This is a genomic window from Pseudomonas sp. A1230, from assembly GCF_044218825.1.
GTDB lineage: Bacteria > Pseudomonadota > Gammaproteobacteria > Pseudomonadales > Pseudomonadaceae > Aquipseudomonas > Aquipseudomonas iridis.
The window spans coordinates 5,729,900-5,787,570 of sequence record NZ_CP162582.1 but is presented as its reverse complement, the minus strand read 5'-3'; the positions used below and the strand labels follow the sequence as shown (position 1 = coordinate 5,787,570).

At 59.0% G+C, this 57,671-nt stretch carries 42 protein-coding genes and 2 tRNA genes (2 of these 44 running past the window's edge); 15 read left to right on the top strand and 29 right to left on the bottom strand.

All coding sequences use genetic code 11. From position 1 onward, the window contains the following. Both AB4P97_RS26865 and AB4P97_RS26860 read left to right on the top strand, forming a co-directional pair. On the top strand, positions 1 to 1,701 hold the 3' portion of the coding sequence (locus AB4P97_RS26865) for a hypothetical protein (protein ID WP_395601828.1). The gene continues 909 nt to the left of window position 1, outside the view; only the last 1,701 of its 2,610 coding nucleotides appear in the window; its start codon lies beyond the left edge, outside the window; its stop codon occupies positions 1,699 to 1,701. Positions 1,702 to 1,767: 66 nt separating this feature from the next. Next, entirely contained in the window at positions 1,768 to 6,414 is a 4,647-nt protein-coding gene (locus AB4P97_RS26860; protein WP_395601827.1) for an NEL-type E3 ubiquitin ligase domain-containing protein, read from the top strand. Between the two features lie 45 nt (positions 6,415 to 6,459). Here AB4P97_RS26860 and dnaB read toward each other — a convergent pair whose 3' ends face one another. From dnaB to rnr, 7 genes are all read right to left on the bottom strand, one after another. Beyond that, positions 6,460 to 7,857, bottom strand: a complete 1,398-nt coding sequence (gene dnaB, locus AB4P97_RS26855) for a replicative DNA helicase (RefSeq protein ID WP_042557399.1) — start codon at positions 7,855 to 7,857, stop codon at positions 6,460 to 6,462. A 121-nt stretch (positions 7,858 to 7,978) separates the two neighbouring features. After that, positions 7,979 to 8,425, bottom strand: coding sequence for a 50S ribosomal protein L9 (gene rplI, locus AB4P97_RS26850; RefSeq protein ID WP_042557398.1), 447 nt, complete (start codon positions 8,423 to 8,425; stop codon positions 7,979 to 7,981). Positions 8,426 to 8,443: 18 nt separating this feature from the next. Further along, positions 8,444 to 9,337: a hypothetical protein gene (locus tag AB4P97_RS26845; protein ID WP_047299496.1), complete on the bottom strand. Its 894-nt coding sequence runs from the start codon at positions 9,335 to 9,337 to the stop codon at positions 8,444 to 8,446. Between the two features lie 36 nt (positions 9,338 to 9,373). Then, the gene (rpsR, locus tag AB4P97_RS26840; RefSeq protein ID WP_003171373.1) at positions 9,374 to 9,604 is read right to left on the bottom strand and encodes a 30S ribosomal protein S18; all 231 of its coding nucleotides are present in this window, start codon (positions 9,602 to 9,604) and stop codon (positions 9,374 to 9,376) included. A 28-nt stretch (positions 9,605 to 9,632) separates the two neighbouring features. Then, on the bottom strand, positions 9,633 to 10,055 hold the full coding sequence (gene rpsF / locus AB4P97_RS26835; protein WP_003236224.1) for a 30S ribosomal protein S6: 423 nt from the start codon (positions 10,053 to 10,055) through the stop codon (positions 9,633 to 9,635). Between the two features lie 307 nt (positions 10,056 to 10,362). Further along, entirely contained in the window at positions 10,363 to 11,130 is a 768-nt protein-coding gene (gene rlmB, locus AB4P97_RS26830) for a 23S rRNA (guanosine(2251)-2'-O)-methyltransferase RlmB (protein WP_042557396.1), read from the bottom strand. Further along, positions 11,127 to 13,757, bottom strand: a complete 2,631-nt coding sequence (gene rnr / locus AB4P97_RS26825) for a ribonuclease R (protein WP_042557395.1) — start codon at positions 13,755 to 13,757, stop codon at positions 11,127 to 11,129. Before rnr ends, rlmB begins: the two co-directional genes overlap by 4 nt. 225 nt (positions 13,758 to 13,982) lie before the next feature. Between rnr and AB4P97_RS26820 the strand changes: the two genes are divergently transcribed. The 4 genes from AB4P97_RS26820 (at position 13,983) to AB4P97_RS26805 (ending at position 17,222) form a co-directional block, all read left to right on the top strand. After that, positions 13,983 to 14,069: transfer RNA gene (locus AB4P97_RS26820), tRNA-Leu, on the top strand. A 181-nt stretch (positions 14,070 to 14,250) separates the two neighbouring features. Next, a tRNA-Leu gene (locus AB4P97_RS26815) sits at positions 14,251 to 14,337 on the top strand. 309 nt (positions 14,338 to 14,646) lie between these two features. Next, on the top strand, positions 14,647 to 15,657 hold the full coding sequence (locus AB4P97_RS26810; RefSeq protein WP_042557394.1) for an iron ABC transporter substrate-binding protein: 1,011 nt from the start codon (positions 14,647 to 14,649) through the stop codon (positions 15,655 to 15,657). After that, on the top strand, positions 15,657 to 17,222 hold the full coding sequence (locus AB4P97_RS26805) for an iron ABC transporter permease (protein ID WP_042557393.1): 1,566 nt from the start codon (positions 15,657 to 15,659) through the stop codon (positions 17,220 to 17,222). Before AB4P97_RS26810 ends, AB4P97_RS26805 begins: the two co-directional genes overlap by 1 nt. Positions 17,223 to 17,312: 90 nt before the next feature. Here AB4P97_RS26805 and AB4P97_RS26800 read toward each other — a convergent pair whose 3' ends face one another. From AB4P97_RS26800 to AB4P97_RS26745, 12 genes are all read right to left on the bottom strand, one after another. After that, positions 17,313 to 19,247, bottom strand: coding sequence for a methyl-accepting chemotaxis protein (locus AB4P97_RS26800; protein WP_395601826.1), 1,935 nt, complete (start codon positions 19,245 to 19,247; stop codon positions 17,313 to 17,315). A gap of 139 nt (positions 19,248 to 19,386) precedes the next feature. Next, positions 19,387 to 20,676, bottom strand: a complete 1,290-nt coding sequence (locus tag AB4P97_RS26795; protein WP_042557391.1) for an adenylosuccinate synthase — start codon at positions 20,674 to 20,676, stop codon at positions 19,387 to 19,389. A gap of 54 nt (positions 20,677 to 20,730) precedes the next feature. After that, positions 20,731 to 21,918 (bottom strand): ATP phosphoribosyltransferase regulatory subunit, encoded by a 1,188-nt coding sequence (locus AB4P97_RS26790; RefSeq protein WP_042557390.1) that lies wholly within the window; start codon positions 21,916 to 21,918, stop codon positions 20,731 to 20,733. Positions 21,919 to 22,231: 313 nt separating this feature from the next. Continuing rightward, positions 22,232 to 23,101 (bottom strand): protease modulator HflC, encoded by an 870-nt coding sequence (hflC, locus tag AB4P97_RS26785; RefSeq protein ID WP_042557389.1) that lies wholly within the window; start codon positions 23,099 to 23,101, stop codon positions 22,232 to 22,234. After that, positions 23,101 to 24,270, bottom strand: a complete 1,170-nt coding sequence (hflK, locus tag AB4P97_RS26780) for an FtsH protease activity modulator HflK (RefSeq protein WP_042557388.1) — start codon at positions 24,268 to 24,270, stop codon at positions 23,101 to 23,103. The genes hflC and hflK overlap by 1 nt, the downstream gene beginning before the upstream one ends. A 96-nt stretch (positions 24,271 to 24,366) precedes the next feature. After that, on the bottom strand, positions 24,367 to 25,668 hold the full coding sequence (hflX, locus tag AB4P97_RS26775; RefSeq protein WP_042557387.1) for a ribosome rescue GTPase HflX: 1,302 nt from the start codon (positions 25,666 to 25,668) through the stop codon (positions 24,367 to 24,369). 12 nt (positions 25,669 to 25,680) lie between these two features. Continuing rightward, positions 25,681 to 25,941, bottom strand: coding sequence for an RNA chaperone Hfq (gene hfq / locus AB4P97_RS26770; RefSeq protein WP_007902656.1), 261 nt, complete (start codon positions 25,939 to 25,941; stop codon positions 25,681 to 25,683). Between the two features lie 94 nt (positions 25,942 to 26,035). Then, positions 26,036 to 27,007, bottom strand: a complete 972-nt coding sequence (gene miaA / locus AB4P97_RS26765) for a tRNA (adenosine(37)-N6)-dimethylallyltransferase MiaA (protein ID WP_042557386.1) — start codon at positions 27,005 to 27,007, stop codon at positions 26,036 to 26,038. Continuing rightward, positions 27,007 to 28,917 carry a DNA mismatch repair endonuclease MutL gene (gene mutL, locus AB4P97_RS26760; RefSeq protein WP_042557385.1) on the bottom strand — a complete coding sequence of 637 codons (1,911 nt, stop codon included), beginning with the start codon at positions 28,915 to 28,917 and terminating at the stop codon, positions 27,007 to 27,009. Before mutL ends, miaA begins: the two co-directional genes overlap by 1 nt. Continuing rightward, positions 28,914 to 30,344, bottom strand: coding sequence for an N-acetylmuramoyl-L-alanine amidase (locus AB4P97_RS26755; protein ID WP_042557384.1), 1,431 nt, complete (start codon positions 30,342 to 30,344; stop codon positions 28,914 to 28,916). The genes mutL and AB4P97_RS26755 overlap by 4 nt, the downstream gene beginning before the upstream one ends. Next, positions 30,345 to 30,815: a tRNA (adenosine(37)-N6)-threonylcarbamoyltransferase complex ATPase subunit type 1 TsaE gene (tsaE, locus tag AB4P97_RS26750; RefSeq protein WP_042557383.1), complete on the bottom strand. Its 471-nt coding sequence runs from the start codon at positions 30,813 to 30,815 to the stop codon at positions 30,345 to 30,347. Beyond that, a complete protein-coding gene (locus tag AB4P97_RS26745; protein ID WP_395601825.1) occupies positions 30,803 to 32,302 on the bottom strand; it encodes an NAD(P)H-hydrate dehydratase in 1,500 nt (499 codons plus the stop codon). Before AB4P97_RS26745 ends, tsaE begins: the two co-directional genes overlap by 13 nt. 63 nt (positions 32,303 to 32,365) lie before the next feature. Here AB4P97_RS26745 and queG point away from each other — a divergent pair, with 63 nt between their 5' ends. Beyond that, positions 32,366 to 33,427: a tRNA epoxyqueuosine(34) reductase QueG gene (queG, locus tag AB4P97_RS26740; RefSeq protein ID WP_047299486.1), complete on the top strand. Its 1,062-nt coding sequence runs from the start codon at positions 32,366 to 32,368 to the stop codon at positions 33,425 to 33,427. 63 nt (positions 33,428 to 33,490) lie between these two features. Here queG and AB4P97_RS26735 read toward each other — a convergent pair whose 3' ends face one another. The 6 genes from AB4P97_RS26735 to orn form a co-directional block, all read right to left on the bottom strand. Next, positions 33,491 to 38,320 carry an RHS repeat domain-containing protein gene (locus AB4P97_RS26735; RefSeq protein ID WP_395601824.1) on the bottom strand — a complete coding sequence of 1,610 codons (4,830 nt, stop codon included), beginning with the start codon at positions 38,318 to 38,320 and terminating at the stop codon, positions 33,491 to 33,493. A 99-nt stretch (positions 38,321 to 38,419) separates the two neighbouring features. After that, complete coding sequence (locus AB4P97_RS26730; RefSeq protein WP_042557379.1) at positions 38,420 to 39,361, bottom strand: hypothetical protein; 942 nt, start codon at positions 39,359 to 39,361, stop codon at positions 38,420 to 38,422. A gap of 358 nt (positions 39,362 to 39,719) precedes the next feature. Continuing rightward, complete coding sequence (locus tag AB4P97_RS26725) at positions 39,720 to 42,110, bottom strand: hypothetical protein (RefSeq protein ID WP_395601823.1); 2,391 nt, start codon at positions 42,108 to 42,110, stop codon at positions 39,720 to 39,722. 189 nt (positions 42,111 to 42,299) lie between these two features. After that, positions 42,300 to 43,331, bottom strand: a complete 1,032-nt coding sequence (locus tag AB4P97_RS26720) for a hypothetical protein (RefSeq protein ID WP_395601822.1) — start codon at positions 43,329 to 43,331, stop codon at positions 42,300 to 42,302. Positions 43,332 to 43,506: 175 nt separating this feature from the next. After that, on the bottom strand, positions 43,507 to 44,118 hold the full coding sequence (locus tag AB4P97_RS26715; RefSeq protein ID WP_042557376.1) for a trimeric intracellular cation channel family protein: 612 nt from the start codon (positions 44,116 to 44,118) through the stop codon (positions 43,507 to 43,509). Positions 44,119 to 44,200: 82 nt separating this feature from the next. Further along, on the bottom strand, positions 44,201 to 44,743 hold the full coding sequence (orn, locus tag AB4P97_RS26710) for an oligoribonuclease (protein ID WP_042557375.1): 543 nt from the start codon (positions 44,741 to 44,743) through the stop codon (positions 44,201 to 44,203). 107 nt (positions 44,744 to 44,850) lie between these two features. On the opposite strand from orn, the gene rsgA reads away from it, so the two are divergent. From rsgA to AB4P97_RS26690, 4 genes are all read left to right on the top strand, one after another. Next, positions 44,851 to 45,882: a small ribosomal subunit biogenesis GTPase RsgA gene (rsgA, locus tag AB4P97_RS26705; protein WP_042557374.1), complete on the top strand. Its 1,032-nt coding sequence runs from the start codon at positions 44,851 to 44,853 to the stop codon at positions 45,880 to 45,882. Positions 45,883 to 46,093: 211 nt separating this feature from the next. Then, positions 46,094 to 46,501 (top strand): TIR domain-containing protein, encoded by a 408-nt coding sequence (locus AB4P97_RS26700; RefSeq protein ID WP_047299482.1) that lies wholly within the window; start codon positions 46,094 to 46,096, stop codon positions 46,499 to 46,501. 2 nt (positions 46,502 to 46,503) lie between these two features. Further along, positions 46,504 to 47,463 carry a caspase family protein gene (locus tag AB4P97_RS26695; RefSeq protein ID WP_115145941.1) on the top strand — a complete coding sequence of 320 codons (960 nt, stop codon included), beginning with the start codon at positions 46,504 to 46,506 and terminating at the stop codon, positions 47,461 to 47,463. Next, positions 47,463 to 47,948, top strand: coding sequence for a toll/interleukin-1 receptor domain-containing protein (locus AB4P97_RS26690; RefSeq protein WP_047299480.1), 486 nt, complete (start codon positions 47,463 to 47,465; stop codon positions 47,946 to 47,948). The genes AB4P97_RS26695 and AB4P97_RS26690 overlap by 1 nt, the downstream gene beginning before the upstream one ends. A gap of 212 nt (positions 47,949 to 48,160) precedes the next feature. Here AB4P97_RS26690 and AB4P97_RS26685 read toward each other — a convergent pair whose 3' ends face one another. The 3 genes from AB4P97_RS26685 to motA all read right to left on the bottom strand — a co-directional run bounded on the left by AB4P97_RS26685 (position 48,161) and on the right by motA (position 51,307). Then, the gene (locus AB4P97_RS26685; protein ID WP_395601821.1) at positions 48,161 to 49,294 is read right to left on the bottom strand and encodes a sterol desaturase family protein; all 1,134 of its coding nucleotides are present in this window, start codon (positions 49,292 to 49,294) and stop codon (positions 48,161 to 48,163) included. 90 nt (positions 49,295 to 49,384) lie between these two features. Next, positions 49,385 to 50,452, bottom strand: a complete 1,068-nt coding sequence (gene motB, locus AB4P97_RS26680) for a flagellar motor protein MotB (RefSeq protein ID WP_395601820.1) — start codon at positions 50,450 to 50,452, stop codon at positions 49,385 to 49,387. A gap of 3 nt (positions 50,453 to 50,455) precedes the next feature. Then, positions 50,456 to 51,307, bottom strand: a complete 852-nt coding sequence (motA, locus tag AB4P97_RS26675; RefSeq protein ID WP_042557368.1) for a flagellar motor stator protein MotA — start codon at positions 51,305 to 51,307, stop codon at positions 50,456 to 50,458. Between the two features lie 166 nt (positions 51,308 to 51,473). On the opposite strand from motA, the gene AB4P97_RS26670 reads away from it, so the two are divergent. From AB4P97_RS26670 to AB4P97_RS26655, 4 genes are all read left to right on the top strand, one after another. Continuing rightward, the gene (locus tag AB4P97_RS26670; protein WP_395601819.1) at positions 51,474 to 53,012 is read left to right on the top strand and encodes an HDOD domain-containing protein; all 1,539 of its coding nucleotides are present in this window, start codon (positions 51,474 to 51,476) and stop codon (positions 53,010 to 53,012) included. 42 nt (positions 53,013 to 53,054) lie between these two features. Beyond that, positions 53,055 to 53,870 carry a thiosulfate sulfurtransferase gene (gene rhdA / locus AB4P97_RS26665; RefSeq protein WP_395601818.1) on the top strand — a complete coding sequence of 272 codons (816 nt, stop codon included), beginning with the start codon at positions 53,055 to 53,057 and terminating at the stop codon, positions 53,868 to 53,870. A gap of 18 nt (positions 53,871 to 53,888) precedes the next feature. Next, positions 53,889 to 54,749 (top strand): archaetidylserine decarboxylase, encoded by an 861-nt coding sequence (asd, locus tag AB4P97_RS26660; protein ID WP_261736297.1) that lies wholly within the window; start codon positions 53,889 to 53,891, stop codon positions 54,747 to 54,749. 170 nt (positions 54,750 to 54,919) lie between these two features. After that, positions 54,920 to 56,671 carry a molecular chaperone gene (locus AB4P97_RS26655; protein WP_395601817.1) on the top strand — a complete coding sequence of 584 codons (1,752 nt, stop codon included), beginning with the start codon at positions 54,920 to 54,922 and terminating at the stop codon, positions 56,669 to 56,671. A gap of 129 nt (positions 56,672 to 56,800) precedes the next feature. On the opposite strand, the gene serB is transcribed toward AB4P97_RS26655, so the two are convergent. Next, positions 56,801 to 57,671, bottom strand: partial view of a phosphoserine phosphatase SerB gene (serB, locus tag AB4P97_RS26650; RefSeq protein WP_047299476.1) — the 3' portion only. 344 nt of this gene lie beyond the right edge of the window; the window shows 871 of its 1,215 coding nt (coding positions 345–1,215); its start codon lies beyond the right edge, outside the window; the stop codon is at positions 56,801 to 56,803.

Sequence of the window (57,671 nt, the reverse complement as noted above, 5' to 3'; positions counted from 1 at the left end):
CACGCAACCTACGAGCAGCTCTGGAGCAAGGCGCGTGAATTGCCGGATGCCAGCGATGAAAAAACCAGGGCCTTGATCGGCCTGGAAGTGCACTTGCTCAAACACATCAAATTAGAGGCTGACTTCGTACAGTCCTGCGTCGATAACAGGGAATGGCTGATTCACCTGAAGACTAGTGGGCTGTACAGACAGGAACTGCATACCTTCCGCAAAGAAAGGGTGCAAAGCCTCAACCGGCTCATGGTGGTGATGGACTTGCGGGTACGGCCCACGATCGCGGCACTCACATTCGACAGTTTCAGGCGGTCCCTCACCCACCTGAACAAAAAGCTCAAGTTGCTCGATGAGCGTCAGACCGTGATCGATCAAATCCTCAAGGACTCACGCGATTCCGCCGATGAAATCATCGAACTCAACAAGACAGTGCCCGGCCACGATCAGGTCAACGGTAACAGGCTGACCCTCTATCTGCGCCTGCTGTCGGACAACCCTGAACACCCGCCGGAGGTCGGGACTCAGTCACTGCATGCGATCAAGCTGCTGACAGCCGATATCGATAGCATTCCCGAGGCAGAGCATCCCTTTGCCCTGATCTACGCGCTTGATTGCCTCAAGGAAGACAAGTTGCACATCGCATCGCTGGCGACCTCCAGCAGCCCGGAAAAGGCCGGCTACATCAGGGAAATCCTGGCGCTGATCGAGCCGTTCGAGCAGCGCATCGAAAGCCGCTTGAACCAGCAATATGAATCGTGGGGCGGTGATACGGAGCTGCCAGGTCTGGATCAGGACATCGACTTCGACTTCGTTCCGCGCCAGCCAGCGACGAGCGAAACCGCCGCGCCGCCGCTGCCACGCAAAATGTTCCGCACCCGTCATCACGGCACCTACAAGGTGTTGATCGGCGAGACCGAAACGGCGGCCGACGGCAACGTTACGATCAATGTTCCTGACCTGTTCAGCCCGGATGCACCGCCTCAGCGATACGAAAAAAGACAAGGCGAATGGCAGCCTGTGCGGCCTGCAGTCGCCCCCGCCTCAAGGCCGGAATTGATCCTTGAAGCCAACCGGTTGCTGGATGACGTTGAGGTACACCTGGCCGAAGCAAAGGCGAAAGAAGCCAGGAATGAGTACCCCGGCGAAATCATCCGATACCTCGGCGAGCACGCCGATCATTGCAGCGATCAGGCCACTGCGCTGGAAAACAGCCACGGTGCTGCCGAGGATCCGGTCATGACCAGCGTGTCCAGACGTTTGCGGGCGGCTGGCGCGGCACTGATTCGCGGCGGACATACCGTGCAGGTCCGAATGTACAAGAACAGGCAGGTGCTGGACATCATGCGCCTGAATTTCCTGCTGGATAACGCCGAGCTGACGGCGACACGAACCGTGGTTCGCAAACCATTGGGCAAGGGCAGCAAGAAGTCTTTTCTGGACGTCTACAGCCTCCACGATCGTGCCGGACAGGCGCCCTTGTGGGAGGCGCATTTTCACTATGACAACGAACACAGCCCGGCGCTGAACTTCCGGGTCAAGGGCGGCCATCTCAAGACGCTTGAGCAAAGCCGGCTGGGCCTTGAATCCCAGCGCCGGGATGCTGGGGCCGGACGCCCACACCTGGGCATCTGGCGCGAGACGTTTGATGGCAAGACCGCACGCAAGATATTCGACCTCGCGGCCGCGACGCCCGCCAGCCCGCGCTGACAGACCAGCGCGATGACCGACCCGACCGGGTCACCCATGAAATGACAAACCTTCAAGGATGAACGCATGTCACCCAAACAGCCTGTCAGAGGCAAAATCACTGTCGATATCCACGCACGGCCTGACGAACCTGACCTCGCGGCAGCGCAACGGCGCGATGCGTCCACGCGCACCCATGCAGGGCCTGACGACGCGCTATCGCCAACCGTTACCTTGCGCCACGGCATGCCCCTCGATGAGGCCGGCCTGGACGCGATCACGCCTGCACCGGTGTTGACCATCAAACCCACGGAAACCGCTGCTGCCCGGCCAACCACTGAGTCAATGCCACTGGCGCATTACTGGATCAGCGCGGACATCACCTTGGCGCCTGCCAACGAACACGGGGTCAGAATCCACAAAGGTCGGCAGTACGTGGATGTCGCCGAGGGAGGCATTGTCGAAGTGGCGCCGATTACTGCCACAGGCCAGCTTCGCGCCCGCCTGCCGAGCGAGCTGCACCCTTCCGGGCCGGTGCTGGTGCGCGATCCGACCAGCCACCTGTGGGAGCCGCTGGAGGTTGCGCCCATCACTTTCGCCTTGAGCGCAGCGCGCCTGCAGGGATTTCGCACAGCGCTGGATTTCACCGGTATCACCCCCGGTGACGACGGACTTTTCCGCCTGGACGGCAAGCTCTACGTAGTAATCGACAATCACGCCTACCAAACCCTGCACGACCTCGACGCATCGACGGCACTCACACCGGTGATGCGGATTGTCCGTACCGAAGACCCGGTGGCCGGCGCTACCGACAACCGCTATGTCGCCACGCGCCCAGGCAGATCGCAAGCCATCGTGTTCGACCCGGTCGACGGCTGGGTGGGCGTCAACGTGCCCGGCGCGGGTGGCATGCAGCGAGAACAAGGTTCTCAGCCCTCCAGCTGGAAGGATCATTTCAGCTCGGCGCTCAATCGCCTGAAAAGTCCGGCGGCGCGCGTGCGCAAACTGTATCCAGCCTTGACCGAGGCGCAAGTGACTGTCTTGGTCAGATCGTTTGGCACTGAGGCCGCAGCGCTGCTGACTCGTCAGGAAGCCGATTACCGGACGCTGAAAAACGAGTTGGCCGCGTGGTCACGTGACAACACCGCAACATCGACCCAGGGTTCCGGCACAGAATGGATCGCCTCTGTAGTCAATGACATAAAGCGTTGCTGGAGACAGGAAACCACCGCGCTGAAAATTGTCTTTGCAGACGAACATCCGACGCTGCCACGGCTCACGATCGACCTGGCGAATGTGCGCACCCTTGAGCTGGACTCCCTCACCTGGTCGGACGCCGCCGACGCCTTTCTCAACCGGTTCAGCGACCTGTCTCGACTCGTCGTGAACCGTTCCACGCTGGACAAGCTGCCTGTGGCCAACACCGCCATGCGCAACCTGATCACGCTGGATCTGAGCGGCAATCAGATCCGCCTCGATCAACGATCCGCCGCGCGTCTGGCCAGGCTCCAGCGACTGCGGCATATCGACCTGTCGGGCAACCCCCTGGGGCGAACGCCGGATTTTGCTGCGATGGATCAATTGCAGACCTTGAACCTGAGCAACACCGGCATCGAACAATGGCCGACAGGTTTGCACCGGCAATCAGGCCTCACGCTGGTCGACTTACGGCACAACCAACTGAGTGAAGTGCCTGAAGCAGTGCTCAATCCGCCAGCGGATCAACTGCCGGCTCGCGCCCGGATCAACGGCGTTACGCGGCTGGAAGGCAACCGTTTTGCAGCGGACTGCTGGAAATCCCTCGAGGCCTTCTGGGAGCGGGTCGGCGCCGATCATCCCGACTTGGTCAGCCGCGCTCACCCGGCCGCGTTCCGGCTCGACGCTGACATCCCCGAGGTGGGCCTGATACGTCGATTGCACCCCGACAAGGATGCCCAGACGGCCAGGGTTTACTTGATGGGGCTGGATGATGCAACGCGTAACGGGCTGGCCGGGCGGGTGGAAGCGTTGGAGCGCATCGACGTGCAGCTGAAGGAATACGTTGAGAACGCGTCCACGGCCCATCCGCGATTCAAGCTCTGGAGGCAAGAGGTCGTTGAAACGCTCAGGCAATGCTGGCTCGACAAATCCGCAGACACGCTGACACTGCCCAAGGGCCTCGGGCCACTCCCGGCATTGCAGGCGGACTTCAGCCACGTCAGGACACTGGTGCTGAGAACCGTTGACTGGTCGGATGCCGGCGACATGTTCCTGCGCAGCTTCACCAGCCTGGAATCGTTATCCATCACCCATTGCGGCCTCAAGTCCCTGCCCGACAGCGTGGGTGAAATGAGCAAACTGACCCAACTGGATCTGAGTTCGAACACCCTCGTTCTTGATGAACAAGCGGCTGCGCGAATCAGTGGTCTGAGCCGGTTGACGACCCTCGACCTGTCCGCCAATCCGCTGAACGTGATCCCCAACTTCAGCGCCATGACGCAACTGGAGAATCTCCTGTTGTCCGACACAGGGCTCAATCGCTGGCCCAGCGGATTGCACGACAAAACGGCGCTGAAACGGCTGGACCTGCGTAACAACCGCCTGAACGAGGTGCCAGCGCAGTTCCTCGACCCCGCGCCTGAACAATTGCTGACCATTGCCCGGATCAACAGCGTCACCGCGCTCGATGGCAACGACTTCCCGTCCAACTACTGGCGCAGGTTCGACGACTACTGGCGGCGGGTGAACGAAGTGAACCCCGAACTGCTGACCTCTGGCCCCGATGACTTCATTTTTGACAGTGAAAATTCCCAGGCACAACGGTATCGCCGATTGTATCCGCGCAAAAACATCAAACAGTGCAGGGAATACCTGTGGAGTCTGGAAGAAGATGCCGCGTCCGCCCGGCTCACTGGCCTTGAACAGGACTTCAGCGGCCTGAAACGTCAGCTCGACGATTGGGTTTATTCCGGAGCAGGCAACCTCATGGGATACATTCCGGCCAATCAGTTGGCAGCCAACGCCAACTCGCGGCGCGACCGTCTTGAGGCCAGCGAGCGGATTATCAGTTGCTGGCGCCAGGAGACGCCGCAAAAACTCGCCTTCGACCGCACACCCATCGGGCTCGAACTGGACCTGAGCGGCCTGAGGCTGCCCAGCCTGCCGGACATCGACGTCGACTTCAGCCACGTCGGCTCGCTCAAACTGAACAATATGGATCTAAGGGCTTCCCCGGAAGGTTTTCTGACGCGCTTTCGCCATGTGCGCTGGCTGTATCTGTCGCGCAATCAACTGCGCGAACTGCCGCCGGCCATTGGAGAAATGCACGGGCTGACGCGATTGTCGCTGGATAACAATCAACTGTCCCTGACCGCCGAGACTGCCCGCGTACTGTCCGAGCGCACGACACTAAGAGCGCTGAATCTGCAGGACAATCCGCGGCTGGGCATCTGCCCGGACTTCAGCCGCATCACCGACATGCGCCATCTCGACCTGGCCAATACCGGCATCGATACATTCCCCGCCGGCATTGTCGATCAGCCACTACTGGACACGTTCAACCTGAGCAACAACCGCATCGTCGACATCCCCGATGCCGTCATCGCGCCAACGAACGAGCGCCTCCCGCATACCGTGCGCATCAACAATGTCACCAACGTACGCAACAATTTCCTGTCCGATGCCACGCTAGCGCGCATCAATCAGTACAACGAACGATTGCTTCAGGCCGAGACACCGCTTTCGGGGCCGAATAATCTGGTCGACACGGCACGAGGTCATGTTCCTGCGGCCATCCATACGACCGCTGCCGATCCAATGGCACGCTGGACCAAGGGGATGGCCGCCGATGCCGTGCAGGCCAGAAGGATTCAATGGCAGGCCCTGGAGGCTCAGCAAGGTTCGGGCGGCTTGTTCGATACCCTTGACCGCCTGCTGTTGCCAGAGAATGCCGGCCGCGCCGACCTGCAGCAGCGGGTGTGGAAACTGATCGACAGCATCAGCGAAAACAGCGAGCGATCCGAAAACTTGCGCCGGGAAGTGTTCGATCGGGCGGGAGAAGCCACCTGCTGTGATCGTGCGGCATTCACCTTCGCCAACCTCGAAACCAGAGTCATGATGCATCACGCACTCGCCCAGGCGGGCGACAGGGAACAGGGGCCGGCGCTGTTCCAACTGTCCAGAGCCCTGTTCCGGCTACACGAGGTCGACACCCTCGCGGCAGCCGATATTGCCCAACGCGAGGCCGCAATCGCCGAGTCCAGGACGCCTGAAGAGGCGCGCCGGTTGCCCGCGCCGCAGATACCGGAAGAGGTGGAAATCAGACTGTTCTATCGCCACGCCCTGCGCGACCGCCTGCTACTGCCCGGGCAACCTGAGCGCATGGGCTTCGGTCGCCTGGTCAATGTTTCAGATGAGCAGGTGAACGCGGCTAACCAGAGCGTGCTGGCGCTGGACAACTCCGCGCAAGAGTTCCAGGCGCTGGTGGCCAGGGAGTTCTGGCAGAAATTCATCACCAACAAGTACCAGGTGGATTTTGAAACGCAGCGGCAACCGTTTCAGGATCGCCAGGCAGCGCTCGACGATTTGCATGCGGCCAACGAACTGGCGCCGGATGATTACCAGACGCAGTCCAATTCACTGCAGGCGTCATGGATCGTTGCGGAAAGCGCGCTGATCGAAACCCTGACCCGCCAGGAGCTGGCCGGGTATCCAACCGGCAGCACCGTTGAGGAGGCGGCAGGCACAACGGTCTGACGCCATTGCGCCACGAGGCTGGCCGAGCGCGATTACGGCCAGCCTTTATTCGTCGTCGTCGAAGTTGTAGCTGCCTGGTGCGAGGTTTTCGAAGCGCGTGTATTTACCGATAAACGCCAGCCGGATAAAGCCGATCGGGCCGTTACGCTGTTTGCCGATGATGATTTCGGCGATGCCTTTGTGCTCGGTCTCCGGGTGATACACCTCGTCCCGGTAAACGAACATGATGACGTCAGCATCCTGCTCGATCGCTCCGGATTCCCGGAGGTCGGAGTTGATCGGGCGTTTGTTCGGCCGTTGCTCCAGGGAGCGGTTGAGCTGGGACAGTGCGACCACCGGGCAATTGAATTCCTTGGCCAGGGCTTTCAAGGAACGCGAGATTTCGGAAATCTCGTTGGTCCGGTTGTCGCCCCCGGAACCTGGAATCTGCATGAGTTGCAGGTAGTCGATCATGATCAGGCCGATGTCACCGTGTTCACGTGCCAGCCGCCGGGTGCGGGCACGCATCTCTGACGGGCTGATGCCGGCGGTGTCATCGATGAACAGCTTGCGATCATTGAGCAGGTTGACCGCCGAGGTCAGGCGCGGCCAGTCATCATCTTCCAACTGACCGGAACGCACCTTGGTCTGATCGATCCGGCCGAGGGACGAGAGCATACGCATGATCAGCGATTCGCCTGGCATCTCGAGGGAGTACACCAGAACGGCCTTGTCGCTGCGCAGTACGGCGTTTTCCACCAGGTTCATCGCGAAGGTGGTTTTACCCATCGACGGACGACCAGCAACGATGATCAAGTCAGCCGGCTGCAGGCCGCTGGTCTTCTCATCGAGGTCGGTGTAACCGGTCGACAGGCCGGTAATGGCGTTGTCGGTGTTGAACAGCGTGTCGATTCGGTCGATGGCCTTGGTCAGCAACTCGTTCACACCCACCGGGCCGCCGGTTTTAGGCCGGGCCTCGGCAATTGCGAAGATCTGGCGCTCGGCTTCGTCGAGAATTTCCTCGGCAGTGCGGCCTTCGGGGTTGAAGGCACTGTCGGCGATCTCGGTGCTGATGCCGATCAGTTGGCGCAACGTCGCGCGCTGACGAACGATCTGCGCATAGGCCTTGATGTTGGCGACGGACGGCGTGTTTTTCGCCAGTTCGCCCAGGTAACCGAGACCGCCAACCTGAGACGTCTGACCTTCCTTGTCCAGTTGTTCGGCAAGGGTCACGACGTCAATCGGGGAGTTCTGATCGGCCAGTTTGGCGATCGCACGGAATATCAGGCGGTGGTCATGTCGATAGAAATCGCCGTCGGAGACTTGATCGAGCACGCGTTCCCAGGCGTTGTTGTCCAGCATCAGACCACCGAGAACAGCCTGTTCGGCTTCGATGGAATGCGGCGGCACCTTCAGGGCAGCGGTTTGCAGATCGTATTGCTCGGGAGCGGAGATATCGTTCATGGCCACTTGAGTTGTTTAGTAAAAACAGGGAATGCAGAAAGACAAAGGGCACGACCTGTAAACAGGATCGTGCCCGATGTTAACCGTCTGACGTACAAGCCGCCAGCCGATCAGGTGTTGCTTAAGCTGCTACCACTACAACGCGTACGGTGGCTTCAACTTCGGCGTGCAGGTGCACGGCTACGTCGAATTCGCCTACGTTGCGGATGGTGCCGTTCGGCAGACGAACTTCGCTCTTCTGCACTTCAACGCCGGAAGCGGTCAGTGCGTCAGCGATGTCGTGAGTACCGATCGAACCGAACAGCTTGCCTTCGTCGCCAGCGGTGGCAGTGATGGTCACTTCCAGCTCGGCCAGTTGGGCAGCACGGCTTTCAGCCGATGCTTTACGGTCTGCGGCAGCTTTTTCCAGCTCGGCACGACGCTCTTCGAACGCAGCGATGTTCGCTGGGGTCGCTGCGGTAGCCTTGCCGTAAGGCAGCAGGTAGTTACGGCCGTAACCGGCCTTAACGTTTACTTTGTCACCCAGGTTGCCCAGGTTGGTGACTTTTTCCAGAAGGATCAGTTGCATGTGAAAAACCTCTAACTTTTAACCTTCACCGTTCGCGCTGTCGGTGTCTTTCGACACGTGACGACCGCGAAAATCAATCAGGCTGTCGACAATGGCCAAGACCACTAGCAACGGATAGATCAGCTGCATGAACAGCAACAGCGTGACGTACAACCCCACCAGCCAGAAACCGGCCAGTCGCTTCTGCCCGACCAGCCCATGAATCAAGGCAAGTCCGGCGAACACCAGCGGTACACTGCACAACGGCGTCAACATGGCCATCTGTGCACCGAGATTCGGGCCCAGAAGCATCAACGCCAGCAGTAACATCGCCGGCCCCAGCGGGATCCGGATGGCGCGAAACTCGCGACCAAAACCACCCGGGTTGTACAACAACGCCTGCCAATGACGCCCGACAATCAGGCTCAGCACGCTGACGATCTGCAACAAAGCCGCAATCAGTCCGGTCAGGACTGGCGCAATCAGGGACGCGAAACGCGCTTGCTCATCAACCGACAATTGCTTGTAGGTCTCACCGAGAAGCGCTGGCATGACCTTTATAAGGGCCTGCGCGAGCATCTCGATCTGGGCCGCAAACGCCGCCCCGAGCACCACTGAAAACACCACTCCAACGGCTACGCTGACCAGCAGCGTACGAACCCAGGACTCACTTGCGCGCAAAACCAACGCAAGCCCCGAAGACCCCAAAAGCACCAGAAGTGCCCGTGGGTCATCGGCATACAACCACCAGATCAACGCTGGCAGCAGCCCCAGTGAAAGAACGCCAAGAGCGTCTTTCAATCCGCGCCGCAGAAGCACAAGGCTCCCGGCGGCAGCACCCAACCAATACAACAACGGCAATGTTGCACATCCGGCCACTACGAGAGTGGCCTGCATACGGCCTCGCATAATGAACTCAGCTATGGCACGCATGCATTCAATCCTTTGCTACTTGTCGACTGCCCGGTCTCAGCGGCCGTGGCTGTCGGTGTAGGCCAGCAGGGCCAGGAAGCGGGCGCGCTTGATAGCGGTGGCCAGCTGACGCTGATAACGAGCTTTGGTACCGGTGATGCGGCTTGGAACGATTTTGCCGGTCTCGGATACGTAGGCTTTCAGAGTGTTGAGATCTTTGTAATCGATCTCTTTCACTTCTTCAGCAGTGAAGCGGCAGAATTTACGACGACGGAAGAAACGTGCCATTTGATAGGCTCCTTAAAAGGTCCGTGGATTACTCGTCAGCGTTATCGCTGTTGTCGCTGTCATCACTATCAGCGCTATCAGCGCCTTCGTGCTCAGGACGGTCGCGACGCTCACGGCGCTCACTGCGGTTTTCTTCAGCCTTGAGCATCTCGGATTGGCCGGTAACGGCTTCTTCGCGACGGATGACCAGGTTACGGATCACTGCATCGTTGTAGCGGAAGTTGTCTTCCAGCTCGGCCAGGGCCTTGCCAGTGCACTCAACGTTCAGCATCACGTAGTGAGCCTTGTGAACATTGTTGATTGCGTAGGCCAGTTGACGACGGCCCCAATCTTCCAGACGGTGGATTTTGCCGCCGTCTTCTTCGATCAGCTTGGTGTAACGCTCTACCATGCCGCCGACTTGCTCGCTTTGATCGGGGTGGACCAAAAAGATGATTTCGTAATGACGCATGAATGCTCCTTACGGGTTGTAGCCTGCCGCTCAAAAACGGTCAGACAAGGAGTGAATGACACTTATGGACTTGCTGGCGCGGGGCACATGCGTGCCTGCCGTCACAGCAAGGGGCGCAATTGTAGAGAAGGGACTGAAGAGGTGCAAGGCAATTGGTGATTATTTGAACAATCACCGATTCATGCCACACCACAAAACACTGTGGGAGCGAGCCTGCTCGCGAATGCGGTCTGTCAGGCAACATTTACGTCGACTGACACTCCCCTTTCGCGAGCAGGCTCGCTCCCACATTTGAGTCGTGTACGACTCAGGATTTCTTCGCGGAAGCCTTGGCCTTGGCACCGCGCTGACGCTGCGCCTCGAACAGGCACACACCGGTTGCCACCGAAACGTTGAGACTGCTGACGCTACCAGCCATCGGCAGGTTCACCAGATAGTCGCAATGCTCACGGGTCAGACGACGCATGCCCTTGCCTTCAGCACCCATGATCAGGATGGTCGGGCCGGTCAGGTCCTGGTCATAGATACTGACCTCGGCCTCGCCCGCCGTGCCGACAACCCACAGACCGCGCTGCTGGAGCTTTTCCAGAGTGCGCGCCAGGTTGGTCACTGCAACGAGCGGAATCACCTCCGCCGCGCCGCAGGCCACTTTACGCACGACTGGTGTCAGGGTGGCTGACTTGTCTTTTGGCACGATGACTGCCAACGCACCGGCAGCATCTGCCGAACGCAGGCAGGCGCCGAGGTTGTGCGGATCGGTCACGCCATCGAGCACCAGCAACAATGGCGCACCGTCGGTGCGATCGAGCAATTCGTCGAGCATTGCCTCGCCCCAGACCTGGCTCGGACTGACGTCCGCAACCACGCCCTGGTGCACGCCTTCAACCCAGGCGTCCATCTCGCGACGCTCGGCCTGACCCACCTGGACACGATTCTCGTTAGCCAGTTCGATCAAGGTCTGCACGCGCGGATCGTTGCGGCTTTCAGCCAGCCAGATCTGTTTGACGCGCTTGGGGTGGTGACGCAGCAACGCTTCTACCGCGTGAACGCCGTAGATTTTTTCCAACTGACTCATGACTTCGCCTTCGGTTTACGTGCCCCGCCACTTTTGGCTGGAGCCGAACCCGCTTTCGGCGGGCCTTTACGGTGTTTGCTCGGTTTGGCTGGCTTGCCGCCGGTCGCATTTTCAGGCGCCGACCGCCCGGTCTTTCCCCCGGACGCCGCTTTACCACCGTTTTTCGCATCGGCGAGCAAAGCCTGCTTCAGTTCACGGCTTTTGCGCAGCTCGGCGTTTTTCGCCACGGCATCGCTTGGGCGATAGGCGTCACTGACCTTTTCCTTGGCAGGACGGCGGCCAGCGGTTTTCGCTGGAGCCGGTTCTGCCGCGGCTTTGGCAGCGGGTGCAGCAGTTTCCGCGCCACGCTTCTTGCGACCAATCGGTGCGCTGATGGTTTTTTCGGCCATCTCGAAGTCGATCTTGCGCTCGTCGAGATCGACACGCATGACGCGCACCTCAACGGTGTCGCCAAGACGGAAGCTGCGACCGGTGCGCTCGCCCGCCAGGCGGTGATGCACAGGGTCGAAGTGGTAGTAGTCGCCCGGCAGCGCGGTGACATGGACCAGACCTTCGACATAGATATCGGTCAGCTCGACGAACAAACCAAAACCGGTCACGGCAGTGATCACGCCCGGGAACGATTCGCCCACGCGATCCTTCATGAACTCGCACTTGAGCCAGTTCACTACGTCACGAGTGGCTTCGTCGGCACGGCGCTCGCTCATCGAGCATTGCTCGCCGAGCTGCTCCAGCGCTGCCTCGTCGTACGGATAAATACGCGCCTTCGGAATGGTCATCGCACCGGCACGACGAACGTGCGGGGTGTCCTGTTTCGAATGGATCACGCTGCGGATGGCGCGGTGCGTGAGCAAGTCCGGGTAACGACGGATCGGCGAAGTGAAGTGGGTATAAGCTTCGTAATTCAGACCGAAGTGGCCCTGGTTGTCAGCGCTGTACACCGCCTGGCTCAGCGAACGCAGCATCACGGTCTGGATCAGATGGAAATCCGGACGGTCCTTGATGCTGGCCAGCAGTGCCTGGTAATCCTTCGGCGACGGGCCTTCCTTGCCTTTGTGCAGGGACAGACCAAGCTCACCGAGGAACGCGCGCAGTTTTTCCAGACGCTCCGGCGGCGGGCCGTTGTGAACGCGATACAACGCAGGTATTTCGTGCTTCTTCAGGAATTCAGCGGTGGCCACGTTGGCCGCCAGCATGCATTCCTCGATCAGCTTGTGCGCATCGTTGCGAACGGTTGGACGGATCTCGGCAATCTTGCGCTCGGTCCCGAAGATGATCCGGGTTTCCTGCGTTTCGAAATCGATGGCGCCACGTACGTGACGAGCGGCCAGCAAAACCTTGTACAGCGCATAAAGCTGCTTGAGGTGCGGCAGAACGTCGTTGTACTCGCCGCGCAGCTGACGCGCCTCGGTAAGTTTCGGCGTTTCCAGCATTGCACTGACCTTGTTGTAGGTCAGGCGAGCGTGGGAGTGAATCACCGCTTCGTAGAAGCAGTAGTCGGTCATCTCGCCGGATTTGGAGATTGTCATCTCGCAAACCATGGCCAGGCGATCGACGTGCGGATTCAGCGAGCACAGGCCGTTGGACAGTTGCTCAGGCAGCATCGGCACGACACGCTCGGGGAAGTACACCGAGTTGCCGCGAACCTGAGATTCATTGTCCAGCGCCGAACCGATCTTCACGTAGCTGGAGACGTCGGCAATGGCCACGTACAACTTCCAACCGCCGGAGAACAGGCGCAACTTGCCAGGTTTGGCTTCGCAGTAGACCGCGTCATCGAAGTCGCGAGCATCTTCACCGTCGATGGTCACGAACGGCAGATGGCGCAGGTCGATGCGCTTCTCCTTGTCTTTTTCTTCGACTTCAGGCTTGAGCTTGGCGGCTTCTTTCAAGACCGCTTCAGGCCAGACGTGCGGGATATCGTAGGCGCGCAGGGCGACATCGATTTCCATGCCCGGCGCCATGTAGTTGCCCACGACTTCAACCACATCGCCTTGCGGCTGGAAGCGTGGTGTCGGCCAGTGAGTGATCTTCACTTCGACAAACTGACCGATTTGGGCGTTGGCGTTACGGCCCGGCGTGACCAGCACTTCCTGCTGGATCTTCGGATTGTCCGCAACGACGAAACCAATACCGCCCTCTTCGAAGTAGCGGCCGACGATGGTTTCGTGAGCACGCGAGACCACTTCGACGATCATGCCTTCGCGGCGACCACGACGGTCGAGGCCGGAGACACGGGCCAGCGCACGGTCACCGTCGAACACCAGACGCATTTGCGCCGGGCTCATGAACAGGTCGTCGCTGCCGTCGTCCGGCACCAGGAAGCCGAAACCGTCCCGGTGCCCGCTGATGCGGCCCAAGATCAGGTCGAGTTTATCCACCGGCGCATAAGTGCCACGACGGGTGTAAATCAGTTGAGCGTCGCGCTCCATTGCGCGCAGACGGCGACGCAGGGCTTCGATCTGGTCTTCTGTGGTCAGACCAAACTCTTCGACCAGTTGCTCGCGGGCAGCTGGCGAACCTCGATCAGCAAGGTGCTGAAGGATCAGTTCGCGGCTTGGAATAGGGTTTTCATATTTTTCCGCTTCACGAGCGGCCTCGGGATCGAGGGACTGCCAATCGGCCATTAGAGAGTTTTCACCTTGTCTATATACGGGTTAGTTTGGCATAGGCGCCATCAAACGGGAAATTTCAGACTATAAAGGCCCATCTAAAGCACTGTATCGCCGTTTTAAAGCGGTTTTGAACACCGCTGGTAAAAAAAATCAAAATATTTGGCAGCAGGGGTTTACAGTTAAAAAGACGCTCCGTATAGTGCGCGCCATCGACGACGCACAAGCGCTGCCGATACTGCCCAGATGGTGAAATTGGTAGACACGCCAGCTTCAGGTGCTGGTGACCGCAAGGTCGTGGAAGTTCGAGTCTTCTTCTGGGCACCAATTTCGAGTTTGAGACTAGATCAGTTTCAAGACTCACACAAAAACCCGCGAAAGCGGGTTTTTTGCATTCTAAGGAAAGGATTTGTTAAAACCGATTTATTAAAATTAAATCAGGGGTTTACAGATCAAAAAGCGCTCCGTATAGTGCGCCACATCAACAGCGGCAACGCTTGCGATGATTGCCCAGATGGTGAAATTGGTAGACACGCCAGCTTCAGGTGCTGGTGACCGCAAGGTCGTGGAAGTTCGAGTCTTCTTCTGGGCACCAATTCAAATTCAAGGTTACGACCCTGGATTTCTCAAAAACCCGCGAAAGCGGGCTTTTGCGTTTCTGTCTTTCTGAAATCCAAGCGACCTACTCAAAATTCGATTGCCCCCTGTAGGAGCTGCCGAAGGCTGCGATCTTTTGATGTTGCTTTTAAAACAAGATCAAAAGATCGCAGCCTTCGGCAGCTCCTACAGAACGAGCAACAACTGCAGTATCAGACCCCGTCCAGCCCCGCAAGGCGCACTTGAGAAACAATATCGTTTATCATTGTTGCAAGATTTTGCAATGCGACAGTGAGGAACCCTGAGAATGACGTTTCGAAATACCCTGCGCCGAGGCTTGACCTTCACCCTTCTCGGCCTGGCACTCGCCACTCCCCTCACCCAGGCTGCCGATGCGGTTTCCCTGACTCTCTACAATGGCCAGCACAAGGAAGTCGGCGATGCGATCGCCAAAGCCTTCGAAGCCAAGACCGGCATACACGTCAATGTCCGCAAGGGCAGCAGCAATCAGCTTGCCAGCCAGATCGTCGAAGAAGGCGATCGCTCCCCTGCCGACGTGATCTACACCGAAGAATCCCCGCCACTGAACAAACTTGGCGAACAAGGCCTGCTGGCCAAGGCCGATGACGCCACGCTGGCCGTGCTGCCGGAAAAATACGTCGCGAGTAACGGCACCTGGATCGGCGTGACGGCCCGGGTCCGTGTGGTTGCCTACAACCCGAAACTGATTGATGAGAAAGACCTGCCGAAATCGGTGATGGAGTTCTCCGATCCGCAATGGCAAGGCAAGGTCGGCTTCGTGCCAACCAGCGGCGCGTTCCAGGAACAGGCCGTGGCCATTATCAAGATGCACGGTCGCGACGCCGCCGAAGAATGGCTGACCGGTCTGCGCGCATTCGGCAAGACCTACAGCAACAACATGGTCGCGCTCAAAGCGGTGGAAAACGGCGAAGTCGCCACCGTGCTGGTGAACAACTACTACTGGTTCGCCCTGCAACGCGAGAAAGGCAAACTGGATTCGAAACTGCACTACTTCACCGGCGGCGACGTCGGCGGCTTGATCACCGTCTCCAGTGCCGCCGTGCTGAAATCCAGCAAGCATCCAAAAGAAGCCCACCAATTCCTCGCCTATATGGCCAGCGAAGAAGGTCAGCGGGTGATCACTCAGACCACCGCCGAATACCCGCTGCATAAAGGAATGGAATCTGATCGCGGCCTCAAGCCGTTCAGCGAACTGGAAGCGCCGAACGTCACCCCGGCCGACCTGGGCAATGCTGAAGAAGCGCTGGATCTGGAACGCGAAGTTGGCTTGAACTGATGACTGCATCGTTAGCCACCCCCGCCATGCGCGGGGGTTACGTGCCACGACGCAAGCGGCCGTCGATCTGGCTGTTGCTACCTGTGTTGTTGCTGGTGGTGATGAGCCTGCTGCCGCTGGCGTATGTCGGGCTGAAAACCTGGCAGGCCGGCTGGGCCGAAGCGCTGCACTTGTTGTGGCGCCCTTACGTGTTTGGCCTGCTGCGCAACACCCTGGCATTGATGGTCGGTGTGACCGTCACCTGCGGCGTGATCGGTCTGTCGCTGGCCTGGCTGCTGGAACGCAGCAATTTGCCGGGACGACGTCTATGGGGCGTGATTTTATGCCTGCCGTTCGCGGTGCCGGCATTTGTCAGCAGCTTCACCTGGGTGTCGTTGAGCGCACAGTTCGAAGGCCTTGGCGGTGCGATTCTGGTGATGAGCCTGTCGAAATACCCGTTGATCTTCCTGCCTGTTGCCGCAACCCTGCGCAATCTCGATCCATCCCTTGAAGAATCCGCCCGCACCCTGGGCCAGAACCGTTGGGGGGTGTTTTTTCGCGTCACCCTCCCCCTGCTCTGGCCATCGCTGCTGGCCGGCTCGCTGTTGATTGCCTTGCACATGCTGGTGGAATTCGGCGCGCTGTCGATCATCGGCCTGCAAACCTTCACCACAGCAATCTATCAGCAGTTCGAACTGGAGTTCAGCAACGCTAATGCGGCGATGCTTTCTGCGGTATTGCTAGCGCTGTGCCTGGTGCTGTTGTGGCTGGAACTGCGCGTACGCGGCAAGGGCCGACACGTACGCACCGGCCAGGGCGCGGCGCGTCAGGCCGAGCAAGTCAGGCTGGGACCCTGGGCCGCTGTCGGTCAGGTGTATTGCCTGACGCTGGCGATTATCGGCAGCGGGATTCCGCTGGGCATGCTGGCGTATTGGCTGGCCGTCGGGTCATCGGCGGCATTCCCGGTCGCGGCAATTACCGAAGCGCTGTTGTCGTCGCTGGCATTGTCACTGGGTGGCGCAGCGCTGTGCCTGCTGCTGGCGGTGCCGGTCGGCCTGCTGGTGGTGCGTTACAAAGGTCAACTGGCGATCTGGGCCGAGCGCCTGCCCTATCTGCTGCATGCACTGCCAGGTCTGGTGATCGCACTGACGCTGGTGTATTTCGCCCTGCATTACGTGCCGGCGCTGTACCAGACATCTGGTTTGCTGCTGATCGCTTATGCGCTGCTGTTTCTGCCCCTGGCTCAGGCACCGATTCGCACCGCGCTGAACAAGGCTGCACCGCAATTGGAAGAAGCGGCGCGCACGCTGGGCGCATCGTCGTTCACGGCATTTTGCCGGGTGACGCTGCCGATCATTTTCCCGGCATTGGGCGCAGCGTTTGCGTTGGTTTTTCTGGATGCGATGAAAGAGCTGACGGCGACCTTGCTGTTGAGTCCGACCGGACTCAACACGTTGGCGACCGAAGTCTGGGCGCATACCGCGAATGTCGAGTTTGCAGCGGCGGCACCTTATGCGGCGCTGTTGATATTGGTCTCGGGATTGCCGGTTTATTTGCTGACTACCCGGATGTATCTGAACCGCTGAAAAAGCAAAAAGATCGCAGCCTGCGACGGCTCCTGCATGGGATTTTGCGTTTCCCTGTAGGAGCCACCGCAGGCTGCGATCTTCTGATCTTCAGGCCCGGAATTGTCCCAGGCTCGCCTTAAGCTGCGCAGCCAAGCCATCCAGCACCTTGCCACTGGCCGTGGTTTCCACCACAGCCTGGGCCGCTTTCTCGGCCTGCACGTGGATCGTTTCGACGCGCCCACGCACCGCTTGCGCACCCGCAGCCTGATGCGCTGCCGCCTGCGTTGCCAGACCAATCGCTGCATGCACCTGCTCGACCGAAGCCTGTACCGACTGTTGCAACCGCGCACTGTCGCGCAGCACCAGTAAACCTTCACTGGCCTGACGTCCGGCCTGCCCGATCGCTTCCACCGCCTCACGCGCGCCTTGCTGCAACGCGACGATGTGCGCCTGGATGTCGCCGGTAGAGCTTTGTGTCTTGCTCGCCAGCGCCCGAACTTCGTCTGCCACAACAGCGAACCCCCGCCCGGTTTCGCCTGCCCGTGCCGCTTCGATCGCAGCGTTCAATGCCAACAGGTTGGTCTGCTCGGCGATACCGTGAATGACCGTCAGCACCACTTCAATCTGTTCACTCTGCTGCGCGAGCCGCTCGATGACTTTCGCCCCCGTGTCGACCTGCCCCGCCAGCGCCTCAATCAGACTGCCGACCTTGGCCGACGTGCGGGTGTTCTCATCAGTGGCCTGACGAATATCAACCACCTGCCTCAACGCTGCCTGCATCGCGTGGCTTTCCGATTGGGCCTCGTCCGCCATTTGCGAAAGCGCCCGCAGACTTTCCGCGACTTCGTCCCGCTGCATCCCGGCGGCCGCATCGGCACCGGCATTGCGCAGGGTCATCGCGCCGATTTCCACGCCGGTGCGCTGGGCCACATCACCCGCCTCACGCACGATCGGCTGCAACTTGTCGACAAAGCGGTTGACCGCTGCAGCCATGTCACCGATCTCGTCCTTGCTGTTGATCTGTACACGTTTGGTCAGGTCACCCTTGCCCGCTGCAAGGTCGTCCATCGCTGCATTGAGCATCTTCAAGCGGTTGACCACGCGATGGCCAAGCACCACAGCCAGCAGCAACAGCACGCCGCAGCCGACTAGCGCGAGGCCCATACCGATGCGCCAACGCAAGGTCGCGGCAGCGTCCTGCACTGTGCTGGCTGTATTGGCTTTCATCTCGGTAGCGGTGGATTGTGCCGATTGCAGACGCGCGCGCATCGCAGTGGCGCTATCGGCTGCGGCACCTTTGAGGCTGTCGCCGACCAATTGGTCGCTGCTAGCGATCAATGCCAGGAAGCGCTTGTCGAGCGCAGCCAGATCGGTCTCTACCGAGGCCGTGGAAACGCCCATCAGCACCTTGCCGATTTCAACGCCATTAGGGCTGATCGACGCTTCAAGGTAATAAACCGAAGGATCGTTCTTCGCCGCATCCAGCACTTTATCCAGTGCACGTTCGCCCTGCCCCTTCTCCAGCAAGGCCTTGTTGATCGGGTTTTCTCGATTGAGGTAACGGGTCAAATGCTGGCCCGTAGCGTCGTCGTAGACCACGAACAGCACATTGGGATTGCGCTGAGCGCGTCGGGCAAACTCGGACAGGGTCGGCACGTCACTGTCCCACATGGCGCGGGGTGCGACCGAAGCCAGCAATTGGGCCATGTCATTGGCCGAATCCTTCAAATCCTTTTCCAGCGTCGCACGCAATTGCGTTTGTTCGTCCTTCAGGCGAGAAGACAAACCGGCGGTAAGACGCTGTCGGGTACTGGCGGACAAGGCGTCGAGACTCGACGTGACTTCACGCCCGGCCTGCTCCAGTTCCCCGGAGAGTTTCTGGCTGTCGGCACCGAGGCGCACCGCCAGATCCGCTTCCAGTGCCGTGACCGTGCTCCGCGTCAGGGCAACGGCCACCAACACCTGCACCAAAAGGGCGATACCAAGGGTAACGAACACGGGCCGCAACAGACGGCTTTGTAACAGTGAGAGAACGGCTGACACTATGAATCCCTCTACTTCTGACGCCATTAAATTGATGGCACTCTTGTAGGAAGATTCACAGCAAAGGTCATGCCGTCCTACAGACATAAACGACAAAGGCCCCGATTAAGGGGCCTTTGTTATTTACATCAACGACTTATCAAGCAAACGGATGACGCAGAACGATGGTTTCGTTGCGATCCGGGCCCGTCGAAATAATGTCGATCGGCGCGCCGATCAACTCTTCAACGCGCTTGATGTAGGCACGAGCGTTAGCTGGCAGCTCTTCCAGGGTTTTGGCACCCACGGTCGATTCGGTCCAGCCCGGCACTTCTTCGTACACAGGCTGAAGGCCCACGTAGCTGTCAGCGTCTGTCGGGGCAACGTCTTTGCCTTCGGCATCTTTGTAGCCGATGCAGATATTGATCGTTTGCAGGCCGTCGAGTACGTCCAGCTTGGTCAGGCAGATGCCCGAAATGCTGTTCACATCGATAGCGCGACGCAGGATAACGGCGTCGAACCAGCCGCAACGACGGGCACGGCCGGTGGTAGCGCCGAACTCGTGACCTTGTTTGGCCAGGTGCGCACCCACTTCATCAAACAGCTCAGTCGGGAACGGGCCCGAACCTACGCGAGTGGTGTAAGCCTTGGTGATGCCCAGGATGTAGTCCAGGAACATCGGGCCAACGCCCGAACCGGTCGCCACGCCACCCGCGGTGGTGTTGGAGCTGGTCACGTACGGATAGGTACCGTGGTCGATGTCGAGCAACGAACCTTGGGCGCCTTCGAACATGATGTCTTTGCCGGCGCGGCGCAGGTCGTGCAGCTCGGCCGTCACGTCCAGCATCAGCGGCTTGAGCAGTTCTGCGTATTCCTTGCACTCGGCCAGGGTTTTTTCGAACTCGATGGCAGGCTCTTTGTAGTAACCAACCAGCATGAAGTTGTGGTAATCCACCAGTTCACGCAGCTTGTCTTCAAAGCGCGGCATGTTGAGCAGGTCGCCCACACGCAGGCCACGACGTGCAACCTTGTCTTCATAAGCCGGGCCAATGCCGCGACCGGTAGTACCGATCTTCAGCTCGCCACGGGCCTTTTCACGAGCCTGGTCCAGCGCTACGTGGAAGGACAGGATCAGCGGGCAGGACGGGCTGATACGCAAGCGCTCGCGCACCGGTACGCCTTTCTCTTCCAGCTTGGTGATCTCGCGCAGCAGGGCGTCAGGTGCAACCACCACGCCGTTGCCGATCAGGCACTGCACGCCTTCGCGCAGCACGCCCGACGGAATCAGGTGCAAGACAGTTTTTTCGCCGTCGATCACCAAGGTGTGACCAGCGTTGTGGCCACCTTGGTAGCGCACTACGGCGGCAGCATGTTCGGTCAGCAGATCAACGATCTTGCCTTTGCCCTCATCACCCCATTGGGTGCCCAGGACTACGACATTCTTACCCATAACACTTGTCCTCATTCGCGCAAACTTGGTGCCGGCGATGGCCGGCAGGAAAACTCAAGAAGCCAGTGGCGATACTTGCCAAAGCCCGTTCTGCTGAATCAATTGCCGGTCGCAGTCCGCATCACGGGCGGCGGCCAAAGGTTGCCCAGGCAATGCCTGAACGACACGCTGACCCTCACTGCGCAACTGACAAACGTGCTGCCAGAGTGCTGCATCCGTACTGTCAGGCATCCAGATACCGCCAGACGGTAACTCGATCTCAGCACGCCCCAGGGTCACCAGGGTTTTCAAATCGGTGGAAAAGCCAGTCGCCGGACGCGCGCGACCGAAGTCGGCGCCGATGTCGTCGTAACGGCCGCCCTGAGCGATGGACTGACCAACGCCCGGTACGAACACCGCGAACACCACACCGGTGTGGTAGTGATAACCGCGCAACTCGCCCAGATCAAAGTACAGCGGCAGCTCCGGGAAGCGAGCCGACAGGCGCTCGGCTATCGCCAGCAAATCTTCCAGTGCTTCCAGCACCGGCGCCGGCGCATTGGCCAGACGCTCGCGGGCAGCGCTCAACACTTCACGGCCGCCGCACAAGTCAACCAGCGCACGGAGCATGCCGGACAGGTCGGCAGGCAAGCCTTCGGTCAAGGTAATGACCTCGTCGATGGCCTTGCGTTGCAACGCATCGAACAACTGCTGCTCGACTTCGCCGGACAGACCGGCGGCGCGCGCCAGACCACGGTAGATACCAACGTGACCGAGATCCATGTGCACGTCAGGCACATCGGCCAGTTGCAGCATGGCCAGCATCAGGCTGATCACTTCAACGTCGCTGCTCGGACTGGCATCGCCGTACAGTTCGGCACCCAACTGGATCGGACTGCGCGACGACGACAATGCACGCGGCTGGGCGTGCAATACGCTGCCGGCGTAGCACAGACGGCTCGGGCCCTCGCGACGCAGGGTGTGCGCATCGATGCGCGCCACTTGCGGCGTGATGTCGGCACGGAAACCCATCTGCCGCCCCGACTGCGGGTCGATGACCTTGAAGGTACGCAGATCGAGGTCCGAGCCTGCACCGGTCAGCAGGGATTCCAGGTACTCGATATGGGGAGTCACGACAAACTCGTAACCCCAGCTCTGGAACAGATCCAACACCTGACGACGCGCAACTTCAATGCGCGCCGCTTCCGGTGGCAGTACTTCTTCGATGCCATCTGGCAGCAGCCAGCGGTCTACCGTTGCCATTACGCCATTCCCCTTTGATCCGGGCGGCCAGCACTAGGGCGAGCCTTGAGTGAAGCAGAAAATGACCGGCCCGTTCAAAACGCACGCGCATGAACGACGCAGCGAAAGGCCTTTAACCGGCTTCGCCCATCACTTTCCTCGAAAAACTGTCGAGCCATTCAACCCGATGTTCTGCAGTAAAAACAGCAATCAAACGTGCAGACGCAAAAAAGCCGGGAATTTCCCGGCTGCCGCATCATACACACGTTTTCCCAAAGGATCACCCCGCCCGAGGTTTTAGCCGCCGGGCGGAATGATTCAGGTCAACGCCGTATCAAGGCTTGGACTTTTCCAGGTATCGGAAAAAGTCACTGCTTGGGTCGAGGACCAAGACGTCGGATTTGTTCGCGAAGCTTTCACGGTAGGCGCGCAGGCTACGGTAGAAACCGTAGAACTCCTGATCCTGACCGTAGGCCTTGGAGTAGATCGCAGCGGCCTGGGCATCACCATCACCGCGAACCTCTTCAGATTCACGATAGGCTTCAGCCAGCAGCACGCGGCGTTGACGATCGGCGTCGGCACGGATGCCTTCAGCCAGCTCGTTACCCTTGGCGCGGTGCTCACGAGCTTCACGCTCACGCTCGGTGCTCATACGCTCGAACACACTGCGGTTCACTTCTTTCGGCAGATCGATGGCCTTGACCCGGACATCGACGACTTCGATACCCAGCTCTTTCTCTGCCATCTTGTTCAGCGACGCGGTGATGTCAGCCATCAGCGCATCACGCTCGCCCGACACGACTTCGTGCAGGGTGCGCTTACCGAACTGGTCACGCAGACCGGATTCCAGTCGACGGGAAAGACGCTCGTCGGCGATCTGCTTGAGGCCGGAAGTCGCGGTGTAGAAGCGCTCGGCATCTTTCACGCGCCACTTGGCGTAGGCATCGACCATCACGGCTTTCTTTTCCAGGGTCAGGAAGCGCTGCGTCGGTGCATCCAGCGTCAGCAGGCGGGCGTCGAACTTGCGCACCTGGTTGACGTAAGGCACTTTCACATGCAGACCCGGCTGGACATCGGCCTGAACCACACGACCGAACTGCAGCAACACCGCACGCTCGGTCTGAGCCACGATGTAGAAGCAGTTCCAGCCCACCAGTACGACAACGACGCCAACGATCAGGGCGATCAGCGATTTATTGCTCATCAGCGGGTCTCCCTTGTACGCGACTGCGGCACGTCAGTGACATGCGGCGTGACGTCCGTGTTGCTGCTGGCGGCGGCCGAACCGGTTACCGGTGCGTTGCCCGAACTGTTCTGGATCATTTTGTCCAACGGCAGGTAAAGCAGATTGCTCTGGCCGTCCTTGTTGCCGGTCACGAGTACCTTGCTGGTGTTACTGAAGACTTCCTGCATGGTGTCCAGGTACAGACGCTGGCGGGTGACTTCAGGCGCCTTGCGATACTCGGCAACCAGTTTGGTGAAGCGATCCGCCTCACCCTTGGCGCGCGAGACCGTTTCGTCGCGGTAACCATTGGCATCCTCGAGGATACGCTGGGCCTGACCACGAGCTTCCGGCACCACGCCGTTGGCGTAGGTTTCTGCCTGGTTACGCGAACGCTGCTCGTCTTCACGGGCGCGGATCACGTCGTCAAAGGCTTCCTGTACTTCACGCGGTGCAGCGGCGCTCTGTACGTTGACCTGAGTAACGGTGATACCGGTGCGATAGGTATCGAGGAAACGCTGGAGACGTTCCTTGATTTCGCTGGCCATCAGTTCACGACCTTCGGTCAGCACCTGATCCATCGCGGTGGAACCCACCACATGACGCAGCGCACTTTCGGTCGCGTGCTGCAGGCTGATTTCCGGCTGGTCGACGTTCAGTACGAAGTCCTGCAGGTTGCTGATCTTGTACTGCACGGTCAGCGGCACTTCGACGATGTTCTCGTCTTCGGTCAGCATCTGGCCCTGCTTGGAGTAGGCACGCTCACGCGTGACGTTCTCCATGTACTTTTTATCGATCGGCGGGAAGTAGATATTCAGACCCGGGCCGACGGTTTCGTAGTATTTGCCGAAGCGCAGCACTACGGCTTGCTCCTGCTCGTCCACCACGTAAACCGCGCTGTACAGCCAGACAGCCGCCAGCACAACGAGGGCAATACCGATCAGACCGCCGAAACCGCCGCCGCTCTTGCTCGAACCACCGCCGTCATCACCACGTTTCTTGCCACCACCGAACAATCCGTTCAGGCTTTCCTGCAGCTTTCGGAAGGCCTCGTCGAGATCCGGTGGCCCCTTGCGGTCGCCGTTATTGCGGCGCTTGCCACCCCAAGGATCCTGATTATTCGAGTTGCCACCCGGCTCATTCCAAGCCATAGCGCTCTCCATCTGATAAAGCAAAGACGCACCCACGGCGCGCCGACCAATGCTACAGAATGCCTGACGTTGCGGCACAACCGCTTTGTCAGGCTTTTATTGCAAAGTGTGTTGCTCGATGAATTCCATCGGCTGCAATCCTTCGCGGCTTACCAGTCGATTCAACTCGACCCGGGGCAAGCGAACGGCCAGCAGGCTGATGCCTTCTTCGTCGTGCTCTTCTTTTTGCACCGCACCGAGTTCGAAAAACTGCGCACGCAGTCGAGCGAATTGTTGCGGCAAGCGCAATGTACCCACAAACAAATCACCGCCCAGCAACTCGGAAATGGCTTGTTCAAGTAATTCCAGACCACTTCCATCACGCGCCGACAACCATACCCGTTGCGGTTTGCCATCGGCATCGCGCTGGATTTGCGGCTCAACGCCTTCAAGCAAATCGAGTTTGTTATAGACCTCGAGGATCGGCAAGTCCTGGGCGCCAATCTCGCCCAACACCACCATCACCTGCTCGATCTGCAACATGCGATCCGGCTCGGCCGCGTCGATAACGTGCAACAGAAGGTCGGAGTTACTCGACTCTTCGAGCGTAGACCGAAAAGCCTCGACCAGCTTGTGTGGCAAGTGACGAATGAAACCTACCGTGTCGGCCAGGACAATCGGCCCCAGGTCGTCCAGTTCCAGACGGCGCAAGGTCGGGTCCAGCGTGGCGAACAATTGATCAGCCGCGTACACGTCGGATTTCGTCACGTTGTTGAAGAGCGTGGATTTACCGGCGTTGGTATAGCCCACCAGAGACACGGTAGGAATATCCGCACGCGAACGGCCGCGCCGCGACTGCTCGCGCTGGCTGCGCACTTTTTCCAGCCGGCCCTTGATCTGCCGCAGGCGAACCCGCAACAGACGACGGTCGGTTTCAAGCTGGGTTTCACCCGGACCGCGCATGCCGATACCGCCACCCTGACGCTCAAGGTGAGTCCAGCCACGAACCAGCCGCGTGCTCATGTGGTCAAGCTGGGCCAGTTCGACCTGGAGCTTGCCTTCATGGGTACGGGCGCGCTGAGCGAAAATATCGAGAATCAGACCGGTACGGTCGATCACGCGACACTCGAAAACACGTTCGAGGTTACGTTCCTGACTGGGCGTGAGGATGTGATTGAAAATCACCAGATCGGCCTTTTCGGCATGGACCAGGTCGCGCAGTTCCTCGACCTTGCCGCTGCCGATCAGGAATTTGGCAGTTGGCCGATGACGCGGCACGTTAAAAAACGCAACGGTCTCGGCGCCTGCCGAATTAGCCAGTTCCTGAAACTCCTGCGGATCTTCGCGCGCCTCAGGGTCCTGTCCATCCAAGTGAACGAGGATTACTCGCTCACCACCACCGTGGCGCTCAAAGAACAAAGGAGACTCCTATCAGGCGTTACCTGGCTCAGCGTCACCTGCTTCGGATTCGGTTGCGCTAGGCAGACGAATTGGACGAACCGGCACGACTGTCGAGATAGCGTGTTTGTAAACCATTTGGCTGACGGTGTTTTTCAGCAGGATCACGAACTGGTCGAACGACTCGATCGTGCCTTGCAGTTTGATACCGTTGACCAGGTAGATGGAAACCCCAACTTTCTCTTTACGTAAAGTATTCAGGTAAGGGTCTTGTAGCGAATGCCCTTTTGACATGTGCCGCACTCCTTTAAGGATTCAATAATAAAAATAGGTAATTCAGATGGCTTTAGCCGTCACACCCCCAAGGATAGACGGCAATTGCAAGGACTCAGCTCAATATGGAGATGGTCCCTAAGTATTTCAAGGCGCGTGGCAGATTGTCGCAATCAAGACTGTCCAGCCAATGTAAATCTTCCCAGCTTCGTAGCCAGGTGAACTGGCGCTTGGCCAATTGGCGCGTGGCGATGATGCCGCGCTCCTGCATGTCAGCCAATGTCAGTTTGCCATCCAGGTAGTCCCAGACTTGGCGGTAGCCTACCGCACGTATAGACGGCAACCCCGAATGCAGGTCACTTCTTTTACGCAGGGCTACGACCTCGTCGATGAATCCCTGTTCCAACATATTTGTGAATCTTTGTTTAATGCGCTCGTGCAGTACCTGACGATCCGCCGGGGCAATGGCCAAGTTCGCGACAGTATAGGGCAATTGTTGCAGTCCCGAAGCGGCTGCTTCAGTACTTTGCGCAGATTGTTGCTCACGCAGCGCAGTCATGCTCTGACCACTGACCCGATAGACTTCCAGCGCGCGACTCAAGCGTTGTGGATCGTTCGGATGAATCCGGGCAGCGGACACCGGATCAATCACCGCCAATTGATCGTGCAGGGCTTGCCAGCCAAGGCGTGCAGCCTCTTCTTCGATCTGCGCGCGCACCTCGGGATCAGCCGCTGGCATATCCGCCAGACCTTCGACCAAAGCCTTGTAATAGAGCATCGTGCCGCCCACCAGCAGCGGAATTTTTCCGCGCGCGGTAATTTCAGCCATGGCTTGCAAGGCGTCGCGACGAAAATCCGCAGCCGAATAGGCTTCAACCGGATCGAGAATATCGATCAGACGGTGAGGATATTCGGCGAGAAGCTCTTTTGAGGGCTTGGCGGTGCCGATGTCCATGCCGCGATAGACCAGCGCCGAATCGACACTGATCAGCTCGCACGGCAACACTTTGGTCAGCTCGATGGCCAGATCGGTCTTGCCCGCAGCGGTCGGGCCCATCAGGAAAATCGCTGGAGGAAGCTGGCTCATCAACGACCGCGCAAAAACAGTTTGTCCAGATCGTCCAGGCCCAATTGGGTCCAGGTCGGTCGGCCATGGTTGCATTGACCGCTACGCTCGGTGTTTTCCATGTCACGCAGCAGACCGTTCATTTCCGGCAGGGCCAGACGCCGGTTGGCGCGGATTGCGCCGTGGCAGGCCATGGTGCCGAGCAGTTCGTTCAGGTGTGCCTGAATCCGGTCGCTGGTGCCGTATTCCATCAGGTCCGACAGCACGTCGCCAACCAAACGGTTGGCCTCAGCCTGCTTGAGCAGTGCTGGAATCTGGCGAATCGCCAATGTTTCCGGGCCCAGACGCTGCAATTCAAAGCCCAGGCGCTGGAACCACGCAGCGTGTTCTTCAGCGCAATCAGCCTCACGCTGACTGACCGCCAGCGATTCCGGCACCAGCAACGGCTGGCCGCTGAGGCCTTCGCTGGCCATGGCGACTTTCAGGCGCTCATACATGATCCGCTCATGGGCAGCATGCATGTCCACCAGCACCAGGCCTTGGGCGTTCTCGGACAGAATGTAGATGCCTTTCAACTGCGCCAATGCGTAGCCGAGCGGCGGAATGTCTTCCTGACCGGCCGGCAATGCGTTGGCATTGGCTTCTGGCAAGGGCGCGAAAAACTCGCGATAGGCGGCTTGAGCCTCAGCGGCCGGCGGCACAGCGGATTGCGGACGCGGCGTGTATTGATACTGATAAGCGCCGCCAGCGCTGGCGCCCGACGACGTGTTGAACGCCGGTTGTGCCTGCGGTTGCTCCAGCAGCGCATTGGCCGCCAGACGCATTTCGCCCTGCGGCCCGAACTCACCGGCATCAAGCCCTGTCGGGCGGACCACGGCAGTGGTGACCGAACCGGCAAGCTGATCTTCCGGACGCACATCGCCCAGCGCCCGGTGCAGCGTGCCGTAAAGGAAGTCATGCACCATGCGCCCGTCACGGAAGCGCACTTCGTGCTTGGTCGGGTGAACGTTTACGTCCACAGCAGCCGGATCAACCTCGAAAAACAGCGCAAACGTCGGGTGGCGACCGTTGAACAGAACGTCGCGATAAGCCTGGCGCACCGCGTGCGCCACCAGTTTGTCGCGCACCGCGCGGCCGTTCACAAAGAAGTACTGCAAGTCCGCCTGACTGCGGTTGAAGGTCGGCAAACCGACCCAGCCCCACAGGTGCAAGCCATTGCGTTCGATCTCTATCGGCAGCGCCTGCTCAAGAAAACCCGAGCCGCAGATTGCCGCCACGCGCCGGGCACGGGCCGCATCATCGTGGGCCTCGTGCAGGCTGAGGATGGTCTTGCCGTTGTGGCGCAGATGGAAAGCCACGTCGAAACGCGCCAGCGCCAGCCGCTTGATCACTTCTTGCAGGTGATCGAATTCGGTTTTTTCGGTCTTGAGGAATTTGCGTCGTGCCGGCGTATTGAAGAACAAGTCGCGCACTTCCACCGAAGTGCCCACCGGATGCGCGGCCGGCTGAACGCGAGGCGCCATGTCTCGACCTTCGGTTTCGACCTGCCAGGCCTGATCGGCATCACGGGTGCGCGAAGTCAGGGTCAGGCGCGCCACGGAGCTGATCGAGGCCAGGGCTTCACCGCGGAAGCCCAGGCTCATCACCTGTTCCAGGTCTTCCAGATTGCGGATCTTGCTGGTGGCGTGCCGGGCCAGCGCCAGTGGCAGGTCATCGGCAGAAATGCCGCTGCCATCGTCGCGCACCCGCAGCAGCTTGACGCCGCCCTGCTCGACGTCGACATCAATGCGCTTGGCACCGGAGTCGAGGCTATTTTCCAACAACTCCTTGATCACCGACGCCGGGCGCTCGACCACCTCGCCGGCGGCGATCTGGTTCGCCAGCCGTGGGCTGAGCAGCTCGATGCGGGCCATGTTCAGGACCTGAGTCATTCTTTGGACGCCAGTTCGGTGCCAGGAATGGTCAGGTGCTGGCCCGCTTTCAGGTCATCGCTTTTCAGGTTGTTGGCGCTGCGCACCGCTGCCGGCGAGACCTGATAACGCACGGCGATCATCGCCAGGGTTTCGCCCGGATTGACTCGATGATCACGCGGGCCCTGGGCAATCTTGCCGGAATCACGCAGCCAGGCAATGTAGGTACCCGGCGGCGGGTTCTGTTGGAAGAACTGGCGCACGCCACTGCTGATCGAACGCGCCAGCGCTTGCTGGTGGCTCGACGCCGAGAGCTTGTTCGCTTCGTTGGCGTTGGAGATAAACCCGGTTTCGACCAGGATCGACGGAATGTCCGGCGACTTCAGCACCATGAACCCGGCTTGCTCCACGCGCTGTTTGTGCAGCGGCGTAACCCGGCCGATGTTGGTCAGGACTTTCTGCCCGACGTTGAGGCTGGAGGTCAACGACGCTGTCATCGACAGGTCAAGCAGCACGCCCGCGAGCATGCGGTCCTTGTCGTCGAGGCTGACGTTGCCCGCACCGCCGATCAGGTCGGAACGGTTTTCACTGTCGGCCAGCCAGCGAGCGGTCTCGGACGTCGCACCGCGATCAGACAGGGCAAACACCGAAGCACCGAAGGCCGCCGCAGATGGCGCGGCATCGGCATGGATAGAAACGAACAGGTCGGCGCCCTTTTTACGCGCAATTTCGGTACGCCCGCGCAACGGGATGAAGTAGTCACCGGTACGGGTCAGTTCGGCGCGGAAGCCTTTCATGCCATTTAGCTGACGCTGCAATTCACGGGCGATCTGCAGCACCACGTCTTTCTCACGCTGCCCGCGCGAGCCGGACGCACCCGGGTCTTCGCCACCGTGGCCGGCGTCAATCACCACAATAATGTCGCGCTTGCCGGCCGGGGCTGGCGGTAGCTTGATGGTCGGTTCGGTCGGGGTGACCGGCACGGCCGGCACCGTCGCAACCCGCGGCGCAGGTGCAGGCGGCGGAGCGGCATCGGCCGGGTTGTCGAACAGATCGACTACCAGACGGTTGCCGTATTGCGCGTTCGGCGCCAGCGAGAAGCTCTTCGGGGTGACGGCTTTTTTCAGGTCGATGACCACCCGCAGGTCTGACGGCGTGCGCTGGGCCGAGCGCATCGCGGTGATCGGCGTGTTCGCGGTCTGCACATTCAAAGGCGCGCCGAGGGTGGCGCCATTGATGTCGATCACCAGTCGATCCGGTGAAGTCAGGGTGAAAACGCTGTGCTGCACCGGGCCGCTCAGGTCGAAGACCAGTCGCGTGTTATCCGGCGCCCGCCACAGGCGCACGCTGTTGACCTTTGAATCGGCCACAGCGGTGACGGTTACTGCCATCAACATCAGTCCTGCGGCAGCCACCAACGCGCGAAAGCGCATACCTAACCCCATCATCTAATTGGTTTCCAATGCCAAAGCGGCACACCAGGCCTCGCCACGCGAGCCCTGGGACAAAATATTCAGCGAACGCCCGCTGTCTTGCGGGCTAATGGTAATGGTCAGGTCAGGCTTTGGCAAAAAGCCTGCACCTTTATCGGGCCACTCGATCAGGCAGAGGGCGTCGTCGTCGAAGTAGTCGCGGATCCCGAGAAACTCCAGTTCCTCCGGATCAACCAGGCGATACAGGTCGAAATGGAAGGCGCGGATGTCACCGATTTCGTAGGGCTCGACCAATGTGAAGGTCGGACTTTTTACCGCTCCGACATGGCCCAGCCCGCGAATAATCCCTCGCGACAGCGTGGTCTTGCCCATGCCCAGGTTACCAACAAGAAAAATCAGGCCATGGCCCTGGGTCACGCGGGCGATCCGTGTGCCAAAGTCGCTCATGGCCTGTTCATCGGCCAGGTACAGGGTTACTTCAGACACGGTGCATGCTCCTCCAACAACTGACGAATGGCTGGAATCAGATCACTGGCCGCCAGCCCACGGCCGAATTTTCCTTGGTGCATCCCGGCATTGGCGTGCAGCCAGACCGCCAGGCACGCGGCATCGAAGCCACCCATGCCTTGTGCCAGCAGCGCGCCGGTCAAACCGGCCAGCACATCGCCGAGCCCGGCGGTGGCCATGGCCGGATGCCCCTGATGACACAACGCCAGACGCCCATCGGGATGGGCGATCAGGCTACCGGCGCCTTTGAGCACCACAACCGCTGTATATTTTTTGCTCAACGCCAACGCAGCGGCAGGACGATCGGCCTGCACCTGCGCGGTGCTGATCCCCAGCAACCGTGCCGCCTCACCCGGATGCGGCGTGATCACGCAATCCCTGGGCAAGCTGACAAACCCTTCGGCCAGCAGGTTCAATGCATCGGCATCCCACACCTGTGGCAGTGGCGCATTGGCTGCCGCCGACACCAGCGTCCGCCCCCAGCCAGCCTGCCCCAACCCCGGCCCGACCACCAGCACGGAAACCTTTTCCAGCAGGCCCATCAATTGATTGGCCGAGGAAATACCCAGGGCCATGGCTTCCGGAATGCGGGTCAATGCCGCTGGCACATGTTCCGGGCGAGTCGCCAGCGAAACCATGCCGGCACCGCTGCGCAAGGCACTTTCGGTGCTGAGCAGGATCGCCCCGCCAAAACCGTGATCGCCGCCGATCAGCAGCACATGCCCGAAGCGGCCTTTGTGGGAACCGGGTAGACGTGGCGCCGGCCGTGGAAGATTAGCCGCGTGCAGGCGCCTGGCATTGACGGGAATGTCACCACAGGTTTCGGCCGTCGCCTGCAAATCATTAAACACCAGCTCGCCGACATGATCCGCCGCATCACCGGTGAACAGCCCGACTTTCAAGGCGATGAAGGTGACTGTGAGGTCGGCGCAAACGGCAGTACCCAGTGCATGCCCGGTGTCGGCGGACAGTCCGGAAGGAATATCGACTGCCGTTACCGGCAGGCCACTGGCGTTGATCGCCGCGATAGCCGCGCGATAGGGCTCGCGCACGTCACCGGTCAGGCCGGTGCCGAGCAAGGCATCGACAATGACCCCGCGCAATTCGTTTTGACCCGCCCAGCCCAGCACACTGACGCCCTCGGCGAGCGCTTCGGCATGCGCCTGTGCGGCATCACCTTGCAGGCGCTGCGCATCGCCGACCGCCAGCACGCGCACCCGCCAACCCGCCCGATGCGCCATTGCGGCGAGCAAATAGCCGTCGCCAGCATTGTTGCCGTGGCCGGCAAGCACAGTCATTTCATCGGCTGCCGGCCATTGCCGCACCAACGCCCGCCAGGTCGCATGCGCGGCGCGCTGCATCAATTCGAAGCCCGGCGTGCCCGCGGCAATCAGCCGTGCGTCGATCTCGCGCACCTGTGCAGCGCCATACAGCGCGTCGGGTAATTCATCTTTCGTGTGCGGCATGCGTCTTCGGGCTCCGATGTCTGGCAGAATTATACGCACCTCAGCTCCGGTTTCTCTCGCCTCATGTCCGCCATCACCACAGACCTGCCCGCTCTGGCCCAATCGATCAAGGATTGGGGCCGGGAGTTGGGCTTTCAGCAAGTCGGCATCAGCGGCCTCGATCTGGCCGAGCATGAGCAGCACCTGCAGCGCTGGCTCGAGGCCGGCTACCACGGCGAAATGGATTACATGGGCGCCCACGGCAGCAAGCGTTCGCATCCCGAAGAACTGGTGCCCGGTACTTTGCGTGTGGTTTCCCTACGCATGGACTACCTGCCAGGCGACACCGAGATGGCCAAACGTCTGGCCGAACCGGAAAAAGCTTACGTGTCGCGTTATGCCTTGGGCCGCGATTACCACAAATTGATCCGTAAACGTGTTCAACAATTGGCGGACAAGATTCAAGGCGAGATCGGCCCGTTCGGTTTTCGCGCTTTCGTCGACAGCGCGCCGGTGCTGGAAAAAGCCATCGCCGAGCAGGCTGGGCTGGGCTGGATCGGCAAAAATACGCTGGTACTGAACCGTAAGGCTGGCAGCTATTTTTTCTTGAGCGAATTGTTCGTCGATCTACCGCTGCCAGTGGATGAGCCGCACAGTACCGAACACTGCGGGCGCTGCACCGCATGTCTCGATATCTGCCCGACCAATGCTTTCGTCGGCCCGTATGTGCTGGATGCGCGACGCTGCATTTCGTATCTGACCATAGAACTGAAGACCGCCATCCCCGAAGAGCTGCGTCCACTGATCGGCAACCGGGTGTTCGGCTGTGACGATTGCCAGATCGTTTGCCCGTGGAACCGCTTCGCGCGGCCCTCGACGGAAAGCGATTTCAAGCCACGGCACAACTTGGACAACGCCGGACTGGCCGAGCTGTTTTTGTGGGATGAAGAGAAGTTTTTGAGCAGCACCGAGGGCTCGCCATTGCGGCGAGCCGGGTATGAGCGCTGGTTGCGCAATCTGGCAGTGGGGTTAGGCAATGCGCCCTCAACGATTGCGGTGCTGGAAGCGTTGAAGGCGCGACGGGATTATCCCTCGGCGCTGGTCAGGGAACACGTCGAATGGGCGTTGAAGCAACATTCGTCATAAAGGGTATTCCCCCGCATTCGAACGCCGCGCAAACCCAATCGTTTACTCGTCTGAGACCAGTCATTACCTGGCGACATGCGCCGATCCCCAAGCAGGCTCGTGCGCCCCTAACTGCATAATGCGAACCTGTTTTTTCTGGCCATTCACCAGATAAAACAACCGGTGCTCTTGGCTTAAACGCGTATGCACGTGGGAAAATCCTTCGTGCAAGCTGTTTGGATAGAAGAATTTGTAATTGGGATAAGGATCCTGCTTGCTTCCAGGATAAGCTCTGGCAGCGTCACTGGGGCTGATATTGCTTTCAACTGCCGTTTTGAATTCAGCATATTTAGCCCTGGAACCCGCACCAAGTTTACCCGGCGGCAGGTAGTCGTGATTCTGGAACTCCTCAATCAATGTCCAGTTTGCTGGCGGCTCGGGCGGCGCGGCACTAGCCCCGGCCCTACCTGACTTGCCACCGTGCTTTCTGCCGCCAAAGGTCGCGTATTCCTTTTCCACGATTCTGACCGGCGGTTCGTCGGCCAATTTCACGAGATAGGGACGAGGCCTCAGGCTTTGCGCAATAGCCTGTCGGACAGCAAGGGCCCCTGCGGCAGCAGACGCAATGCCAAGCCCCAAACTTACCCAGCCAAGTATCGCCCCGACCTGGGACTGTGGCGCCAGTTCATTGGCCAACTCACTGCCTATGGCAGCCGCTCCGGAAGCGATGCCCAACCCCATGCCCAACAAGGCCAGTGGCGAGGCTGCACCCAACGTAACGATACTGGCGACTATCCCGATAAAACCCAGCGCAATCCCTGCAATTGCCTGCCAGGAGATATGGCCCGTGGGGTCAACTCGATTGACCGGATCGCCCAGGCAATAGGCGTAGGCATTCAGTCCACCCGCGCCAAACGGGCTCATGCTGTCAGGTCCGGTGAAACGCATCAGGGTCGGGCTGTAGGCGCGGTAGCCGTTGCCCAGCAAATACAAACCTGTAACGGTATCCAGTTGCTCGCCATTGAAGGCCGCCAGACTGAACTGCCCGCCGTCAGCCGGGCGATGCCCGTAGGGGCAGTAAGCGCTGTCGTCCCATTGCTCGCCGTGCAACCGGGTCAGCACACTTTGCTGTTGATCCGTGCCGAAGATCCGGCTACCCGCATCCGCACCGAGTTGCTGCTGGCCCAATACAAACCCGCCGTCACGCACCACACTGAGCGCGTCATTACCGCAAATTTCGCTACTCACGCTGGCGTTGTGATAGTAGCGCTGCACATCCAGCTTTCGCGGTTGCGACAACTCAACGATTCGATCAAAACCGTCGTAGTGATAGCCACGCACCACCTCCCCTCGCTCATTGGTCAACCGGATAAGACGTCCAAACGCGTCATACGCCAGGGTGCGCGCGTGGTCGTCCTTGATCATCCGGCCGTCGGCGTCGTACTCCAGCGTAACCGGCGCCGGATAATCGGCATGTGAGTGGGTTACCCCAACGAGCTGTGCAGGATCGATTTCGCTGTAACTGAAGGTCGTTACGTTAACGCCTTGGGGAAAAGTGGTTTCCAGGGTGAGGATGTTGTCCAGCGCGTCGAAGGTAAACGTTTGCCGGATGATCTCTTTGCCGTAAGGATCTCGAGGTCGCTGGCTGCCGTCGCAGTTGTACTGAGTGAGGCGGCCGCGCACGTCGTAAGCGAATCGTTCATCGCGCAGCACGAAAGCGCCGCGCTTCAGGACTTTCTGCGACAGCTTGCCAACCACGGTGTAGGTGGAGGTCAGCGTCTGGGTGACCAAACCATTGGCCTCAAAGCTTCGGGTGGCCTCGCGCCCGAGGTCATCGTAGGTCAGGCGCGTCGTCAAGAGCTTGCTGGAGGAGGTATCGCGAGTTTCAATGCGTTCCAGCAAAGCGGTTTTCTTGTCATAGAAAAAATCAGCCTGCACCGCCCCCTGCTTGAACGAGACTCTGCGTCCCCACGTGTCGTATTCGGTCTTGTGCTTTACACCCAGCACGTCCACGTACGTCAGGGGGCGACCGGCGAAAGTATAGGTATGAGAGACGGTCTGGCGCAGATCGCCAAATTGCGTGGTTTGCGATTTGAGGCGCCCGGAGGGAAAGTACTCAAAATGACTCTCGCGGCCCTGTTCGATACAGCTTTGGGGTTTCCCGTTGAGGACATCGTAGGTGAATCGAGTGGTCAACCCATCGTCTTCGGCCTCGGTCAGCTCGTCACCCTCAATGAGCGATCCGCGAACGATGACAGCCTTGCGTTCAGTCAATAATCCACCCAAGGCCGGCTCATGAACGAACTCGGTCCGCTGGCCTGAGGCGTCGGTGTGCGATTTGGGCAGACTGCGGCCGGCCTCGTAACTGGCGAACGACTTGCGCCCTCCCACGGACATCCCGGTCACACGGTTCAAACCATCGAACGCCTGCTGCCCCAACTGCACGCCCGCCACTTTGATTTCCACTGGCAACTCATCGGTGCTGTGGGCTGCAAACGTGGTTTCAACTGCATGTCCGTCTGGCAAAACAGTGCGCACCAGGCGGTCGAACACGTCGTATTCGAAAGAGGTCTTGTTGCCGGCCGGATCGGTCTGGCTGAGGGTTCGGCCCAACCCGTCATAGGTATAAACGGTTTTACCCAGGCTTTGCTCTTTTAGATCGAATACCTCGACGCTGTCTGGCTTGCCGAAAGCATTGACGACAGTGACCGTTTTGCCCATGCCCTGCTGCCAGCTCTTCTGCTTGCGGCTGACGGGATCAAATTCACTGTGTTCGATTCGCCCGTCGCCATGGCGGGTCTCTTTGGTCTGGCCCCAATCGTCGTAGAAAAACTCCGATTTGACCTCGCGCGCAACGCCATCCCACCAGTCGCTGTGCTCCACCGTCACGGGTCGTCCAGTGTTGTCATGGACGCAGGTGTAAACAGTGCGCATAGGGCAGTCGCCCTGCGGGTCCGGGTTATCGCAGTCCTTTTCCTGAATTTTGACGATGCGCCCCAGTGCATCGTAAGTGGCCTCTTGCATGCCCCCGGACGAGTCATGGGTGATCAGTGTCGCCGGCTCGCGGCCCTTGGCAGTTTCATAGCGCCACTGGGTGAAGGAGGCGTAAGCAGTGCCGGGCGCCAGTGTCTTGCGTATCCGCCGGCCAAGCTTGTCGTATTCATACTCGATGACTGCGTCGTCGGCATCGCGCTCGGACACCGTCAACCCACTCAGGGTCGAAAGCTTTTGTTCGCTGGAACTGGTGGTGCCGTCAAACCCGTGAACGGTTTTCTTCAACGACAGTGTGGTCTCTTCAAGCTCATACGAATATTCGATGCGGGTCGTTGTGGCATTGCGCGTAACACTCTGCTGTTGCAACACGCCGTGCAGAGTCGGGTCCTTGGGCGAGCTCAAATAGGTAAGGTCAACCTTTGAACGCAGAATCTCGACACCGTCAACCAACTCCAGAAAACTCTCCTGAACGGGCAGGACACTGGCCAGCGTCGAGCCTTCAAGGGCGGGGTGCAAAGCATAGCGATAGCGGGTAATGGTCGAGGCGCCACCGCCTGCCGCTGGCACCACGGTTTTCTGCTTGAGAAAACGGATAAACCCCAGAGGGTCTTTTGGGCAACCTTCTGAATCGCTGGCCGGGTAGTACTCGAACTGCGTACTCACGCCGCTGGCGTCCACCTGACTGAGCAGATTGCCGGCGGCATCGAACTCGGTGGTGGTGGTTTCCGTGCGTTTCTGCCCGGTTACGCTGTTCGCGTAACCTCGGGTCTGAGACTTGGGCATGCGAAATTGCGCCGGCTGCTCAGTGAAAGGCTTGCCGACTTCACAGTGATAATCGGTAGTAACCGAAGCCACCGACTCACCACATGTGGTCACTTCAGAGACCAACAGATGAAACTTGTTGTAGGTGCGCTTGGTGTGGGTATGAGTCTTCGCCCCCACAATCAAACTTTCCACGCAACTGTACTCATAGCTCTTGGGCGCACGGTACAGAGGGTCACCGTCATCGGTCGGGTCGGACGGCACGCCATGCCCCAGATAATTCCAGTCCGAATACGTGTAGGTCTTGCTAACCTTCGGCTGCCCTTGCTTGACGAAAACTTCATGGGCAATCACGTAGGGCAGGCTTTGCGTCGCTCCTGAGGCAGGAAGCAGGTGTCCGACCCTTTTGTAGCGAATGTTTTCCACGGCACCGAGTGGCGATTCCACGCGTTTGAGGTACCTGATGCCATCAATCTCTTCGTACTGCAGATCCCAACCTCTGCCAACCGGTAAACCGATTGCAGTGACGTGGTCGTTCTTGAGCGTCATCGTGAATTCAGCGCTAGATGGCGTGTCGGGATACTGGGTCAACGTCAGCCGGCCAGCGGTACGGCTGACTTTAAGCAATGTCCTTTTTGCATCGCTGATTTCCACGAGCATGGGTTGCTCGTTGAACGTCGCGTATTTCAAGGAAATGCTCGTTCCGTTCGCGGCGATGACCCTGGTGGGCACGGCAACATGGGTGGCGCCGTAAACCTCAAGCTCTTCGCGCCGGCCATCCTTGTAACGAACTTCATAACGCCCGACAGCCACTTTCAGTACCTTGGCGCTCTCAAGTTTCATTTCCTTGAATTGCAGAGCATCGCCTGTTTCAACGGCCTTATAGCGCTCTCCGCCGTTGAGCGTCATGACTTTGCTACGCAAATCATAACGACTGGTGGGCAGCGACCATCCCGTGCCATAACCGGCGTTGTGAGTGTTGAGTGGGTTGAAGCTCAGGGCAAGATTGAATGAAGGGCCGTTGAGGTCCCCGGAACGAATAACCCCAAGTGTCAGGGCGCAGGTGTAAATGCCTGTACGGGCATCAACACCACCGGCAACAAAACCTCCAAAATTGAATGCATTCGAATGCACTGAATCCTGAGTTTTAGTACTCATGAATAACATCCTGTAAGTTGCAGAAACGAATAGACACGCAAGAGTTCCGACTGCTGCACCGAAAACACCATGATAAGTGAAACTCTTGAAAACCCTATATCAACCAAGCGAGTACGAGCGGTTCGCAATATCAGGATTGATCCGAACACTGTGCGCGGTACCGTATTCATCCAATACCAGCAACTCCAGCGTTTCCTTATTCTCTGGCTTGCGAGGATGCTCTTCCGTTACATGACTGAGGATCGATATTATTCCGGGATCCTGCTCCATGGTTCGAAGGCCGGTTGGCGTGCGCGTCACCACCTGCGCACCATAAATCGGCGCTATATAGCCGGTATAACTTCTCGGGCCGACCGAGACGTTTATGGCATTGCCAGAGGAGAAGAACTCGACCGCATAGTCCGCGTCATATTTCACTTGCAGGCTGGACCAATCGAGCAGATTGATTTGTCGACCTTCGGCATATAAAGCAAGACTGTATTGTTCGAACTTTTCAAAAAGACTGGGCGTAGCCCTGACCCTGTTTTTCTTGAGACTGAAACTGGTGCGTGGATAACGTTTAGGCGCAATCGCTTCAAGCGTCACACTGCTGTCGTAACCATTGCGCCCGTTGCTTCGATACTTCTTTCCATCCAGGGTCAGTTCAGCGGCAATCTGGAGTGCGCCAGGACGGCTGCAAGTGACCCAAAACTCGAAAACCTGAACACTGTCCTCTGGCGCGGAAATCCGATTGCTGGCAGCAGGCACCAATGGCGTCACGCGCGGGGCGCCACCCGCCATGTCGTGTGCGTAGCGGTTTTCCTGTAAATCGACATGCCAATCGCCGCTCAGCGGCGCAGAGGTGTCATAGCTGATCAGCTTGAGCGTCTCCAGTGCCGGATGGCCGTGCAGCGAGACTTCTTCGGCCTGCGAGTTTTCTCCCGCCACCAGCACCAGCACACGAACTTGCATACGGCCATTGGCATACAGTGTTTTATGGCGAACGGCAGAAGAGTAAAACTTCACTTCAAGGCGCTGGATACTCAGACTTTCTTCAAACATATAAATTTCTTCCTGAAAGGCAAATTGAAAACATGCTCCTGGGTGATGACGCTGGAGTATTGACACACACACGCCAGACAAAAAGAAGTCATGCTTTATATCCGCATGTAATGTCGCAAAAAGAAACACCCAACAGTGCAAACCAGGAGACTTACATTCGCCTAATATCGCCCCCTGCAATCAAGTAACCACAACCACTCAGAAAACGATCAAATCCTGCAATAAAAAACCTTTTCCCACATATTAAAAAGCCCACCTTCATACCATTGTTCGAGAACAAGACAGAGAGTGGGCCAGACTGATATTGGCTACAACTGAAAGAAGGCGTTACTGGATTAACAACTACCAGGCAATGTCGTCAGTCACTCGACGATTCAATCCCGGTATCAGGAGAGTCGAAAACATCAACAACGTCATTCGCCACAGGCTCTCGCAACCTGATTACAACCTGCCTGTCCATACTGGCGCCCTGAACATATTGACCTATACGCATCAACGCGACGTCGCCGAGTGGATTGTCAATCAGGTTGATATCCAGATTTTGTGTATCAGGAAGTTCGAAAAACTCCTCTCTGATATTGACGATATTATTGTCGTGCACATCAAGCACCCTCAAGCTTGCCAGTTGTTCTATCCCGGAAGGAATCTGCGTCAGCCCGGCATCACTCAGGTACAACTCGCCCAATTGGTGCATAAATCCCACATGTGGCGCGACACCCAACGGATTTTCGTCAAGCCTCAACAGCGTCAGTGTCTCGATTCTTGATAGCCCCTCGGCATCGAAGTCAGACAGTTGCAGTGAGCAATCCTGCAAGACCAGATGGCGCAGGTCGCGCATCTGAAAAATGCCTGGAGCGAACGTCTCCATACGCACCCTTTGGAGGATCAGGTAGCGCAGATTGGGAAAGCTGTCGAGCAATTTGCCGAGCTTGACGCTCGGGTTGCGTGCCTCCAGCACCAACTCTGTCACATGCTCGAATCTTGCGGATGTGTGCGGCAACTCACCGGCGAAGTCGATGAACGAAGAAAAACTTTCGCCTTGAGCGTCATGGGGTGTTATCAATTTTTTCTGCCAGAGAGCTTGCAGATTTTTACTGAAGCCCTGTCGCAACTGTAGTTGATGGGCAAGTGCCGCAGGGCTCCATACCTCCCCCTCAGTGTGATGTGGAGGGACGATCGCGCTCCAGGCGCTTAACTCCTGGCGCAACATTGCGAACTCTTTTTCCAAACGAATCAAAACCCCGGACGGATCGCTGTGCAGATGCTCATTGATAAATCGCGCTACATCCTCGTCAGAGAGCTCCGGGTACAGATCACGAACGCGTTTTTCAACAAACCTGCCCGGCTCGGGATTTTCATCGGCTCCGCCCCGCAGATACCCCGCCTGCCGGTATTGCGCAGTTACAGCTTCGATGGCAAATGGCAACGGCTCGAGTCCAAGCACTTCGCTCACGGTCTGCCGCGATGGTAACGGCTGGGCACGAACCCATTGCTGCAATGTCGGGCCAGCGGCTTCAGGCATGCCCAGCGCCTTGCGCTGCGCGGGCAGCAACAACAAGCAGACTGCCGAATACAGATCATGCAGCGCCTGGGTTGATTGGCCATCGGCGCGTTGCACCAAATACCCTGCGTCCTGTCGAATCAGCACGTGACGAACCGGCGACCGGCCATCACCGATCGCGCTCAAGACCTCCCCGTCCAGCACGCCCTGACGCATCTCGATTCGAATCTGTCGCGGCCAATCTGCGAGACTGCCCATCATATAAAGCGCCAAGCGGTCACTGTCCAAACTGGACACCGCATTCAAGTAAAGCCCTTCGCCAGCCCTGGCCAGGCGAGCCTCTCGCAGGGCCACCAACGTCTCTGTCGCCACTCGCGGTGGTAGGCCCGACTGATTGTGCATATGCAGACGCTCGGCGGCAGTTGTATTGCGCCATATCGCCTCGGCCACAGTTTTAGGCAAATCAGGAAAAATTCGTCGCATCTGCAAGGTATTTTCATCACAGTCGACTTCGAATGCCCGCTCATGCGCCTTAAAGACTGCGGCGCGATCCTCTTTTGGCCAGCGCGCCATTTTCTGATCCAGGCTGAATCGCCTGAGGGTGTCCTGGAGCAGTGCGGGGGGATGAATATCAGCCTCGGTATGGCGCGCCAGCGTTCCATCAACGCCACTCACTGCAAGGATGCGTGCAAGCGTGATGTCGGAGAATTCGTCGATGGCATACCCCATACGGTGAAACAGGTCCGCCATGTGCTCATGCGCGGAGTTGCTGCTCTCGACCGGATACCAGAGTTTGCCCTCGCTATCCGGTTTGAGTAGCGGGCCGGACGGCTCGCGCTCTCGGGTGACGGTGGCGCGGAACAGGCCACTGTCGGCGTCCTTGACCACTTGCACATAATGCTCTTCATCTACAGCGACATACTGGCGTTGCTTGAGCACCCGAATGCCTTGCTCATTGGCCTCGCCCATGTTTCTCGAAACGGGTATCCAGTAGTTCGACAAGGCGCTGATCGCGACAACCCCACCAGGGTGACTGATCGGGATGGCGGGCGGCATCAGGTTCGGGATAACGCTGATGACTTCCACCGATTCTGCCGTGTGCGGTCGGGAGGAAGGCTGCAGCGGATCCGGTTGACGAAGCACCGAAGACGACGGGAGATTACCCCCTACCGGCCGATGAAAGCCGTCAGTGTTGATATCGGGGATTTTGTTTGGCGCAGGTTTGATTTTTGGTGGTTTGCCAGCCATGAATTCTCATCCTTGAGATGTGTGGTTGCGCAGACTCCGCACGAATGCGGAGCCCGCGCATGACATATAGACAATCACGCAGTATTGCGAACATTGACGATTGACCCGACCAGCTTACCGGCCTGTTCAATAAGAAGCGGTATATATCTTTACCACAATGTCATGGATACAAATTTTGAACGGCCAACCTTACCCGCGCTCCAGGCCAAAAGTGCGGGCGACAAAGTCCGTGCGAATCGCCAGTTTATGTTCCGTACCGTGTTGATCAATGGCGCGAAAGTGGAATACATCGCCTTTCTTGTAGGCGCGATCCAAACTCGAATATTCAGACAGTGCCTGCACCACCGTGAGTTCTCCATCGCGGTCATTGACCCTAACGGAATAAAACTTCTTATCTCGCGTAATTGCATCAGCGGAAAACGTGAACGCAATAGGGTCACCGTTGAATGGCAATCCGATGTTCAAGCTGCGCTCCTTTGGACGAGCCAGAACGCCTGTCAGAAAATTAGTCACGTACTCATTGAGCTTGTTGGCCATGGCGAACATAGGATCGGTATCGGCGGGGACATCGGCAATCCAGTCGACAAGCTTGATCTGCTGTCCTTGTGGATACAACCCGAGGTAATAGTTCCAGATTCGATTGCCCGACTCTTCATTGCCGCGACGGGTCGCCTGCCAGCGGAACTGGTCAATGGCGTAGGCCAATGGTTGTTGTGCTTCCAGGGTTACGCTGCTGTCGTGGACACTGGCCAGCGTCGTCCCGTTGGTACGAATCGTCTGCCCGGCCAGGGTCAGGCGTGCGGCAATCTGGGTCGTGCCGGCAACGGAGCAGGAGACCCAGAAAGTACGGACTTGCGGATGGAGTATGTCCTCGTCGGTCTCTTCGTCTGGAATCGAGGTGGTCACGGCCGAAGGTTGCGCCTCAAGGGTATAGGGCCCTTGCTCGATACTGGCGGACCAGCCATCCCGTAACGTCCTGCCCGTACCATAATGAATAAGTTCGATGCTATTCATTACGTCAGCCGGTACATGCACCGTATTACCGTTGATATCAGCGGCAGCAACAAGCACTTGCACTTTAACTTGCATGCGACCATTACCGAACAGCGACTTGCTTCGAGTGACCTCGCCGGCATCAAATTTGACTTTGAAACTGATGATAGAGTCAGCGACTCCCAAATGACTTTGCTGGCTTTGTGTTACTTCCATGTTTTCACTCATAATGCAAATCCTTTGACATTGTATTTAATTGGCAGATAGACCTTGAGCAAGCTATCAACCAAAGAAATAACACGACCATCAAAACAACAGCAAAGCGAAAAATGTAAGAAGCCTATATACACGTGCACAAAACGCTGACCATCGACTCAGCGCAAGTTACTGACTGCGAGGACTATCAATGCTCGTCGTTATAGACAAACTTTGGCATTTCCCAATGAAAACGAATTGCCAACAGACGTAACAGGAATCCGCCGAATAAAGTTATCAGGATCGCCTGTTCGCTCGGAAGATTCAGAAACAGGCAGAACATGTAACACCATGCCGCCGCAAAAGAGACGCTGGCGTAAAGTTCGCGCCGGAAGATCAGCGGGATGTCGTTACAGAAGATATCGCGCAGGATGCCGCCGAATACACCGGTGATCACGCCGCTGACCGAAGCCACCAACATGCCGTGGCCCATTTCCAGCGCGGTCATGCAGCCGATCAGGGTGAAGGCCACCAGACCGACAGCATCGAGCACCAGAAACAGCGAGCGCAGGTGGCGCATCCAGCGTGCGGTAAACACCGTGAACATTGCGGCGAGCGAGGTCAGCACCAGATATTCCGGATGTTTGACCCATGTCAGCGGGTAATGCCCGAGCAGCACATCACGCACCGAACCACCGCCCAACGCCGTGACACAGGCGATCAGCACCACACCAAACCAGTCCATGCCACGACGACCGGCAGACAGTGCGCCGGTCATGGCTTCAGCGGTGATGGCGACGAGGTAGAGCATTAGCAACATGGTGGCGATCCTTGCAGGAAGGCGCGCAGTCTACTCACTTCGCCATGGCACCAAAAGAGGGCAGCAGCGCAGTCCACCGATGTCAGAACTTGATGAAATGCTCGCGGTAGTGCTGCAGCTCGGCGATCGACTCGCGGATGTCGTCGAGCGCCAGGTGCGTGCCGCCCTTCTTGAAGCTATCGCGTACGTCCGGCGCCCAGCGGGCCGCCAGTTCCTTGAGCGTCGAGACGTCGAGATTGCGATAGTGGAAGTAGCTTTCCAGCGCCTTCATATGGGTATAAAGGAAGCGACGATCCTGGCAGATGCTGTTGCCGCAAATCGGAGACTTGCCCTTCGGCACCCACTTTTCGAGGAAGGCGATGGTTTCGGCTTCGGCTTCGGCCATGCTGACGCGGCTTTCGCGTACGCGCTGGGTCAGGCCGGAGTTGCCGTGGGTGCGGGTGTTCCACTCGTCCATGCGCGAGAGGACTTCGTCGCTATGGTGGATGGCGATGACCGGGCCTTCGGCCAGGGTGTTGAGGTCGCTGTCAGTGACGATAGTGGCCATTTCGATGATGACGTCGTTTTCCGGATCCAGACCGGTCATTTCCAGGTCGATCCAGATCAAGTTCTGCGGGTTCTGCATATTCGGGCTCCTAGGCAATGCTGCGCAGTTTAGCTTAGGCCGGTGGCCGGGCGTGCTAAACTCGCGGCCGTTTTACCTAATCGCTGCATTCTTCAGACGGAACACCCATGGCCAAACGCCAACTCAATCGACGTCAAAACTGGCGCATCGAAAAAATTCAGGGCGAGCGCGCCGCACGCGCCGCCAAACGCGAGTCCTCGGCTGTCGAGGCACTTGAAGGTGGCGACCTGGGCCCGGAACAGACCGGCCTGGTGATCGCGCACTTCGGTGTGCAGGTCGAAGTCGAGGCCAAGGACGGCGAACTCGCCGGCCAGGTGTTCCGTTGCCACCTACGCGCCAACCTGCCGGCGCTGGTGACCGGCGACACCGTCGTCTGGCGTGCCGGCAACCAAGGCATCGGGGTGATCGTCGCGCAATTGCCGCGCACCACCGAGTTGTGCCGCCCGGACAGCCGTGGCCAGCTCAAACCGGTCGCAGCCAACGTTGACATGATCGTCATCGTTTTCGCCCCGCTGCCCGAGCCACATGCCAACCTGATCGACCGCTATCTGGTCGCGGCCGAACACGCCGGCATCCGTCCGCTGTTGCTGCTGAACAAATTCGACCTGATCGACGAGCAGAACGCCCCGGCGCTGAACGCGCTGTTGGCGGTTTACCGCACGCTCGGCTATCCGGTGCTGGAAGTTTCCGCGCACCACGGCAACGGCATGGAACAACTGCAACAGCAGCTCGATGGGCGCATCAGCGTCTTCGTCGGCCAGTCAGGCGTCGGCAAGTCGTCGCTGGTCAACAGCCTGCTGCCAGAGGTTGAAACCCGCGTCGGGCCTCTGTCCGAGCTCTCCGGCCAAGGCACGCACACGACGACCACCGCGCGTCTGTTCCACTTCCCCGGCGGTGGTGAACTGATCGACTCCCCGGGCATCCGCGAATTCGGCCTCGGCCACGTCAGCCGCGCCGACGTTGAAGCCGGTTTCATCGAGTTCAACGACCTGCTCGGGACCTGCCGCTTCCGCGACTGCAAGCACGATCGCGAACCGGGTTGCGCACTGCTCAAGGCATTGGAAGATGGCCGCGTGCAGCAGCAACGGATGAACAGCTATCGCTCGATCATCGCCAGTCTGCCTGAAAGCGGCTATTAAACAGCCAAGTCGGCAGCGCCTGTCTCGGGTGCTGCCGGTTGTCGGACCCGCCCTTACAAATCCCCTGTTTTTTAAACATCAGAATTTTCTGTAAGGCCTGCACACGCCTGTTTGCAGGACATTTCTCTTTTGCCGCGCACATCTTGTAGGCATCTCCCAGATGCCTACATTCAGTTCCTCGTCCGCACTTTCGCGACCTCCGAGGAACCCCATGCAAACCTACCATTTGTTCATCAGTCATTCGTGGAACTACTCCCATGCCCACGACAATCTGGTACGCCTGCTCGGCGCTCAGGCGGATTTCACGTTCAAGAATTTTTCCGTACCGCCGCACAACCCGATCTTGGGCGCGCAAACCGACAAGCAACTTGAACTGGCCATCGAAGACAAGATCCGGCCCTGCTCGGCAGTGCTGATCATGGCCGGGATGTATTCGACCTACAGCAAGTGGATCAACAAGGAGATCGAGATCGCCAAGCGGATGGGCAAGGTGATCATCGCGATCAAACCTTTTGGCGCCGAGCGAATTTCCACCGTGGTGCGTAACGCTGCACAGGCCGAGTGCGCGTGGAACACCAACAGCATTGTCAGCGCGATTCGTCTGCATACGGCGGTGTAATCATGCGCAAGGGACTGTTTATCGGGATCAACGACTACAAACATATTCCGCGCTTGAGCGGTTGCAGCAATGACGCCATGGCCATGGCGTCCGTACTGAAAACCGACGCCAATGGCGACCCCAACTTCAAGAACGTGGTGCTGACATCCGCCGAGGATCACTTGAGCAGGGAGAAACTCGAAGACCAGATTCGCGAACTGTTTTCCGGCGACTGCAACGTCGCGCTGCTGTACTTCGCTGGGCATGGCGGCTTCGACAATGACAATGATGAAGGCATGCTGTTGCCGCAGAATTACCGCAACACCAAGGACGGCATCCGCATCAGCGACATCCTCAACTGGGCAACCAAAGCCACCAGGATCAAGAACAAGGTGATCATCCTCGACTGCTGCCAAAGCGGCGCGGCCGGCGAGGCGCGCGCGTTGCGCAGTGAAAGCAGCGTGGTCGGCGAAGGCATGACCATCCTGACCGCGTGCAAAAAGGAAGAGTCGGCCATGGAAGGCGCGCAACACGGTGTGTTCACCGGGCTGCTGTTGCAGGCGTTGCATGGCGGCGCAGCCAACATCCTCGGCAAGATCACTCCCGGCAGCCTCTATTCCTTCGTCGACAATGCGCTCGACGCCTGGGAACAGCGCCCGGTGTTCAAGACCAACGTGTCGCAATTCATTTCCCTGCGTGAAGTCTCGCCGCTGATCCCCAAGGAAATCCTGCGCAAACTCCCCGAATGGTTTACCGAAGCCGAGTCGGTTTTCCCGCTCGATCCCAGCTACGAACCCACCGAAGCCACTTTCAATCCGGACCACGGCGAAGTCTTCGCCCAACTGCAAAAGTGCAACCGCCACAGCCTGATCGAACCGATGGACGCCGAGCATATGTATTACGCGGCCATCCACTCGACCGGCTGCCGCCTTACCGCCCTCGGCGCCTATTACCGCGAACTCGCCCTCAAAGGACATTTCTGATGCCAGTCTTCATCAGCTACCGCCACATGGATCGCGCCTACGCGATGGCCATCAACAACCGCCTGATCGGGGCCAACATCAAGACCTACCTTGACGTGCTGGACCTGGAATCGCAGACCACCGATGACATCACCGGGGTCATTACGCGCAACATCACCGAATGCACGCACTTGCTCGCGGTGGTTTCGGAAAAAACCGCGCTGTCGTGGTGGGTGCCGTTTGAAATCGGCGAAGCGACCATCAGCAACCGGCGGATCTGTTCCTTCAGGACCGGGCCGGCGGAGTTGCCGCTGTATCTGGACAAATGGCCGAAGCTGAGCACGGAAAGTGATCTGGATTTCTTTATTGATGCGTATCGTGAGGAGGTGTCGAACAAGCGGTCGATGTCACTGGAGTCGATAAGTGAATCCGTGAAGGGCAGCTACAAACGCGATGCCGACATGTTCCACGAACAATTGAAGAACCGGATTCGGCGCGGATTCTGAAAACGCATCCCCTTCGAAAGCCCTCACCATGGCCCTCTCCCTGAGGGAGAGGGGACTGACCGAGGTGGATGTTCGAGTTACGCCGACGTGAAAGACCGAGTCGAACTCAGGTTTCGTGCAGCGTGAAGATCGAAAGAACACAACAACTTTCAGGACGAGACAACAGACGCAAAAAAGCCGCGATCATCGCGGCTTTTTCGCATCCGCCCGCCCTACTTCGGCTCAGGCTTCTTGAACGCATAGAGATGCTGACGCACGATCCCGCCCGGCAATTCCTTGCCGAACACGCCATAACGCACTGGCCATTCTTTCGGCGGTAGCTTGAAGGTGCCGAACAGCATGTCCACCAGAGGCGTGTGAATCGCGTAGTTTTTGTAGATGTAATCTTTGTGCCGGGCGTGGTGCCAGTGGTGGTAGCGCGGCAGGACGATCAGGTAATTCAGCCAGCCGCCGTTGATCCGCACATTGGCGTGGGCCAGCACCGCTTGAACGCCGACCAGAATCACGTAAGCGTTCAACGCTTGCGGCGCGAAGCCCAGCAGCATCAGCGGCACCAGGACGCCGGTGCGGGTCAGCAGGATTTCGATGAAGTGCACGCGCGAGCCTGCGAGCCAGTCCATGTGGGTGCTGGAGTGATGCACCGCATGGATGCGCCACAGCCATGGCACCACATGGTAGAGCCGATGCAACCAGTATTGACCAAGATCCGCGACCAGTACGGCGAGCAGGAACTGCACCACCAGCGGCAGGCTTTGCACGCTGGTCTGCAAGCTCGGCGACATCGCCCATCCGGCGATGTAACTCGACGAGGCGGTGATAAAAATCAGGATGAACTGCACCAGCATGTGACTGACAAAAAAGTAGGTCAGATCGGTGCGCCAGTGCGGGCGCAGGATGTTTTGCTCAGGGTCTTTGGAATAAAGTTTTTCCAGCGGAATGAACACGATGGCCGACACCAGCAGCGCCAGGACAAACCAGTCCAGACCGAGTGAATACGGCTTCTGTCCGATCTCGCTGACCTGCACATTGGTACCACCGAGAAACACCGCCAGCCCCGACGCAACCAGCCCGGTAATCCCCAATCGTTTACGTTTGTTGAGCAGGATATTCAGGGTGCCGAGGCTGAACGACACCACCAGCCCGAGCAACAGCGTGGTGCGCGCGAATTGCTCATCGTAGACCTTGCGCAATTCGGCTGTGGTCAGCCATTCGGGAAACAGGAAGCAGAACACCGCCAGCAAGCTCAATAGCCCGAGGGTGGCCGAAATATAGCCACTGACCCTCCCCTCACCGAACTTGAAGGGTGCGCTGCCGTGCCGCTGAAAATAGGCTTTGAGTCTTTCCATAACTGATCTTCCGTGATTGCGAAAACTGCGACTGCTCATTGCGACGCAGGCAGAAACAAAAAAGCCACGGTTAACGTGGCTTTTTGTCGATCACTTCGGCGCGGGGGCCGGCGCAGTGGCCGGTGGCGTTGTCGGCGCCGCAGTCCCCGGCTCAGCCGGTTTGGGCGCGGCGTCGTCGAACAGGTTCAGCCGTTCGCGCAGCTCGTGCGCGGGCACCGGTTGCTGATCCGCTGGCAAGGCGTTCGGGTCGACCGGGGTTTCCGGCGCGGCATCGTTCTGACCTTGTTCGGCCGGCTTCGCAGCGTCGGGGCCTTGTGCACCTTCGATGGCCGCCTGAGCCTTTTTGGTCAGCACCACGATGTCGATGCGACGGTTGATCGGGTTGAACGGTTTTTCCTTGTCGAACAACGCCGACGAGGCGTAACCGACCACCCGCGCCACTTGCGTGTCTGGATAACTGCCCGCAATCAGCGCACGCCGTGCAGCGTTGGCTCGGTTGGCTGAAAGCTCCCAGTTGCCGTAGTCGCCGCTGCCGATATAAGGCTTGGCGTCGGTGTGGCCGCTGATGCTGATCTTGTTCGGCACCGCTTTGATGGTGTCGGCCATGGCCAGCAGGATGTCTTCGAAATAAGGTTTCAGGCGCGCGGAACCCGAGTCGAACATCGGCCGGTTCTCGGCGTCCATGATCTGGATGCGCAAGCCGTTCGGCGTGATCTCGAAGAGGATCTGATCCTTGAATTTCTGCAGTTGCGGGTTCTCGTCGACCTTGTTCTGCAGTTCTTGCAGCAACAGTTCCAGGCGTTCTTTCTCGACCATTTCGGCCATGCCTTCGACTTGTTCGGTGTCGACGGTGACCTTGTCCGGTTGCGGCTGGGACTTCACCTCGGGGTTGAGGGTGTTTTCCGGCGCCAGCGTCGGCGTACCGCCCAGATCGATGATGTACGGCGTGCCGCTTTCGGAGAAGCCGACCGGGTCCTTGAAGTAACCGGCGATAGCAATCTTCTGCTCCGGGGTTGCGGTAGACAGCAGCCACAACACCAGGAAGAACGCCATCATCGCCGTCGCGAAGTCGGCGAAGGCGATTTTCCACGCCCCGCCGTGATGCCCGCCGGCTATGCGCTTGACGCGCTTGATGATAATCGGCTGATTATTTTCCATGACTTAGCGACCGCGAACCGCTTGTTCCAGCTCGGCAAAGCTTGGACGGTGGGCCGGGTACAGAACCTTGCGACCGAACTCGACCGCCAGCGATGGCGGCATGCCGGACGCAGAAGCCACCAGCGAGGCCTTGATGGCTTCGTAAACGTTCAGTTCTTCCTTGGCATCGTGGGCCAGGGAATGCGCCAACGGACCAAAGAAACCGTACGCCGCCAGAATACCGAAGAAGGTACCCACCAGTGCCGCACCGACGTGCAGACCGATGGATTTCTGATCGCCGTCACCCAGGGAGGCCATGGTCACCACGATACCGAGTACCGCCGCAACGATACCGAAACCCGGCATGGCGTCGGCAATGCCGTTCACCGCGTGCGATGGGTGTTCAAGGTCTTCCTTCAGGCTGTACAACTCCATGTCGAACAGGCCTTCCAGTTCGTGCGGAGCCATGTTGCCGGAGGACATGATGCGCAGGTAGTCGCAGATAAACGCGGTCATGCGTTCATCTTTAAGCACCGCCGGGTACTTGGCGAAGATCGGGCTCGCGGCGGCATCTTCGATGTCGCCCTCGATGGCCATCATGCCTTCGCGGCGGCTCTTGTTGAGGATCTCGTAGATCAGCCCCAGCACTTCCAGATAGAACGTGTGGGTGAAACGCGAACTGAACATGCTCAGGGATTTCTTGAGCACGTGCATCGTCATATAGCTGGGGTTGGCCTGGAGGAAAGCGCCCAGTGCTGCACCGCCGATGATCAACACCTCGAAAGGCTGGATCAGGGCCGCGATCTTGCCGTGGGAAAGCACGTATCCGCCGAGCACGCTCGCGAATACGACGATGATGCCGATAATTTTAGCCATAGGTAGAAAGTACTTATTTAAGTCGGGTTCAAGGTCATATTCGGAAGTTAAAAAATCTCTTCTTCTACTTATCGGCAAAACTGCGCCAGACTATAGCCAGTTCAGGCGAAAAGCCAATTTAGCCCATGCCGGGCGCGTCTACAGTCAGTGAAGATCTTGTCCAGACATGGCTAATGAAACGAACGTCCCACACGCAAAACCGACCACCCTCGACGGCTGGGTCAAGCTGCTCGACAGCGTCCCCCTGCCCGTACCGCAAGAGGCGCACGACAAGGTCTGCCGCGCGATCCGCGACAATCGCAGCTCGCTTCGTGACATTGCCGACCTGATGCAGGACAGCCCGGCGCTGGCCTTGAGCATCATCCGTGAGGCCAATCGTCACACCCACGGCAACATGGCCACGCCGGCAGAAAATCTGGAAGTGGCGATCAATCGCCTCGGCCTCGCCCGCACCGAAGAATTGCTCTCGCGCCTGCCCGCCGTTGCGCAGATGCAGATCCCCAAGGCCCTGCGCCAACTGCAAATGATCAGCCAGCACGCCACGCAACAGGCCAACGGTTTTTTTGCCAGTCGCTTGGCGCGGCTGTGGCAGGACATTCATTGGGGCAGTCTCCTGTTCCTCTCACCGCTGTGGCCGCTGGCGCTGACTTATCCACAATTGCTTGAAGAGTGGGAGCTGCGCGTTATCCACAAGGGCGAATCGGCGCGCACTGTCGAGAAGCAATTGTTTGGCGTGCGCCTGCTGAAAATCGCTGAAGCGTTGGTCGCTGTCTGGCATCTGCCGATCTGGGTGCAACAGGGCTATAGATTGTTGCTCAGCGAGCAACGCGAACTGGTCAAAGTGCTGCGCATCGCCCGCGACAGCGAACATCCGCTGCGCCAGCAAAACCGCCTGGACGATGATCCGACTCTGCGCCGCTGGCTCAATCAGCCAGCCAATACCGTGTTGCTGGCCAACGGGCTGGCGCTGTCGGCGCAGCAGGCGTGGGACAGCCCGCACAGTGAGCGCTGGCAGTACCTGACCAGTCTTTATCTGCAGATTTCGATGGACGAGGTGCAACAACAGCTGCACCAGCAAGCCGCCAACAGTGCGCGCCAGCATGCGATGCCTGACCTGTGGCACCCGGCGGTTTCGTTGCTGTGGCCGTGGGGCACGCGTCGCTTGCCCGCTGGCATGCTGCCTGCTGCGGCGCCCAGTTCCGATGATTTGACTCAGTGGCGTCGGCAATGCGCCGAACTGTTGGCCGAGCCGAGTCGCTTCACCAATGCCATGAGCCTGACCGTCGCCGCTCGCGATGCGCTGGTGGCCAGCGGCATGCGGCGGGTGATGATCCTGATGGCTGATCGCACGCAGTCCAACCTGCGCGTGCACCAAACCGTTGGCCTGCCGAAAGAAGCTGGCGCGCTGAATTTTGTCGTCAGCCAGAGCAAAGTCCTGCAACGGTTGCTCGCGCAGCAGGCACAGGTGCGGATCAATCCAGAGAACAACGCGCAATTCTCCGCGCTGTTGCCGCCGGGCCTGCGCACGCTGTTTCGTGGCGAGCATCTGTTCCTGCGTTCACTGGTCAATAACGGCCGGGTGATCATGATCGTCGTTGCCGATCAGGGCGGCGGGCCGTTCGCCGACATCACCGTGCAAGCCTTTGGCAAAACCGCGCAGTGCATCGAAAAAGCCCTGCACAGCTTTAGCAGCCGTGGCCGATGAGGCTGCGCTACAATCCCCCCCTTTGTGCTCTGGAGACCTCACATGTCTGACTTCTCTGGCTTGCCGCTCGTTATCGAACCGAGCGACCTGCTCCCTCGCCTCGATGCCAGCGAACTCATCCTGGTGGACCTGACCAGCCCCGCCCGCTATGCCGAAGGTCATCTGCCCGGCGCACGCTTTGTCGATCCGAAACGCACCCAGTTCGGCCACCCGCCGGCACCGGGACTGCTGCCGGGGAAAGCCGATCTGGAAGCGCTGTTCGGTGAGCTGGGCCACCGCAAGGACGCGGTCTACGTGGTCTATGACGACGAGGGCGGTGGCTGGGCCGGGCGCTTCATCTGGCTGCTCGATGTGATCGGACACGACAAGTACCACTATATTGATGGCGGTCTGCCGGCCTGGCTGGCGGAAGGTTCGCCGATGTCGATCCAGGTGCCACCCGCTGTCGGTGGCCCGGTCGCACTGACCCTGCATGACGAGCCGACCGCCACTCGCGAATACCTGCAAAGCCGCCTCGGCGCTGCCGATCTGGCGATCTGGGATGCACGCGGGCCGCTGGAGTATTCCGGCGAGAAAGTCCTGGCTGCCAAGGCAGGTCATATTCCCGGCGCGGTCAATTTCGAGTGGACTGCCGGCATGGACAAGGCGCGTCAGTTGCGCATTCGCACTGACATGCCGCAGATCCTCGAAGACCTGGGGATCACCAAGGACAAAGAAATCATTACCCACTGCCAGACCCATCACCGGTCGGGCTTCACCTATCTGGTGGCCAAGTCCCTCGGTTATCCGCGGGTTAAAGGCTACGCCGGTTCCTGGGGCGAATGGGGCAACCACCCTGACACGCCAGTCGAGATTTAAGGTTTTTAAGGACAACTAATGAAAGAGCGTCTGTTTATCCTCAGCCAATACCTGCTGCCTCATCACCTGCTGTCGCGCCTGGCCGGCTGCATTGCCGAGTGCCGCGTGCGCTGGTTCAAAAATGCTTTCACCACCTGGTTCGCCAAGCGCTATCAAGTCGATATGTCGCAGGCGCTGGTTGAAGACGTGACCGCTTACGAGCACTTCAACGCCTTCTTCACCCGAGCCCTGAAAGACGGCGCACGGCCGCTGGACGAAACCCCGGGCGCGGTCCTCAGCCCGGCCGACGGTGCGGTCAGCCAACTCGGCCCGATCGAACACGGTCGCGTATTCCAGGCCAAGGGCCACAGTTTCAGCGTGCTGGAACTGCTCGGCGGTGACGCGGCCAATGCCGCGCCGTTCATGGGCGGCGACTTCGCCACCATTTACCTGTCGCCGAAGGACTACCACCGCGTGCACATGCCGCTGGCCGGCACCCTGCGTGAAATGGTTTATATCCCGGGCCGGATCTTCTCGGTCAACCAGACCACCGCCGAAAACGTTCCGGAGCTGTTCGCCCGCAACGAGCGTGTGGCGTGCATTTTCGACACCGAGCGCGGGCCGATGGCCGTTGTGCTCGTGGGCGCGATGATCGTTGCTTCGATCGAAACCGTCTGGGCCGGTCTGGTCACGCCGCCGAAGCGCGAGCTGAAAACCTTCCGCTACGACGAAGCCGCCCGTGCGCCGATTCATCTGGAAAAAGGCGCGGAACTGGGTCGCTTCAAGCTTGGTTCTACCGCGATCGTGCTGTTTGGCCCTGATCAAGTGAAGTGGGCTGAAGCACTGGTTGCCGGTTCGCCAGTACAGATGGGCCAGGGTCTGGCACTGCCGAAAGCCTGATCCGACGAAACACGCAGATCCCCTGTAGGAGCTGCCGAAGGCTCGGGCCGCGTTCGGACGATCTTTTGATTTTGTTTTTACAAGCAAGATCAAAAGATCGCAGCCTTCGGCAGCTCCTACAGTGTTCGCCGTAGCGACAGACCCCAATTTTTGCTGCTATGGTTTTTGGCATGAGCCAGACCATTTCCCCCCAGCTACGCGCCACTACCCCGACGCAAACGCGCCTGTCGTTTTGCGAAGCCACTACGCGCGATCTCAAGCGCTGGATCGCCGGCCTGCCCAAGGCCAACATCGGCGAAACAGCCCGTCAGTTGTACCAAGGCCTCGGCGAACTCAACCAATTGCTGACCCCCAGCGACAATCGCCTGCAACTGCTCGAGCTGCTGCGGCCCGAGGTGTATTTCGTCTGCCAGCATCTGGAACGGCACTTTCTGCATCAGGCGATCATGCTCGACGAGCGTTCACGCAAGGTCAGCAACTTGTGTCAGGCACTGCAAAGTCATCTGGCCATCGGCTACAAGCAGATCGTGCTGCGCATCGCGCCGAAATACAGCAAGGACCGTGCGGCATTGCTCAGCCTGGCCCTGCAACGGGCGACCCATGCGCTCAAAGGACAACTGGTGCGCGCGACGCAGTTATACAGTTCGCCGCCGGAGCATCTGTGGTTCGAGCTGCATCAGCTGTATCGCACCGCGTGTACGTTGCAGCTGCAACAACGTCGCGTACACGATGATCTCGCCAGCCTGACAACCGAACTGAGCGTCGAACAGACTTACATCGCCACTTTGTTATTGGGCAGTGCCCGCTGCAATCAACTGCGCCAGAACCAGATCGCGCGGCTCGCGGAAGTCCTGGAGTCGTGGAGCGCGCTGCTCAAGCTCCACCCCGGCAGCCCCGACTATGGCTTGTTTGCGGTCAGCGCAGAAATCGACGCCGGTCCGCGCTATCGCAATATGTTCCGCAGCGAGCAAAAGGCCGGACTGCTCGGCTTTGATCCTCAGCTATTGGTGAACGCCATCGAAGCGCAACTGCTGCGCCAGGACACCTCGACGCCGCTGCCCGTCCCGGCGGGACTCAGTTTCGACACCCTGCAACATTTGCACGCGACCTGGGGTCAGGCGGCCGAGCGCAGTTTTCAGCGCACCGTGGGTCAGGGCAGCCTGACCGTGTGCGTCGGCATGAGCGCCCTGCACTTCTTCCTGGGTGGCGAGCGTACGTTCAGCGATCTGCTGAAACATCCTGGCACCCGTGCAGCAAACTTCAGCAGCGTCGTCGCCAAGGGTGAAAAGGACAGTTGGAGCCAGGCGTTCGACGCCGCGCCGCAGAGCAAGGCTGACGAGTTTTTACCCTACGAAGAAATCCAGTACGACCGTCTGCTCGAGGACGAAACCAGCACCGACAGCACGACGCACTACCCGACTTATGCGTTGCCGGTGATCAATCACAGCCCCGGCGGGTATTGCCTGGGCTGGCCGCAAGAAGCGCCCGCCGAATTACAGGCCGGGGAAATGCTCGGGATTCAGGACAGCGTGAGTCTTGGCTGGAGCATTGCGGTGATTCGCTGGATTCGTCAGGTGCGCGGCAGCGGCACGCAGATGGGCATCGAACTGGTGGCGCCGCATGCCGAGCCGTGCGGCCTGCAACTGGTGCGCTCGCGGGACGATCACAGCCAATACTTACGTGGATTGCTGTTACCGCAGATCAGCGCGATCGATCTGCCAGCCACGTTACTGGCACCACGCTTGCCGTTTCAAGAAGGCAGCAAAGTGCTGATCAACACCCATGGCGAGGAACACTGCGCCGGGCTGGACCGACGGGTGGCGAGTACGCACAGCTTCAATCAGTTTGCTTATCGCTCGCTGGAGCCTGCGCAAAATGGCGGGAGCGAGGAAGATTTTGATTCATTGTGGAAGTCGCTTTAGGTATTCGACGATAAATCGGCGGTGCAGCCTTCGCGAGCAGGCTCGCTCCCACAGGAAATTTGTGAACGACACAGATCCAATGTGGGAGCGAGCCCGCTCGCGAAGGGGCCCGCTCAGGTTATCGAGAACTCACAGCTGTCCGTCGCGATCGCGCAAGCCCAGCAGGTACAGGACACCGTCCAGCCCAAGCGTGGAGATCGCCTGTTTCGCCGACTGCTTCACCAGCGGCTTGGCGCGGAACGCCACACCCAACCCGGCAATCGCCAGCATCGGCAGGTCATTCGCGCCGTCGCCGACCGCAATGGTCTGCTCCAGACGCAGACCTTCCTTATGCGCCAACTCTCTCAGCAGATCAGCCTTGCGCTGCGCATCGACAATCGGCTCGATCGCCACGCCGGTGCACTTGCCGTCGACCACTTCCAGCTCGTTGGCAAACACGTAATCAATGCCGAGTTTGGCCTGCAATTGCTTGGCAAAATAGGTGAAGCCGCCCGACAGGATGGCGGTCTTGTAGCCCAGACGCTTGAGTTCGGCGAACAGGGTTTCGGCACCTTCGGTCAGGCGCAGCGAAGCACCGATCGAATCGAGCACACTGACGTCGAGGCCTTTGAGCAAAGCCAGACGCTCTTTGAAGCTGGCACGGAAATCCAGTTCGCCAGCCATCGCGCGCTCAGTGATCTGCGAAACCTGTTCGCCAACACCGGCCGCCTTGGCCAGTTCGTCGATGACTTCGGCTTCGATCAGTGTCGAGTCCATGTCGAACACCGCCAGACGACGGTTGCGACGGAACAGCGAATCTTCCTGGAAAGCGATGTCGACGTTCAATTCGTGCGCGACACTGAGAAACTCGGCACGCAACGCCTGCGGATCGGCCGCTTCGCCACGCACGGAGAACTCGATGCAGCCCTTTCCCTTGTCGGCCGGGGTGTCCAGCGGCATGCGACCCGACAGACGGTCAATGTGATCGATGTTCAGGCCGTATTTGGCCGTGATCGAACTG

What these genes read in the sequence shown, in the direction of transcription:
- AB4P97_RS26860 (WP_395601827.1), top strand. Translation starts at nt 1,768, where the DNA reads ATGTCACCCAAACAGCCTGTCAGAGGCAAAATCACTGTCGATATCCAC.
- dnaB (WP_042557399.1), bottom strand. Translation starts at nt 7,857, where the DNA reads ATGAACGATATCTCCGCTCCCGAGCAATACGATCTGCAAACCGCTGCC.
- rplI (WP_042557398.1), bottom strand. Translation starts at nt 8,425, where the DNA reads ATGCAACTGATCCTTCTGGAAAAAGTCACCAACCTGGGCAACCTGGGT.
- AB4P97_RS26845 (WP_047299496.1), bottom strand. Translation starts at nt 9,337, where the DNA reads ATGCGTGCCATAGCTGAGTTCATTATGCGAGGCCGTATGCAGGCCACT.
- rpsR (WP_003171373.1), bottom strand. Translation starts at nt 9,604, where the DNA reads ATGGCACGTTTCTTCCGTCGTCGTAAATTCTGCCGCTTCACTGCTGAA.
- rpsF (WP_003236224.1), bottom strand. Translation starts at nt 10,055, where the DNA reads ATGCGTCATTACGAAATCATCTTTTTGGTCCACCCCGATCAAAGCGAG.
- rlmB (WP_042557396.1), bottom strand. Translation starts at nt 11,130, where the DNA reads ATGAGTCAGTTGGAAAAAATCTACGGCGTTCACGCGGTAGAAGCGTTG.
- rnr (WP_042557395.1), bottom strand. Translation starts at nt 13,757, where the DNA reads ATGGCCGATTGGCAGTCCCTCGATCCCGAGGCCGCTCGTGAAGCGGAA.
- AB4P97_RS26810 (WP_042557394.1), top strand. Translation starts at nt 14,647, where the DNA reads ATGACGTTTCGAAATACCCTGCGCCGAGGCTTGACCTTCACCCTTCTC.
- AB4P97_RS26805 (WP_042557393.1), top strand. Translation starts at nt 15,657, where the DNA reads ATGACTGCATCGTTAGCCACCCCCGCCATGCGCGGGGGTTACGTGCCA.
- AB4P97_RS26795 (WP_042557391.1), bottom strand. Translation starts at nt 20,676, where the DNA reads ATGGGTAAGAATGTCGTAGTCCTGGGCACCCAATGGGGTGATGAGGGC.
- AB4P97_RS26790 (WP_042557390.1), bottom strand. Translation starts at nt 21,918, where the DNA reads ATGGCAACGGTAGACCGCTGGCTGCTGCCAGATGGCATCGAAGAAGTA.
- hflC (WP_042557389.1), bottom strand. Translation starts at nt 23,101, where the DNA reads ATGAGCAATAAATCGCTGATCGCCCTGATCGTTGGCGTCGTTGTCGTA.
- hflK (WP_042557388.1), bottom strand. Translation starts at nt 24,270, where the DNA reads ATGGCTTGGAATGAGCCGGGTGGCAACTCGAATAATCAGGATCCTTGG.
- hfq (WP_007902656.1), bottom strand. Translation starts at nt 25,941, where the DNA reads ATGTCAAAAGGGCATTCGCTACAAGACCCTTACCTGAATACTTTACGT.
- miaA (WP_042557386.1), bottom strand. Translation starts at nt 27,007, where the DNA reads ATGAGCCAGCTTCCTCCAGCGATTTTCCTGATGGGCCCGACCGCTGCG.
- mutL (WP_042557385.1), bottom strand. Translation starts at nt 28,917, where the DNA reads ATGACTCAGGTCCTGAACATGGCCCGCATCGAGCTGCTCAGCCCACGG.
- AB4P97_RS26755 (WP_042557384.1), bottom strand. Translation starts at nt 30,344, where the DNA reads ATGATGGGGTTAGGTATGCGCTTTCGCGCGTTGGTGGCTGCCGCAGGA.
- AB4P97_RS26745 (WP_395601825.1), bottom strand. Translation starts at nt 32,302, where the DNA reads ATGCCGCACACGAAAGATGAATTACCCGACGCGCTGTATGGCGCTGCA.
- queG (WP_047299486.1), top strand. Translation starts at nt 32,366, where the DNA reads ATGTCCGCCATCACCACAGACCTGCCCGCTCTGGCCCAATCGATCAAG.
- AB4P97_RS26735 (WP_395601824.1), bottom strand. Translation starts at nt 38,320, where the DNA reads ATGAGTACTAAAACTCAGGATTCAGTGCATTCGAATGCATTCAATTTT.
- AB4P97_RS26730 (WP_042557379.1), bottom strand. Translation starts at nt 39,361, where the DNA reads ATGTTTGAAGAAAGTCTGAGTATCCAGCGCCTTGAAGTGAAGTTTTAC.
- AB4P97_RS26725 (WP_395601823.1), bottom strand. Translation starts at nt 42,110, where the DNA reads ATGGCTGGCAAACCACCAAAAATCAAACCTGCGCCAAACAAAATCCCC.
- AB4P97_RS26720 (WP_395601822.1), bottom strand. Translation starts at nt 43,331, where the DNA reads ATGAGTGAAAACATGGAAGTAACACAAAGCCAGCAAAGTCATTTGGGA.
- AB4P97_RS26715 (WP_042557376.1), bottom strand. Translation starts at nt 44,118, where the DNA reads ATGTTGCTAATGCTCTACCTCGTCGCCATCACCGCTGAAGCCATGACC.
- orn (WP_042557375.1), bottom strand. Translation starts at nt 44,743, where the DNA reads ATGCAGAACCCGCAGAACTTGATCTGGATCGACCTGGAAATGACCGGT.
- rsgA (WP_042557374.1), top strand. Translation starts at nt 44,851, where the DNA reads ATGGCCAAACGCCAACTCAATCGACGTCAAAACTGGCGCATCGAAAAA.
- AB4P97_RS26700 (WP_047299482.1), top strand. Translation starts at nt 46,094, where the DNA reads ATGCAAACCTACCATTTGTTCATCAGTCATTCGTGGAACTACTCCCAT.
- AB4P97_RS26695 (WP_115145941.1), top strand. Translation starts at nt 46,504, where the DNA reads ATGCGCAAGGGACTGTTTATCGGGATCAACGACTACAAACATATTCCG.
- AB4P97_RS26690 (WP_047299480.1), top strand. Translation starts at nt 47,463, where the DNA reads ATGCCAGTCTTCATCAGCTACCGCCACATGGATCGCGCCTACGCGATG.
- AB4P97_RS26685 (WP_395601821.1), bottom strand. Translation starts at nt 49,294, where the DNA reads ATGGAAAGACTCAAAGCCTATTTTCAGCGGCACGGCAGCGCACCCTTC.
- motB (WP_395601820.1), bottom strand. Translation starts at nt 50,452, where the DNA reads ATGGAAAATAATCAGCCGATTATCATCAAGCGCGTCAAGCGCATAGCC.
- motA (WP_042557368.1), bottom strand. Translation starts at nt 51,307, where the DNA reads ATGGCTAAAATTATCGGCATCATCGTCGTATTCGCGAGCGTGCTCGGC.
- AB4P97_RS26670 (WP_395601819.1), top strand. Translation starts at nt 51,474, where the DNA reads ATGGCTAATGAAACGAACGTCCCACACGCAAAACCGACCACCCTCGAC.
- rhdA (WP_395601818.1), top strand. Translation starts at nt 53,055, where the DNA reads ATGTCTGACTTCTCTGGCTTGCCGCTCGTTATCGAACCGAGCGACCTG.
- asd (WP_261736297.1), top strand. Translation starts at nt 53,889, where the DNA reads ATGAAAGAGCGTCTGTTTATCCTCAGCCAATACCTGCTGCCTCATCAC.
- AB4P97_RS26655 (WP_395601817.1), top strand. Translation starts at nt 54,920, where the DNA reads ATGAGCCAGACCATTTCCCCCCAGCTACGCGCCACTACCCCGACGCAA.